This is a genomic window from Streptomyces sp. NPDC058284 (assembly GCF_042881135.1).
Classification (GTDB): Bacteria; Actinomycetota; Actinomycetes; order Streptomycetales; family Streptomycetaceae; genus Streptomyces.
Window position 1 is genome coordinate 55535 of sequence record NZ_JBHVYE010000001.1, and the last position, 57671, is coordinate 113205.

General features: G+C 71.2%; 40 protein-coding genes and 2 pseudogenes (1 of these 42 cut by a window edge). 17 read left to right on the top strand and 25 right to left on the bottom strand.

Annotation, left to right across the window (positions count from 1 at the left end; translation table 11 throughout):
* Window positions 1-144, top strand: partial view of a hypothetical protein gene (locus tag ACFVYR_RS00260; RefSeq protein ID WP_384247967.1) — the 3' end only. Its footprint begins 369 nt before the window's first position; 144 of the gene's 513 nt are visible here — the last part of the coding sequence; its start codon lies off the left edge, out of view; the stop codon is at window positions 142-144.
* A gap of 85 nt (window positions 145-229) precedes the next feature.
* Here ACFVYR_RS00260 and ACFVYR_RS00265 read toward each other — a convergent pair whose 3' ends face one another.
* Together ACFVYR_RS00265 and ACFVYR_RS00270 are read right to left on the bottom strand one after the other, a co-directional pair.
* Complete coding sequence (locus tag ACFVYR_RS00265) at window positions 230-1090, bottom strand: Fpg/Nei family DNA glycosylase (RefSeq protein ID WP_384246923.1); 861 nt, start codon at window positions 1088-1090, stop codon at window positions 230-232.
* Between the two features lie 9 nt (window positions 1091-1099).
* Window positions 1100-3199, bottom strand: a complete 2100-nt coding sequence (locus ACFVYR_RS00270) for a SpoIIE family protein phosphatase (RefSeq protein WP_384246925.1) — start codon at window positions 3197-3199, stop codon at window positions 1100-1102.
* A 165-nt stretch (window positions 3200-3364) separates the two neighbouring features.
* Here ACFVYR_RS00270 and ACFVYR_RS00275 point away from each other — a divergent pair, with 165 nt between their 5' ends.
* A complete protein-coding gene (locus tag ACFVYR_RS00275) occupies window positions 3365-4792 on the top strand; it encodes a lipase maturation factor family protein (RefSeq protein WP_384246927.1) in 1428 nt (475 codons plus the stop codon).
* Here ACFVYR_RS00275 and ACFVYR_RS00280 read toward each other — a convergent pair.
* From ACFVYR_RS00280 to ACFVYR_RS00290, 3 genes and pseudogenes are all read right to left on the bottom strand, one after another.
* Entirely contained in the window at window positions 4780-5637 is an 858-nt protein-coding gene (locus ACFVYR_RS00280; protein WP_384246929.1) for an amidohydrolase family protein, read from the bottom strand. The two genes, ACFVYR_RS00275 and ACFVYR_RS00280, sit on opposite strands and share 13 nt — an antisense overlap.
* Window positions 5634-5774 (bottom strand): L-rhamnose mutarotase, encoded by a 141-nt coding sequence (locus ACFVYR_RS00285; protein WP_384246931.1) that lies wholly within the window; start codon window positions 5772-5774, stop codon window positions 5634-5636. The genes ACFVYR_RS00280 and ACFVYR_RS00285 overlap by 4 nt, the downstream gene beginning before the upstream one ends.
* A pseudogene (locus ACFVYR_RS00290) lies at window positions 5771-6404 on the bottom strand (aldo/keto reductase); the annotation flags it as partial. The pseudogene ACFVYR_RS00290 and the gene ACFVYR_RS00285, both read right to left, overlap by 4 nt.
* Window positions 6405-6630: 226 nt before the next feature.
* Between ACFVYR_RS00290 and ACFVYR_RS00295 the strand changes: the two are divergent.
* Window positions 6631-7383 (top strand): hypothetical protein, encoded by a 753-nt coding sequence (locus tag ACFVYR_RS00295; RefSeq protein WP_384246934.1) that lies wholly within the window; start codon window positions 6631-6633, stop codon window positions 7381-7383.
* 50 nt (window positions 7384-7433) lie between these two features.
* Here ACFVYR_RS00295 and ACFVYR_RS00300 read toward each other — a convergent pair whose 3' ends face one another.
* From ACFVYR_RS00300 to ACFVYR_RS00320, 5 genes are all read right to left on the bottom strand, one after another.
* Window positions 7434-10451 (bottom strand): alpha-mannosidase, encoded by a 3018-nt coding sequence (locus tag ACFVYR_RS00300; protein WP_384246936.1) that lies wholly within the window; start codon window positions 10449-10451, stop codon window positions 7434-7436.
* Window positions 10452-10660: 209 nt separating this feature from the next.
* Entirely contained in the window at window positions 10661-11902 is a 1242-nt protein-coding gene (locus ACFVYR_RS00305; RefSeq protein ID WP_384246938.1) for a glycosyl hydrolase, read from the bottom strand.
* 84 nt (window positions 11903-11986) lie between these two features.
* Window positions 11987-12904, bottom strand: coding sequence for a carbohydrate ABC transporter permease (locus ACFVYR_RS00310; RefSeq protein ID WP_384246941.1), 918 nt, complete (start codon window positions 12902-12904; stop codon window positions 11987-11989).
* Window positions 12901-13878 carry a carbohydrate ABC transporter permease gene (locus ACFVYR_RS00315; RefSeq protein WP_384246943.1) on the bottom strand — a complete coding sequence of 326 codons (978 nt, stop codon included), beginning with the start codon at window positions 13876-13878 and terminating at the stop codon, window positions 12901-12903. The genes ACFVYR_RS00310 and ACFVYR_RS00315 overlap by 4 nt, the downstream gene beginning before the upstream one ends.
* A gap of 41 nt (window positions 13879-13919) precedes the next feature.
* Window positions 13920-15218 carry an ABC transporter substrate-binding protein gene (locus ACFVYR_RS00320; RefSeq protein ID WP_384246945.1) on the bottom strand — a complete coding sequence of 433 codons (1299 nt, stop codon included), beginning with the start codon at window positions 15216-15218 and terminating at the stop codon, window positions 13920-13922.
* A 304-nt stretch (window positions 15219-15522) separates the two neighbouring features.
* On the opposite strand from ACFVYR_RS00320, the gene ACFVYR_RS00325 reads away from it, so the two are divergent.
* A complete protein-coding gene (locus tag ACFVYR_RS00325) occupies window positions 15523-16560 on the top strand; it encodes a LacI family DNA-binding transcriptional regulator (RefSeq protein WP_384247969.1) in 1038 nt (345 codons plus the stop codon).
* Between the two features lie 211 nt (window positions 16561-16771).
* Here the strand turns inward: ACFVYR_RS00325 and ACFVYR_RS00330 are convergent.
* Both ACFVYR_RS00330 and ACFVYR_RS00335 read right to left on the bottom strand, forming a co-directional pair.
* Window positions 16772-17398 (bottom strand): annotated as a pseudogene (locus ACFVYR_RS00330) (nitroreductase family deazaflavin-dependent oxidoreductase); the annotation flags it as partial.
* Between the two features lie 446 nt (window positions 17399-17844).
* A complete protein-coding gene (locus ACFVYR_RS00335; protein ID WP_384246948.1) occupies window positions 17845-18018 on the bottom strand; it encodes a hypothetical protein in 174 nt (57 codons plus the stop codon).
* Between the two features lie 239 nt (window positions 18019-18257).
* On the opposite strand from ACFVYR_RS00335, the gene ACFVYR_RS00340 reads away from it, so the two are divergent.
* From ACFVYR_RS00340 to ACFVYR_RS00350, 3 genes are all read left to right on the top strand, one after another.
* Window positions 18258-19061: an SDR family oxidoreductase gene (locus ACFVYR_RS00340; RefSeq protein WP_384246950.1), complete on the top strand. Its 804-nt coding sequence runs from the start codon at window positions 18258-18260 to the stop codon at window positions 19059-19061.
* A 239-nt stretch (window positions 19062-19300) separates the two neighbouring features.
* Entirely contained in the window at window positions 19301-19879 is a 579-nt protein-coding gene (locus ACFVYR_RS00345; protein ID WP_384246952.1) for a TetR/AcrR family transcriptional regulator, read from the top strand.
* Window positions 19880-19976: 97 nt separating this feature from the next.
* The gene (locus ACFVYR_RS00350) at window positions 19977-20858 is read left to right on the top strand and encodes an alpha/beta fold hydrolase (protein ID WP_384246955.1); all 882 of its coding nucleotides are present in this window, start codon (window positions 19977-19979) and stop codon (window positions 20856-20858) included.
* Between the two features lie 99 nt (window positions 20859-20957).
* Here the strand turns inward: ACFVYR_RS00350 and ACFVYR_RS00355 are convergent, their stop codons facing one another.
* Both ACFVYR_RS00355 and ACFVYR_RS00360 read right to left on the bottom strand, forming a co-directional pair.
* Window positions 20958-22469: an SDR family NAD(P)-dependent oxidoreductase gene (locus ACFVYR_RS00355; RefSeq protein WP_384246957.1), complete on the bottom strand. Its 1512-nt coding sequence runs from the start codon at window positions 22467-22469 to the stop codon at window positions 20958-20960.
* Between the two features lie 70 nt (window positions 22470-22539).
* Window positions 22540-23910: a wax ester/triacylglycerol synthase family O-acyltransferase gene (locus tag ACFVYR_RS00360; protein ID WP_384246959.1), complete on the bottom strand. Its 1371-nt coding sequence runs from the start codon at window positions 23908-23910 to the stop codon at window positions 22540-22542.
* A gap of 534 nt (window positions 23911-24444) precedes the next feature.
* Between ACFVYR_RS00360 and ACFVYR_RS00365 the strand changes: the two genes are divergently transcribed.
* The 4 genes from ACFVYR_RS00365 (at window position 24445) to ACFVYR_RS00380 (ending at window position 30765) form a co-directional block, all read left to right on the top strand.
* Window positions 24445-24672: a type A2 lantipeptide gene (locus ACFVYR_RS00365; RefSeq protein ID WP_384246962.1), complete on the top strand. Its 228-nt coding sequence runs from the start codon at window positions 24445-24447 to the stop codon at window positions 24670-24672.
* Window positions 24673-24819: 147 nt separating this feature from the next.
* Complete coding sequence (locus tag ACFVYR_RS00370; RefSeq protein ID WP_384246964.1) at window positions 24820-25626, top strand: HlyD family efflux transporter periplasmic adaptor subunit; 807 nt, start codon at window positions 24820-24822, stop codon at window positions 25624-25626.
* Window positions 25623-27905 carry an NHLP family bacteriocin export ABC transporter peptidase/permease/ATPase subunit gene (locus ACFVYR_RS00375; protein ID WP_384246966.1) on the top strand — a complete coding sequence of 761 codons (2283 nt, stop codon included), beginning with the start codon at window positions 25623-25625 and terminating at the stop codon, window positions 27903-27905. Before ACFVYR_RS00370 ends, ACFVYR_RS00375 begins: the two co-directional genes overlap by 4 nt.
* Window position 27906: 1 nt before the next feature.
* On the top strand, window positions 27907-30765 hold the full coding sequence (locus ACFVYR_RS00380; protein ID WP_384246968.1) for an NHLP bacteriocin export ABC transporter permease/ATPase subunit: 2859 nt from the start codon (window positions 27907-27909) through the stop codon (window positions 30763-30765).
* A 28-nt stretch (window positions 30766-30793) separates the two neighbouring features.
* Here the strand turns inward: ACFVYR_RS00380 and ACFVYR_RS00385 are convergent, their stop codons facing one another.
* Entirely contained in the window at window positions 30794-33442 is a 2649-nt protein-coding gene (locus ACFVYR_RS00385; protein WP_384246970.1) for a PA14 domain-containing protein, read from the bottom strand.
* A gap of 172 nt (window positions 33443-33614) precedes the next feature.
* Between ACFVYR_RS00385 and ACFVYR_RS00390 the strand changes: the two genes are divergently transcribed.
* From ACFVYR_RS00390 to ACFVYR_RS00410, 5 genes are all read left to right on the top strand, one after another.
* Window positions 33615-34628 (top strand): LacI family DNA-binding transcriptional regulator, encoded by a 1014-nt coding sequence (locus ACFVYR_RS00390; protein WP_384246973.1) that lies wholly within the window; start codon window positions 33615-33617, stop codon window positions 34626-34628.
* A gap of 167 nt (window positions 34629-34795) precedes the next feature.
* Window positions 34796-35899: an ABC transporter substrate-binding protein gene (locus ACFVYR_RS00395; RefSeq protein WP_384246975.1), complete on the top strand. Its 1104-nt coding sequence runs from the start codon at window positions 34796-34798 to the stop codon at window positions 35897-35899.
* Between the two features lies 1 nt (window position 35900).
* Complete coding sequence (locus ACFVYR_RS00400; protein ID WP_384246977.1) at window positions 35901-37424, top strand: sugar ABC transporter ATP-binding protein; 1524 nt, start codon at window positions 35901-35903, stop codon at window positions 37422-37424.
* Window positions 37425-37542: 118 nt separating this feature from the next.
* Entirely contained in the window at window positions 37543-38421 is an 879-nt protein-coding gene (locus ACFVYR_RS00405) for an ABC transporter permease (protein ID WP_384247971.1), read from the top strand.
* Window positions 38418-39449 (top strand): ABC transporter permease, encoded by a 1032-nt coding sequence (locus ACFVYR_RS00410; RefSeq protein WP_384246979.1) that lies wholly within the window; start codon window positions 38418-38420, stop codon window positions 39447-39449. The genes ACFVYR_RS00405 and ACFVYR_RS00410 overlap by 4 nt, the downstream gene beginning before the upstream one ends.
* Before the next feature lie 22 nt (window positions 39450-39471).
* Here the strand turns inward: ACFVYR_RS00410 and ACFVYR_RS00415 are convergent, their stop codons facing one another.
* The 4 genes from ACFVYR_RS00415 to ACFVYR_RS00430 form a co-directional block, all read right to left on the bottom strand.
* Entirely contained in the window at window positions 39472-43212 is a 3741-nt protein-coding gene (locus ACFVYR_RS00415; protein WP_384246981.1) for a helix-turn-helix domain-containing protein, read from the bottom strand.
* Between the two features lie 81 nt (window positions 43213-43293).
* Window positions 43294-44514, bottom strand: a complete 1221-nt coding sequence (gene glgC, locus ACFVYR_RS00420; protein ID WP_384246983.1) for a glucose-1-phosphate adenylyltransferase — start codon at window positions 44512-44514, stop codon at window positions 43294-43296.
* Between the two features lie 20 nt (window positions 44515-44534).
* A complete protein-coding gene (gene glgA / locus ACFVYR_RS00425; protein ID WP_384246986.1) occupies window positions 44535-45701 on the bottom strand; it encodes a glycogen synthase in 1167 nt (388 codons plus the stop codon).
* 47 nt (window positions 45702-45748) lie between these two features.
* Window positions 45749-46486, bottom strand: coding sequence for a (2Fe-2S)-binding protein (locus ACFVYR_RS00430; RefSeq protein ID WP_384246989.1), 738 nt, complete (start codon window positions 46484-46486; stop codon window positions 45749-45751).
* Between the two features lie 247 nt (window positions 46487-46733).
* Here ACFVYR_RS00430 and ACFVYR_RS00435 point away from each other — a divergent pair, with 247 nt between their 5' ends.
* Window positions 46734-47813 carry a DMT family transporter gene (locus ACFVYR_RS00435; RefSeq protein WP_384246992.1) on the top strand — a complete coding sequence of 360 codons (1080 nt, stop codon included), beginning with the start codon at window positions 46734-46736 and terminating at the stop codon, window positions 47811-47813.
* A gap of 91 nt (window positions 47814-47904) precedes the next feature.
* Here the strand turns inward: ACFVYR_RS00435 and ACFVYR_RS00440 are convergent, their stop codons facing one another.
* From ACFVYR_RS00440 to ACFVYR_RS00465, 6 genes are all read right to left on the bottom strand, one after another.
* The gene (locus tag ACFVYR_RS00440; protein ID WP_384246995.1) at window positions 47905-49239 is read right to left on the bottom strand and encodes a transglycosylase family protein; all 1335 of its coding nucleotides are present in this window, start codon (window positions 49237-49239) and stop codon (window positions 47905-47907) included.
* 121 nt (window positions 49240-49360) lie between these two features.
* Entirely contained in the window at window positions 49361-50341 is a 981-nt protein-coding gene (locus tag ACFVYR_RS00445) for an acetylxylan esterase (RefSeq protein WP_384246997.1), read from the bottom strand.
* Between the two features lie 853 nt (window positions 50342-51194).
* Window positions 51195-51836, bottom strand: a complete 642-nt coding sequence (locus ACFVYR_RS00450; RefSeq protein WP_384247000.1) for an aspartate/glutamate racemase family protein — start codon at window positions 51834-51836, stop codon at window positions 51195-51197.
* A 136-nt stretch (window positions 51837-51972) separates the two neighbouring features.
* The gene (gene panD / locus ACFVYR_RS00455) at window positions 51973-52401 is read right to left on the bottom strand and encodes an aspartate 1-decarboxylase (protein ID WP_384247002.1); all 429 of its coding nucleotides are present in this window, start codon (window positions 52399-52401) and stop codon (window positions 51973-51975) included.
* A gap of 300 nt (window positions 52402-52701) precedes the next feature.
* Window positions 52702-53628: a hypothetical protein gene (locus ACFVYR_RS00460; RefSeq protein ID WP_384247004.1), complete on the bottom strand. Its 927-nt coding sequence runs from the start codon at window positions 53626-53628 to the stop codon at window positions 52702-52704.
* A gap of 715 nt (window positions 53629-54343) precedes the next feature.
* Window positions 54344-56611, bottom strand: a complete 2268-nt coding sequence (locus ACFVYR_RS00465; protein WP_384247007.1) for a hypothetical protein — start codon at window positions 56609-56611, stop codon at window positions 54344-54346.
* Between the last annotated feature and the right edge of the window lie 1060 nt (window positions 56612-57671).

Genomic DNA, 57671 nt, shown 5'->3' on the forward strand with positions numbered 1-57671 from the left:
CTGCAGGAGACCGAGCTGCTCGCGCCCGACCTGGACGCGGTGCCCGGCCGTGCGGTGCAGGGCGAGGAGGACGGACCGAAGGTGTGGACCCCGGCGTGGCGGCTCGGGCTGCCGCTGGGGCACCTGGCGATCCATCTGTTCTGAGCCGGTTCGTGGCGGACTCGGCCCCGGTTCGGGGCCGGTTCGGGGCCGACTCAGCGCCGGTTCGGAGCCGGGCCCAAGCCCGTCGCTACTTCAGCAGCCGCGACATCCGCCGGTCCGCGAGCACTTTGCCGCCCGTCTGGCACGTCGGGCAGTACTGCAGCGAGGAGTCCGCGAAGGAGACCTCGCGGACCGTGTCGCCGCACACCGGGCACGGCTCGCCGGTACGGCCGTGCACGCGCAGGCCGCCCTTCTTCTCCGCCTTGAGGCGGCCCGCGGCGACACCGCGCGAGCGCTCCACCGCCTGGTTCAACGTATCCAGCAACGCCACATGCAGCCCATGGACTTCCTCCTTCGTGAGGCTCGACGTGAGCCGGAACGGCGACATGCGGGCCGCGTGCAGAATCTCGTCGCTGTACGCGTTCCCGATGCCCGCGATCAGGCTCTGATCGCGCAGCGCCCCCTTGATCTGGCGCCGTTCACCCGCCAGGAGCCCGGCGAAGCGCTCCTCGTCGAAGTCGGCCGCCAGCGGGTCGGGGCCGAGGCGCGCGATGCCCGGGATCCGCTCCGGCGACTCGGTGACGTACACCGCGAGACGCTTCTGCGTGCCCGCCTCCGTGAGGTCGAAGCCCTCCCCCGTCTCCAGGGCCACGCGGAGCGCCAGCGGGCCCTTGCCGGGGCGCGGGACGCCTTCGGGGAGCCGGTCGTACCAGCGCAGCCAGCCCGCGCGGGCGAGATGGGTGACCAGGTGCGGACCGTCGGCGTCGATGTCGAGGAACTTGCCGTGCCGCTCCACCGCGGTGACGGTCCGGCCTTCGAGGTCGGTGAGCGGCGGGTCGTACGTCTTGAGGACGCTGATCGCCGCGGGCAGTACGCGCACGATCTCGCGGCCGACGAGATGGCCCGTCAGGAACTCCCTGAGGGCCTCGACTTCGGGCAGTTCCGGCATGGCTCTCCCTCAACCCCTTGTCTTTGCGCCGGGCACGACGAACTCGCACCACACGCATTTCCCGCCGCCGCGCGCCTCCACGCCCCACCCGTCCGCGAGCCGGTCCACCAGGAGCAGGCCGCGGCCCGACAGCCCCGACTCGCCGGCGTCACGGCGGCGCGGCAGAGCGCTGGAGGAGTCCTCGACGTCGACGCGCAGCCGCCGGTCGGTACCGCTCAGGACGCGCAGGGTCACGACCGCGGCGCCGTCGGTGTGCATCAGGGCATTGGTGATCACCTCGTCGGCGACCAGTTCGATCTCGTCGGCCCGCTCGCCCGCGCCCCAGGCCCGCACCGCCGCCCTGATCATGTGCCGGGCGTCGGCGAGTGCCTCGGGGTCGCTCGGCGCGACGTGCTGTTGGAGGCGGCCGCCGGTACGCGGCGCGTCGAGCTCGCGGCGGCGCAACAGGAGAAGCGCGGCGTCGTCGTTCCCGCCGCGGCCGTCGATGATGCCGCAGAGCCGGTCGGCGAGCCGCTGCAGGTGGCGGGGGCCGACGGCGGCGAGTTCCGAGAGCGCCCGCATCCCGTCGTCCAGGTCGGCGCCCGGCACCTCCACGAGACCGTCGGTGCAGAGCAGCAGGGTCTGCCCCGGGTCGAGTTCGAGGGTGGTGACGGGGTAGTCGAGACGGCCGAACTCGGCGGACAGGCCGAGCGGCAGGCCGCCGTCGACCGGCACGCGGCGGCAGGAGCCGTCGGTGTCCTGTACGAGCGGGTCGAGATGGCCGGCCCTGACGAACTGGACCACGCCGGTCGACAGGTCCGCCTCCGCATAGAGACAGGTGGCAAAGCGGTCGGTGTCCAGTTCGTGGAGGAAGCCGGAGGCGCGGGCCATGACGGTGGCGGGGGTGTGCCCCTCGGTGGCGTAGGCGCGCAGCACGATGCGGAGCTGCCCCATGACGGCGGCGGCGTGCGTGTCGTGGCCCTGGACGTCGCCGATGACGGCGCCGACCCGGCCGCCGGGCAACGGGATCACGTCGTACCAGTCGCCGCCGATGTCCCGGCCGAGCGCCGCCGAGCGGTACCGTACGGCGATCTCCGCGCCCGGCACGCCGGGGATGCTGCGCGGCAGCATGGCCTGCTGGAGGCCCTGGGCGAGGTCCTTCTCCTGCTCGTAGAACATGGCGCGCTGCAGGCTCTGGGCGATGCTGCTGCTCAGCGCGACCAGGACGTTGCGCTCCTCCGTCGTGAAGCCCGTCTTGTCCTGGTAGAGCAGGCCGAGGACGCCGATGGCGCGGCCCTGCGCGATCAGCGGCAGATACGCGGCCGCGGTGATGCCGAGCTCGTCGATGTGCGGCCAGAGCCGCGGGTAGGACTCCGCGAAGTCGTCGGCGGTGTCGATGTAGCGCGGGGCGAGGGTGCGGGCGACCTCGCTCATCGGGTACTCCTCGTCGACGCCCGTGAGGCGGGTGCCGGGGACGAAGCTGCCGGCGGGCCCCTCGGCCACGAGCCGGATCCGTCCGGCCTCGACGAGGCCCATGACGAGGTTCGAGGCCCCCAGGTGGGCGAGGCCGTGGGTGTCCCGGAGCACGTCGATGACGTCCCGCACCGTGCGGGCGTGGGCGAGGGCCGCCGTGGTGCCCTGCACGATGCTGGTCGTGCGGCGCCGGTCGGCCTCCTCGTCGGCGCGCTCGCGCAGCGCGGCCGGGCTGTCGCCGAGCTCCCGCGTCGCATCCCTGACGATCCCCACGATGCGGCGCGGCCGGCCCGTGGCGTCCCGCTCGATGCAGGCCTGGGTGTGCGTCCAGCGCAGTCGGCCGGTGCGGCGCCGGATGCGGAAGTACGCGCCGTAGCTGTCGCTGCCGTCCTTCAGGGCGTGCGAGACGGTCTGGTCCAGGCGGTGCGCCTCGACGGTCGGGACGCGGAAGGCGAGGGTCTCCGGCCGGTTGTCGTATTCGTCGGGGTGGACGTCGAGGACGTCGTGGGCGGCGGCGTCCATCGTCATCAGGCCGGTGTCCAGGTCCCAGTCGAAGCGGCCCATGCGCAGCGCGGCCCCGTACAGCGCGAGGAAACAGCCGTCCGGCTCCCCGGCCGGCTGTCCGCAGCGGCAGTGCCCCGCCGGGTCGTGCTCCATGGGCCCACGCTAGGCGGAGCCCCGCACGCCCGCACGCGGGGGAAGCGGGGGTACGCAGGGGTACCCGGGGGTACGCAGGGGAAGCATCGGCCGGTGGGCACCGACCCCCCGCCGCCGCCACGCCGTACTCTGCCGAAAAGCGACACCGGCGGCACAATGAGGCCCGTGGAGTGGTTCTCGGCGGACGCGTACTGGCTGAGCCGGCTGATCTTCCAGCGGGCGCTGGCCGCGGTCTACCTCGTGGCCTTCCTGGGGGCCGCCCTGCAGTTCCGCGCGCTGCTCGGGGAGCGCGGGATGCTGCCGGTGCCCGAGTACGTCGCGCGGGTGCCGTTCCGGCGGGCGCCGAGCTTGTTCCAGCTGCACTACTCGGACCGGTTCTTCGCGCTCTGCGCGTGGGCGGGGTGCGCGGTCTCGGCCGCGCTGCTCGCCGGTCTGGACGGGCGCCTGCCGCTGTGGGGCGCGATGCTGCTGTGGCTGGTTCCCTGGGCGCTGTACGTCTCCATCGTGAACGTGGGGCAGACCTGGTACGGCTTCGGCTGGGAGTCGCTGCTCCTGGAGGTGGGTTTCCTCGCGGTCTTCCTCGGCAACGACCGGGTCGCGCCGCCCGTCCTGGTGCTGTTCCTGCTGCGGTGGGTGCTCTTCCGCGTGGAGTTCGGCGCGGGACTGATCAAGATGCGCGGGGACGCGTGCTGGCGGAAGCTCACCTGCCTGGACTTCCACCACGAGACGCAGCCGATGCCCGGCCCGCTGAGCTGGTTCTTCCACCGTCTCCCGCGGCCCGTGCACCGGGTGGAGGTCGCGGCCAACCACGTCACCCAGCTCGCCGTGCCCTTCCTGCTGTTCACACCCCGGCAAGTGGCGACGTGGGCGGCCCTCCTGATGATCGTGACCCAGCTGTGGCTGGTCCTCTCCGGCAACTTCTCCTGGCTCAACTGGCTCACCGTCGTGCTCGCACTGTCCGCCCTGGACCTGTCCGCCTGGCACCCGGCGCCCGACGTCGCGGAACCGCCGCTCTGGTACGAGGTGGTGGTCGTCGCCGTCACCGCGGCGCTCTTCGCTCTGAGCTACCGACCGCTACGCAATCTGCTGTCCCGGCGGCAGGTCATGAACCGCTCGTTCGACCCGTTGCACCTCGTCAACGCGTACGGCGCGTTCGGGAGCGTCAACCGGGTCCGCCAGGAAATCGTCATCGAGGGCACGGCGGACCCGGTGCCGCGCGGGGACTCCGACTGGCGGGCGTACGAGTTCAAGGGCAAGCCCGGCGACGTACGGCGGTGGCCGCGCCAGTTCGCGCCCTACCACCTGCGGCTCGACTGGATGATGTGGTTCGCCGGGCTCTCCCCCGCGTACGCCAGGTCATGGTTCGGCGGGCTGGTGGAACGGCTCCTGGACGGCGACCGCGACACCCTGCGGCTGCTGCGCCACTCACCGTTCCCGCCCGGCGCGCCGCCCGCGTACATCCGCGCCCGGCTCTACCGCTACCGGTTCACGACCTGGCGCGAGCTGCGGACGACGGGAGCCTGCTGGGAGCGGACGTACGTCCGTGAGTTCCTGCCGCCGACGCGGCTCGACACGCCGGCTCAGAGGCCGTAGACGCGGCGCGCCGTGCCGCCGAACACCTCGCCTTTCTCGCCGGTGCCGAGGGGCTGGGTCAACAGCCGCGCCGCGTCGAGGACTTCGACGTAGGACGCGGCGAGGGTGCTGACGGGCCAGTCGGAGCCGAACATCAACCGTCCGGGCCCGAAGGCGGCCAGGACGGTGTCCGCGTAGGGCCGCAGATCATCCACCGTCCACGTCGCGTGGTCGGCCTCGGTGACCATGCCGGAGAGTTTGCACACCGTGTTGGGGCGGGCGGCGAGCGCGCGGACCGCCGAGGCCCAGGGTTCGAGGGCGCCCGAGACGACGGGCGGTTTCCCCAAGTGGTCCAGTACGAAGGTGAGTTCGGGCAGTTGGGCCGCCGCCCTTGCGCAGGCGGGCAGTTGGTGGGGCAGGACGACGAGGTCGTAGGCGAGGCCCGCCGCGGCGACGGCGGCGAGGCCCCTGCGGACGTCCGCGCGCAGCAGCCATTCGGGGTCCGCCTCGCCCTGCACCTGGTGGCGGACGCCCACGAGGTGCTCGCCGCCCGGGAGTTCGCGGAGGGTCGCCAGTGTGTCGGCCACGTCGGGGCGGGTGAGGTCCGTCCAGCCGACGACTCCAGCGACCAGGTCGCTGCCTGCGGCGAGGGCGAGGAGCTCAGGGGTCTCCTCGGGGACGGCGACCGTCTGCACGAGGACCGTGGCGGTGACGCCCGCGGCGCGGGCCTCGGGCAAGAGGTCGCTCAGCGAGAAGTTCCGGCGGAGCGGCGCGAGGGCGTCCCCGGTGAGCCACTCCTGGTCGCGCACGGACAGGTCCCACACATGGTGGTGGGCGTCGACGAGGGACGGCGCTGCCCCGGTCACGGGAGCTCCCACACGACGGGCAGTCCGGCGCCCGCGGCACGGATGGCGGCGGTGAGGCCGGCGGGGACCTCGCGGTGCGCGGCGTCGTACTCCTCGACGCGGTCGGCGCGGACCTTGGTGTGCAGCGCGATTCTCACAGGGGGTCCTTTCCCGGTACGCCACCCGTTATGTCGAGGGAGGCCTCCTCTGGCACCGGGACCTCCGCGGGCAGCAGCCCCTGCGCCCGTGCCTCCCGCCAGAAGCCCGCGGGGACGCCCGCCGCAACTGCTCGACGGCGTCGATGACCTGCTCCGGCGTGTGGATGCCGACCAGCACGCCGGCGACGGCGGGGTGACCGAAGGGGGAGGCGAGCGCAGCGGCCCGCAGCGTGGTCCCGTGCCGCTCGGCGAGGCACCGCAGGGCGCGGGCGCGCGCAAGCAGTGCGGGCGGCGCCTCGGTGTAGTCGAACCGCGCCCCCGGCTTCGGGTCGGCGAGCAGCCGGAGTTGAACACACCGCCGATGACGACCGACGTGCCCCGCTCGCTCGCCGCGGGCAGCAGCTCGGCGAGGGCCCGGTGGTCGAGGAGTGTGTAGCGGCCCGCGCAGAGCACGGCGTCGACGTCCGTGTCGCGGACGAAGCGGGTCAGCATCGCGGCCTGGTTCATGCCCGCGCCCATCGCGCCGACGACGCCTTCGGAGCGTAGCTTCGCGAGGGCCGGGCAGCCCTCGCGGAAGGCTTCCTCGGCGTGGTGGTCGGGGTCGTGCAGGAAGACGACGTCGACCCGGTCGGCAGGACTCGTCCCGACGGGGATCGTGTCGACGGGGATCGTCCCGGCGGGGGTCGGACTCCCCACCCCCTCGATGGATGCGATCAGGTCGTGCTCGGTCCATCCCGCCTCGTGCTCCGCGACGATCCGGCCGTGGAAGAGCACGAGCACGCGGTCGCAGCGGCGCAGGTCGTCCAGTTCGTCGGACCGGGCGACGGGCGGGGTCCTGTGCTGGCATCATCCCCAGGTGATCATCGACCCACGCGCCGCTCCCACCCCGCCCCTGCCCGCGGCCGTACAGAACAACGCCGACTGGTGCGCTGCCGTCTGCCGCTCCCACGGAGTGCCGGGGACGACCCAAGGCGGCTTGTGGGCCGGCTCCCGGCGGACTCCCCCGCTGTACCCGGACGCCGTGACCCTCTCACCCGACGTAAGACCGGAGGCCGTGCTGCCCCGCATCGACACCACGTCGCCCGGCGCCTCGGTCAAGGACAGCTTCGGCACGCTGGACCTGTCGGCGGCAGGCTTCGAGGTCCTGTTCGAGGCGCAGTGGATCCACTGTCCCGCGTGGCGGAGTACCCGGGGTCCGGGTGGCTGGCAGCCGATCGAGGGCCCCGAACGGCTCGCGGCGTGGGAGGCCGCGTGGAGCGGTGAGGGGGAGAGCGGTGGCGCAGACACCGGGGACAGGGAGAACGCCGGACTGTTCCGGCCGTCGCTGCTCGCCGAGGGAGCGGTGTTCCTCGCGGGTACGGCCGCCGACGGCCGGATCGTCGCGGGCGCCATCGCCTACTCCGCCGCCTCGGTGGTCGGCATCTCCAACCTCTTCACCGCCGACGACGACCTGGACACGGCGTGGCGCTCCTGCCTCCAGGCCACGGACCGGCTGTGGCCGGGGGTACCGGTCGTCGGCTACGAGCACGGCGATGACCTCACGGCCGCGCTCCGCCAGGGATTCGAGCCCGTCGGCCCGCTGCGGGTGTGGCTGCGGGCCGACGGCTGAAACCGGGTGGGGCGGGGCTCACGTGCCCCGCCCCGTAAGGCCGTTCGGGCTCAGCCCCGGCTGAACCGCAGCGTCATCAGCTCGAACGGCCGCAGCGTCAGCGACACCGCGTCGTCCGCGAGCTCCGGCGGCGTCGCGTCGGCGAGCGGGCGCTCCAAGAGGTCGGTCACCGCGACCGAGGCGGCCGGGAAGCCCGTCGTCAGGGTGGGCTTCGCGCGGCCTCCGTGGGCCTCGTGGAAGCGGACGACCACGTCGCCGCTGCCGTCGTCGGCCAGCTTGACCGCCGTGATGACGACCGCGTCGTCGTCGACCGTGATCAGCGGGGCCACCTCGGAGCCGCCGCTCACCCGCCGCTCAGGCAGGTTGACGCGGTAGCCCTCGCGCACCGCGTCGCCGATCGCCGCGCCCGGCACCAGGGCGTGCCGGAAGCGGTGCACTCCCTGGTCCGTCTCGGGGTCGGGGAAGCGCGGGGCGCGCAGCAGGGAGACGCGGACCGTGGTGGTCGTGCCGGAGTCCTCGGCGCGGACCGTGCGGGTCACGTCGTGGCCGTACGTCGAGTCGTTGACGAGCGCGACGCCCCAGCCCGGCTCCTCGATGTGCACGAAGCGGTGGTTGCACGCCTCGAACTTGGCCGCCTCCCAGCTCGTGTTGGTGTGCGTGGCCCGGTAGAAGTGGCCGAACTGGGTCTCCGACGCGTACCGCTCGGCGTGGATGTCCAGCGGGAAGGCGAGCTTGAGGAACTTCTCCGTCTCGTGCCAGTCGACCTCGGTGTCGATGTCGAGCCGCTGGGCGCCGGGCTCCAGGGTGAGGATCTGGGTGAGGCGCGAGTCGCCGAAGGTGCGTACGACGCGGACCGACGCGGCCTCGCCCGGCTCGACCTCGTCCGCCTCGACGAGATCGGTGACCGTGTTGCGGTAGAACTCGTCCACGTCCCACGCGTCCCACATGTTCGGGAAGTCCGCGTGGATCTGCGGCAGGTTCGCCGCGCGGCCCGGCGCGACCGTCTCACGATCGGCCACCAGGTCGTACGCGGAGACGACCAGGCCGCGCGCGTCGATCTCGACCCGCAGCAGGCCGTTGTCGAGGACGTAGCCGCCGTCGGCGCGCGAGGCGATCGCCGCCGCGCCGTCGATCGCGGCGGGGCGCGCGCCGCCCGCCGGGACGCCGTCGCGCGAGTGCGGCGCGGAGTTGAAGACCAGCTCTCCGGCGCCCTCGCCCGCGAGCGCGCGCTGCGCCTTGTCGATGATGCCGTTGAGTTCCTGCGCGAGGGCCGCGTACGTCGCGCGGGCCTCGCGGTGCACCCAGGCGATGGACGAGCCGGGCAGGATGTCGTGGAACTGGTGGAGCAGCACCGTCTTCCAGATGCGGTCCAACTGCTCGTACGGGTAGACGAAATCGGCGGATCGGACGGCGGCCGTGGTGGCCCACAACTCCGCCTCGCGGAGCAGGTGCTCGCTGCGGCGGTTGCCCTGCTTGGTGCCCGCCTGGCTGGTGAGCGTGGCGCGGTGCAGTTCGAGGTAGAGCTCGCCGACCCAGACCGGCGGGTTCGGGTACTCGGCCTCGGCCTTCTCGAAGAACTGCTCCGGCGTCTCCCACCGGACGGTCGCCGAGCCTTCGAGGTCCTGCAGGCGCGCGGCCTTGGCGATCATCTCGCGAGTGGTGCCGCCGCCACCGTCGCCCCACCCCGTGGGCGCGAGGGAGTGCCGGGCGACGCCCTTGTCCTTGAAGTTCTTCGCCGCGTGGGCGATCTCGCTGCCCTTCATCGAGCAGTTGTAGGTGTCGACGGGCGGGAAGTGCGTGAAGATGCGGGTGCCGTCGATGCCTTCCCAGTTGAACGTGTGGTGCGGGAAGCGATTGGTCTGCGACCACGAGATCTTCTGCGTGAGCAGCCACTTGGAGCCGGCCGCCTTGATGATCTGCGGCAGGCCCGCGGCGAAGCCGAACGTGTCGGGCAGCCACGCCTCGTCGTTCTCCACGCCGAACTCGTCGATGAAGAACCGCTTGCCGTGCACGAACTGACGGGCCATCGCCTCGGAGCCCGGCATGTTCGTGTCCGACTCGACCCACATGCCGCCGGCCGGCACGAACCGCCCGTCGGCGACCGCCTTCTTGACCTTCGCCCACACCTCGGGCCGGTGCTCCTTGATCCACGCCCACTGCTGCGCCTGCGACATGGCGAAGACGAAGTCCGGCTCGTCCTCGATGAGCGCGGTCATGTTGGACGTCGTACGCGCGACCTTGCGCACCGTCTCGCGCAGCGGCCACAGCCACGCGGAGTCGATGTGGGCGTGGCCGACGGCGCTGATGCGGTGCGCGGAGGGCTCGGCGGGGGTGGCGAGGACCCCTTCGAGTTGCGCCCGCGCCGCGGCGGCCGAGCCGTTCACGTCCTGGAGGTCGACGGCGTCGAGGGCACGGCCGACCGCGCGCACGATGTCGTAGCGTCGCCCGGAGTCCGCGGGCAGCTCCTGCATCAGCTCGCCGAGGACTTCGAAATCGATGACGAGCTGCCACACCGTCTCGTCGAAGACGGCGAGGTCCATGCGCTCCAGCTTGTACTGGGGCTCGCTGCCCGCGGTCTCCTTGTCGCCCAACTGCGTGGGCAGGAAGGGGTGGTAGTCGAGGATGACGGGGTTGGAGGCGGCCTCGATGTGCAGGCGCACCTCTTCGCCGCCCTCGGCGGGCGCGGCGATCCGCACCCACTGGTTGCGCGGGTTGAGGCCCTTCACCGGGGTGCCGTCGGGGCGGTACACGAGGCCCTCGCACTGGAAGCCCGGCATGTTCTCGTCGAAGCCGAGGTCGAGGACGGCCTCGACGGTCCTGCCCGCCCACTCCTTCGGCACGGTCCCGCTCACCCGGAACCAGCTGGTCCCCCAGGGCGCGCCCCACCGCTCCCCCACCGCGGTCGGCGACGGTTCGGCGGCGAGGCCTTCGGCCACCGGCACGGGCTCGCCCGGGGCATTCCAGACGGCCACGTCGAGCGGCACGGAGGCCGGATACACGGCGGGCCTGATGCGCTCGTCAAGGACGCGCTTGAGGCGGGCTTCGACCAGGGTGCGGTCGTCATGCATGAGGGTTCTCCCGGGGAGGTCGATCAGTGGGTTCGGTATTTCAGCCCCTCCGGCCTGCGAGGAGCAGGGGCCAATTTCAGCCCCGCCGACGTGCGAGGAGCAGAGGGCAATTTCAGCCCCCCGGCCCGCGAGGAGCAGGGGGCAATTTCAGCCCCTCCGGCGTTTGAGGAGCGGGGTCCGGGGCGGAGCCCCGTGCGGGACGGGCGGCGCTACCCGACGTCCTCCGGCAGCAGCACGTCGCTGATGCCTCGCGCAGCGAGGTGCCCGGAATCCGCCACCCGTCCGGCAAGGACCACCGTGGGGCGCACCCCATCCGCCACGAGCCGCGCGAACGCCTCGAAGACCGCGCCCCCAGGGGCACACTCCGAGCGCCGGGACATGGCGTCGTCCACGACCACCGCGGTCGTCCGGGGCGCCGGCGCGTACGTACGGCCGCGCCACTCCCGTACGATCCGGGCGATCGCCTCTCCCGCGGGCTTGACCTTCCCCTCATTGGTCAGCAGACCCAGGCTGTACTCCAGCTCAGGGAAATCCGCGAGGTCGCGCGAGACGTCGTGCGAGCACCACCACGTCACGCCCCACACGTCCTGGCAGTCGAGCGCGGCCTCGATGGTCTCCTCGGTGAAGGCGGCCGCGTGCTCGGCGGGGATCAGCGGGGCGGGGGCGCCGACCTCCTGGAGCCAGACGGGGCGGTGCGGGTCGAGCGCCCAGGCCTTGGACAGCTCGATCATGTACGCCGCGTGGTGCCGCGTCGCGGTGCCGGTGCGGCCGTGCCGCTGCGCGGTGCCGTTGAAAACCCAGGAGTGCACGGCGGTCACCGCACCGAGCCGGGCGGCCTGCGCCGGGGTGAAGGGCTGGTCGTCCTGGTACCAGGCGGCGTCGTACTCGGCGTGCAGGTGCAGCCTGCCGGGTGCGCCCTCCTCGCAGGCGGCGAGAACGGTACGCAGCCAGCTCTCCGCCTGCTCCTCGGTGACGCGGTCGGGGTCGGGGTGCGGGCCCGCCGAGAACTGGTTGATCTCGTTGCCGATGGTCATGCCGATGAAGTTCGGCCGGTCGGCGAGGGCGGCGGCGAGCGTGCGCAGGTAGGCGGCCTGCCCGGACACGACGTCGGGGTCGGAGAAGATGTTCCGCCGGTGCCAGGTCTGCGTCCACGCGGGCAGGAAGTCGAAGCTGGACAGATGCCCCTGGAGGCCGTCGACGTTGACGTCGAGACCGCGTTCGGCGGCGGCGTCCGCGAGCTGGACCAGCTGGTCGACGGCGCGCGGACGGATCAGGGTGCGGTTCGGCTGGAAGTACGGCCAGATCGGGAAGACCCGGATGTGGTCGAGGCCCAGCGAGGCGATCGCGTCGAGGTCGGCGCGTACGGCGTCGAGGTCGAAGTCGAGCCAGTGGTGGAACCACCCTTGACCGGGCGTGTAGTTGGCGCCGAAGCGCGGCGCGCCCGAAGGCATCGCGGAGGGCGGTGCGGGGTGCGGTGCGGGAGGGGGTGCGGAAGGCAATGCGGATCCTGGTTCTGGAGGGTTCGGGGCGGCCGTTCAGCCCTTGACCGCGCCCTCGCCCACACCGCGGAAGAAGTACCGCTGGAGGCAGGCGAAGAGGACGATCAGCGGGAGCACGGCGATGACCGTGCCCGCGGCGACGAGGCGCTCGTCGTTGGCGAAGGTGCCGTGCAGGTAGTTGAGGCCGATGGTGAGCGTGAAGCGGTCCGGGTCGCTGAGCACGATCAGCGGCCACAGGAAGTCGTCCCAGGCCCCCATGAAGGCGAAGATCGCGACGACCGCGAGGGTGCCCTTGACCGCGGGGAGCGCGATGCGCAGGAAGCGCTGCCAGACGTTCGCGCCGTCCACGAAGGCAGCTTCCTCGATCTCGTAGGGCACGTTGAGGAAGGCGTTGCGCATCAGCAGGACGTTGAGCGCGGAGACGCAGCCCGGCAGCAGCACACCGATGAGGGTGTTGTTCAGGCCGAGCTCACGCATGGTCGTGAACTGGGCGATGATGATGCCTTCGACGGGCACCAGCATGGCCAGGATGAAGACGACCGTGACCGCCTTGCGGCCGCGGTAGCGCAGCCGGGCCAGGGCGTAGCCCGCGAGCGTGGCGCCCACGCAGTTGGTGACGACGTTGGCCGCGGCCACCTTCAGTGAGTTGAGCGCGTAGTCCCATACGGGGATGGTGTCGGCGACCCGCTCGTAGTTGTGGAAGGTCGGGTCGGAGGGCAGGAACTTCGGCGGGGAGCTGAAGATGTCCTCGTGCGGGCCCTTCAGAGAGGTGGAAAGCTGCCAGAGGAACGGGCCGATCATCAGCGCGAGTACGGCGAGCAGGAGCCCGTAGCGCAGGACGATCTCCCAGACGGGCATGCGGCGGCCGTTCTCGTCGGTGACGCGACGGCGGCGGGGCCTCGGGGCGGTGGCGGGCGCGGTGACCGGCGCGGGTACCTTCTCGGCGGTGCTCACGCGTCCTCCTTCCGGTCCGCCCGCAGGACGAGCAGCATCAGTGCGACGGTGACGACGAAGACGACGACGGAGATGGCCGAGGCGTAGCCGACCCGGCCGGTCAGGCCGGTGCCGACGCGCTGCACCAGCATCACGAGGGTGGTGTCCTCGCCGGCCGGGCCACCGGCGGGTCCGGCCATCAGGTACACCTCGGAGAACACCTTGAAGGCGGCGACCGAGGAGAGCGCGCCGACCAGCACCATGGTGGAGCGGACGGCGGGCACGGTGACCGTGAGGAAGCGGCGGAAGGCCCCCGCGCCGTCGACCGCCGCCGCCTCGTGGAGTTCACGCGGCACGTTGGCGAGGGCCGCGAGGTAAATGATCATGTAGTAGCCGAGGCCCTTCCAGACCGTGACCGCCATGGCGCTGAAGAGCAGCAGCCACTGGTCGCTGAGGAAGCCGACCTTGCCGACGCCCACCGCTTCGAGCACGGCGTTGACCAGGCCGCGCTCGTCCAGCATCCAGACCCAGATGAGCCCCACGACGACGATCGAGGCGACCACCGGGGTGTAGAAGGCGGAGCGGAAGAAGGTGATGCCGGGGATGTGCTTCTGGACGAGCATCGCGAGCAGCAGGGGCAGCAGGACGAGCGCGGGGACGACCACGAGAACGTACAGCGTGCTGTTGCGCAGGCCGATCCAGAACATGTCGTCGTGCAGCAACTCCGAGAAGTTGGCGAACCCGACGTACTCGCCCGGCAGCAGCGTCCGCTTGTCCGTGAAGGAGTTGTTGAGCGTGCTGAGGAACGGATAGAGGATGAACACGGTGACGACCGCGAGCCCGGGAGCGGCGAACAGCCAGGGGCTGGTGGGCAGTTGCCGCCTGATGCGGCTGCCGCCCGCGCCGCGGCGGGCGTCGGCGGGCCGGTCCTTGAACGCCGGACCCGCTGTAGTGATGTCGGACGAGGTCGCCTTGGCGGCGGTGGGACTCTTCATGGCTGGTGTTCCCGGGTCGTGGCTCGGCACGGCGTCGGCGCTCAGCTCTGCTTGAGCAGCCGGTCGCAGTTCTTGACAGCGTTGTCAAGGGCTTCCTTCGGGCTTTCCTTGCCCTGCAGCGCCCTGGCGACGGCGTTGCGCAGCTCGACCTTCATCTGCTCGCTGAACAGCACGGGCGTGTAGTTCACCGCGGTCTTGATGGACTTGGCGGCGGCGACGCGGACCCGCGTCTCCTCCTTGCCGTCCTGCTTGGTGAAGTACGGGTCGTCGAGGGAGCCCGCGGTGCTGGGGAAGATCGCGACCTTCTTGGCGAACTCCATCTGGTGCTGGGCGTCGGTGACGAAGTGCGCGAAGGCGACGGCGGCCGGGGTCTGCTTGGTGCGGGCGTTCACCATCACGCCCATCACGTACATGTTGTCCTTGCCGGTGCTGCTGATCTGCGGGGTGATGCCGATGTTCTTGTAGAGCTTCGGCGCGTCCTTCTTGAACTTCTCCAGGTCCAGAGCGCTGCCGGGGTTCATCGCCACGGCCTCGGTGAGGAACTTCTTGCCCGTCGACTCGGGCGTCGCGGTCAGCGCCTGCCCGTCGAGCGCCTTGGCGTCGTACAACTTCTTGTACTTGGCGAGGAGTTCGACGCCCTTGGCGTCGTTGAAGGTGAAGCCGGTGCCTTCCTTGTTCATCAGCGGTACGCCGTACCGCCCGAAGTCCTCGATGGTGGGGACGTTGGCGAGCGTGGCGACCTTCCCGTCGCTCTTCTCGGCGAGCCGCAGTGCCTGGTCGAAGAGCTGGTCGTACGTCTTCGGGGGCTTGTTCTCGTCGAGGCCGGCATCCTTGAAGAGGCGCTTGTTGTAGAAGAGCGGCCCGGTGTTGAGGTACCAGGGGAAGGCGTACGTGCCGTCCATGCCCGGTATCTGGTGGCTCTTCCAGGCTCCGGGCAGGTACTCCTTCTCGTACTTCCCGGCCGCCTTGCCGAGGTCGAGCGCGATGCCCGCCTTGGCGAGCGGGGCGACCAGGTCGGGCGATACGTTGACGACGTCGGGCAGTGTGCCGGCAGCGGCGTCGGCGCTGATCTTGTCGGGGTAGCCCTCGCCGGGCTGGTCGACCCAGTTCACCTCGGTGCCGGGGTACTTCTTCTCGAACTCGTCGACCAGGCCCTCGAAGTAGGGCTTGAAGTTCGCCTTCAGGTTCCAGGTCTGGAAGCTGATCTTGCCTTCGATCTTCCCGGACGCGTCCTGGGAACCGCCGCCGTCGTCGCCGTCGCCACAGGCGCTCAGCGGCAGCAGGACGGCGAGGACGGCGCCTGCGGCGACCGCTCTGCGAGGGATGCGGGAGATACGCACGGTGAAACGGCTCCTTTGCTCGGCCCAGCGTGAGACGGCGGTGACTGCAACCGTCCGAGCCGGGCAATCCACGCCGAGGCAGACCCTGCACGGGGTGGTGGCGCAAAGTCAATGGATTCGTGGAACGGAAATCGAAGATCGGTCGATCATCCAGACAACACACCAGGTCAGCGGGGTGTGTTGAAGCTCTTGCGGCGGGCGACTAATGCGCTTTAGAGTCAGGCAGCTCAAGCGCATTAGTATCCGGTAGCCAGGAAAGGGGCAACGGGTGCAAGGCAAGCGGTCACCGGCGCGCCGGCCGACCATGAAGGACATCGCGCGCCGCGCCGGGGTCTCCGAGAGCGCCGTCTCCTTCGCGCTCAACGACCGGCCCGGGGTCTCCGACATCACCCGCGACCGGGTGCGCAGGGTCGCGGAGCAGCTGGGCTGGCGGCCCAGCACGGCGGCGCGCGCCCTGTCCGGCGAGGGCTCGGCGACGGTGGGCCTTGTCGTGGCGCGTCCGGCGGCGACGCTGGGCGTCGACTCGTTCTTCCTGCAGCTGATCTCGGGCGTCCAGGAGGTCCTGGCCGAGCGGCACTTGGGGCTTCTCTTCCAGGTCGTGGAGGACGTGGCGGCCGAGTGCGCGGTCTATCGCCGCTGGTGGGCGGAGCACCGGGTGGACGGCGTCCTGGTCGTTGACCCGCGCACGGACGACCCGCGGCCCGCGCTCCTCGACGAACTGGGGCTGCCCGCGGTGGTGACGGGCGGCGTGCCCGAGCCGGGCGACGAACACCCCGGCCTGTCCACGGTGTGGGCGGACGACGCGGGCGCGATGGCGTCGGTCGTCGGCCATCTGCACGGCCTCGGGCACCGCCGCATCGTGCACATCGCGGGTCTTGAGGGGCTCGCGCACACCGAGCGCCGCATCCGCACGCTGCGCGTCGAGGCGGCGGGCCGTGGCCTGTCCGGGGTGCGTTCGGTGACGACGGACTACTCCGACGCGGAGGGCGCGGCCGTGACCCGGCGCGTCCTGGAATCGGCCGAGCCGCCGACCGCGCTCGTGTACGACAACGACGTGATGGCGGTGGCCGGCGTCGCCGCCGCGACCTCCCTCGGCTTCGCGGTCCCGGCCGACGTCTCCGTCGTCGCCTGGGAGGACTCGGCGCTCTGCCGCATGGTGCGCCCCTGGCTGACGGCCCTGTCCCGCGACACGGTCTCCTTCGGCCGCACGGCGGCCCGCGAACTCCTGTCCCTGCTCGACAACGGCCCGGCGGCCACGGTGCAGGTGCCGTTGCCGCGGTTGATCGAGCGGGAGAGTACGGGGCCGGTGCGAGGGGATGCGGTACGAGGGGATGCAGTCTGAGTAGCGTACGTCCGCGTCAGATCGCGCAAGGGAGCCGGAAGCAGCCGCCAAGCAGCCGCACCCGGCCGGTCAGCTCCAGATCATGCAGATCCGGCGGGCGAAGTTGACGTATCCGGTGCGCTGGAAAGCGGCACCGGCGGCCACGGAAGTGCGGCCAAAATCGGCAGCAGCGACTCCTCCTCGTAGTCGAGATGCGAAGTCAACTCGACGGACATGCCGGGCGGATCTGCAGACCGAGGCCCGGCGGCGGAGGGGCGCCCGGCCCCCGATGCGCGGCGAGCGCGGTGAAGTACGCGTCGGTCTCGTCCCGTACGTGCCGCAGCTGACCGCGCAGCCAGCGGTGGACCTGGACCATCTTTGCCGCGAAGTCGGTTGCCTCTTCCGGGGTTTCGGCCTCGTGCACCGGCCGTTCCAGGACGACGACGGGCAGGGCCCTGGCGGTCCGCTCCTGGTAGTCGCCGTATCCCGGGGCGATGGCGACCGCCCGGTCGAAGAGCCGGTCGCGCCGCTCGCCCTCGGCGGGGACGGCGATCGCCTCGAACTCCTCGCTGCCCAGTTCGACGGTGACCGCAGGGTGGGCGAGGAGGTTCTGGTACCAGTCGGGGTGGCTCGGAGCGCCCAGGTTCGAGCCGATGACCAGCAGCAGACCGTCGGCGCGGACAAAGCCGAGCGGAGTGGTGTGCCGCTTGCCGGACTTCGCGCCGGTGGTGGTGAGCAGGAGGAGGTCGCCCCCTTCGAAGGGGCCACCGACCTTGCCGCCACGGGCTCGGAACTCGTCGATGACGGACTGGTTGAAGTGTGTGGGCGTGGAATGCGGTGGCGTGGAGTTCGTGGGCATGACGGTGTCGGGTCTCCGTACGACGTGTTCGGTGCCGCGTCGGGCGCGGTGAAGGTGAGGGAGCGTCACGCGGGAAAGGCGTGGCGGGGCGCGCGAAGGCGCAGGTCAGGCGAGAGGCCCGGGATGTGAACTCACGACGTATCCATCGGCGTCGTCCTTGAGTGAAGGTGCTCGCCCGATCGCCGACCTGCCCACTGCTCTTTGGTCGGCGCCACGCGGCACGAGCACCATTACAGACAACCGCTTCCCCGCCTGTCAACGTGGACCGTTCACCGCGGGCTGCCAATGCGCGTGTGACAGCACACAGTTGCCCCCTGCCTTCGGACTACCGTCGAAGGCAGGGGGCACGTGGCGAAGCGGAACGGGTCGGCACCTCGGGGACCCTGGCCCAGATCGCTCCCGAGTCGGTGCCGGATCGGCTCCGGTCCCGTACTGGACCGGTACCGTCAGTCGATCCCGGGGAGGATGTGCGGCTCGGCGAGGTCGTCCTCGTAACCGGCCAGGCGGATGGGGGCCGCCTTGGCCCACGCCTCCAGGTTGCGGAGCTTCGTGGGCCTGCCGGCCCCGTCGCCGCCGCGTTCCGCCGGTCGCTTTTCGTGCTTCGTCAGATCGGGTGTCACCGCGCACTCCTCTGTGTCGCGTAACGGAAGGTCAGGGGGCAGTTCGGTCGCGGTGGCGCCGTTCTCTGGCGGGACCGCGGCCGTGATTGCCGGCCTGTCCCCGGGCGGCCGAGGGAGGTTTGTGGCTCCCTGATGGATACCCGTTCGCTCCAGGTTAACCAAATGAGCAGGCCCCCGCTCGATGGGGCCCGAAAGATGGGGGTGAATTCCGGACAATGACGGACCAGCAGGGGCATGAAATGGAGCAGTCGGCAGTGGCGTTGGTGACCGGCGGATCCCGCGGGATCGGGTTCGCCGTCGCCGGGGCGCTCGCGGCGGCGGACCACCGCCTCGTTGTCACCGCGCGTGACGCCGACGGGGTGCGGGCCGCGGTGGAAGCGCTTCGCGCTACCGGTGCGAAGGCGGTCGGGCTCCCCGGCGACGTCGCCGACCCCGCGCATCTCGAAGACTGCGTCGACCTCGCGGTGCGTACGTTCGGCCGCCTCGACGTCCTCGTCAACAACGCCGCGACGAACGCGCCCAACGGCCCGCTGATGGAGGCCGATCCCGACGTGTGGCGCACCGCCTTCGCCGTGAATGTCGAGGCGGCCCTGCGGCTGACGCAACTCGCGTGGCGGGCCTGGATGGCGGAGCACGGCGGCGCCGTCGTCAACATCTGCACGGAGGGCGCCGAGCACGTGGGCCCGAACGTCGGCGCGTACGGCACGAGCAAGGCCGCGCTGCTGCACCTCACCCGACAGCTGGCGGGCGAACTCGCCCCGTCGGTGCGGGTCAACTCCGTCTCCCCCGGCCTCGTCCGCACGGACATGGCGCGTTTCGTCTGGGAGCGGGCGCAGGAGCAGGTGGCGGCGGGACTGCCGCTCGGCCGCATCGGGGAGCCGGAGGACGTGGCACGGGCTGTGGCCTGGCTGGTCTCGGACGCCGCCTGCTGGATCACGGGCGCCGATCTGCTGGTCGACGGCGGTACGCGGGTGCGCGCGGCGTCCACGGCGAAGGGGCCGTCGCAGGTGGTGCACGGCCTCGGTAGTGGTGGGCTCGCGTAGTCAACTGTCGCCGGTTCCCCGCGGGCTCCGGCCGGGCGGCGACCGCCAGTGGTCTCCGGCAGCGGATGTCCGGCCGCGGGGGCCAATCCGCCCCGCTCGGCGCCGCGTTCGCCGGGTACGGGCGGACCGCCAAGGCCCGGCACCTGCTCGCCGTCGTCGCCCCGGTCGGTCACGTACAGGCGGCAGATGCACAGTCACGCTTTCTTGAGCGCTCGATCCAGATAGCTTAGGGTGGAACCATGGCAAGGACCCGGGAGTTCGACACCGAGGCGGCGGTGAGCCGCGCCATGGAGCTGTTCTGGACGCGCGGCTACGAGGCGACCTCCGTGCGCGACCTGACTCAGCACCTGAGAATCGGGCAGGGCAGCCTGTACGCGGCATTCGGCGACAAGGACGGCCTGTACCGGGCCGCGCTTGAGCACTACCGCACCACCCTCGCGGCGGCCGCCCTGCGCGACCTGGAGGAGGGGGCGGATGTCCGCTCGGCGATCCGTACGATGCTGACGGAGCGGGTCCGCATCGCCGCCGAGCATGACGGCCGGGGCTGCCTGGTGGTCAATGCCGCCTGCGAGCGGCTGCCCGGGGACCCGTCGATCCGGCGCATCGTGCGGGACGTGCAGGATGCCGGCCGGGACGCGCTCGCCGAGGTGCTGCGAGTCGCGGTGGAGCGGGGTGAGGTTGCGGCGCGCCATGACCCGCATGTTCTCGCCGCCTTCCTCATCACCTTCCTCAACGGGCTGCTGGTCTCCTCGAAGATCACGCCGGATCCCCGCACCCTCGAACCGCTCGTGGAGCTTGCCCTGACCGCTCTCGACTGATTTTTTCATGGCCGCAATCCGTAACACCCGATCCAGAAACGGCACCAGAGAGCGCGGGCACGCCGCCCGCACACCGGAAAGCAGAGGTTGGCAACACATGATGCATGACCATGACGGAACGCCCGTCCGCACCGGCCGTGTCGCCGTCAACGGAACGAGCCTGCACTACCGCACGGCCGGGTCCGGCCCCGCGGTGGTACTGCTGCACGGCGTGCCCAAGACCGGCTACCACTGGCGCCACCTCGTCCCGAAACTGACGCCCCACTACACCGTCGTCGTACCGGACCTCCGCGGCCTCGGCGACTCCGCCCGCCCCGCGGACGGCTACGACTCCGCGACGATGAGCGACGACGTCGCCGAACTGATGACCCGCCTCGGACACGAGACGTACGCGGTGATCGGCGAGGACTGGGGAGCGGTGATCGGCTACCAGCTCGCCGCCCGCCACCGCGACCACGTCAGCGGCCTCGTCTTCGCCGAGGCCCTGTTCCCCGGATTCGGCTTCGAGGACCACACCGCACTCACCCCCGAGAACGTCTCCGGCGGCCTGCACCTGTGGCACCTGGGCTTCTACTTCCAGCCTGACGTACCCGAGATGCTGATCTCCGGGCACGAGCGCGAGCTGATCACCTACATGATCAAGAACGAGCGCAGCCGCCCCGACAGCGCCACCCCCGACGCGATCGAGGAGTACGTGCGCTGCTACTCCATGCCCGGCGGCATCCGGGCGATGCTCTCGATCTACCGGGCGATGCTCATCGACGCCGAACAGAACCGGCAGGCCGCGCGGAAGAAGCTGGACATCCCGGTTCTGGCGCTCGGCGGTTCCGCGTTCATCGGCGATCGCAACGAGTCCCAGATGCGGCTCATGGCCCACGACGTCACCGGGCACGTCTTCGACGCAGGCCACGACCTGGCGGAGGAAGTACCCGACGAGATGGCTGACGTCGTCCTTACGTTCCTGGCCGCGCATCTGTAACCGCCGCCAGGTCGGCGGCACACGCCCCACCGTCGCCACCAGGGAAGCCCGTCCTGCAGTCGGACGGCGATCAGGCGGTGAGGGTGAGCCCCGGCCCCGCTACCACTTTCCGGGCTCGTAGTCCTTCAGGAAGACGCCGTACACGTCTTCGCCCGCCTCGCCGCGCACCACCGGGTCGTAGACGCGGGCTGCGCCGTCGATCAGGTCGAGCGGGGCGTGGAACCCCTCCTCGGCCAGGCGCAGCTTGTCGTAGTGCGGACGCTCGTCGGTGATCCAGCCGGTGTCGACCGAGGTCATGAGGATGCCGTCGGTCTGGAACATCTCCTGGGCGCTGGTCCGCGTCACCATGTTCATGGCCGCCTTCGCGGCGTTCGTGTTCGGGTGGCCCGCGCCCTTGTAGCCACGGCCGAAGACACCTTCCATCGCCGAGACGTTGACGATGTGGGCGCGGCCGCTCGCCGCCTTCTTCGCCGCGTCGGCCATCGCCCCGCGCAGCGCGCTGATGAGGATGAACGGCGAGGTGTAGTTGCAGAGTTGGGTCTCCAGGAGCTCGACAGGAGAGATCTGCTCGATGGTCTGCACCCAGGTGTTGCTGTCGACGACGTCCGGCACGAGGCCGCCCGCGTCGATGGCGGTGCCGTCGAGGTGCCGGGCGACACTGGCGTTGCCCCCGACGAGCGCGAGGTCGGCGACCTGCTGCGCGTCGAGGCCGCTGATGCCGACGGGCAGTGCGGCCAGGCCGTCGACCGCGCCGGAGTTGAAGGCGCCGATGACGGAGTGGGCGGGCAGTTCGCCGACGGGCAGCGGCGCGCTCTCGCCTTCGACCAGCGCGGCGTACGCGGAGGGCAGGCGGCGTACGGTCTGCGTCGCGTTGTTGATGAGGATGTCCAGCGGTCCCGCCGCGGTCATCCGCTCGGCGAGCGCGACGGCCTGGGCCGGGTCGCGCAGGTCGATGCCGACGACCTCCAGGCGGTGCAGCCACTCGGCCGAGTCGTCCATCGCCTTGAACCGGCGGATGGCGTCCTTGGGGAACCGGGTCGTGATGGTCGTGTGGGCGCCGTCACGCAGGAGGCGCAGCGCGATGTACATGCCGATCTTGGCGCGGCCGCCGGTGAGCAGGGCGCGCTTGCCGGTGAGGTCGGCGCGGGCGTCGCGCTTGGTGCGGTTCAGGCGGGCGCAGTCGGGACAGAGCTGGTGGTAGAAGTAGTCGACCTCCACGTACCGCGTCTTGCAGGTGTAGCAGGAGCGCGGGCGCTCGAGTATCCCCGCGATCCGGCCCTCCTCGGTCCGCGAGGAGGGCAGCAGGCCCTCGGTCTCGTCGTCGATGCGCTGGGCGGAGCCGGTGGCGGTGGCCTCGGTGACGGCCTTGTCGTGGGCGGTCTTGGCGGCGCGGCGCTCCTGACGGCGGCGCTGCTTCACCGTCCGGTAGATCCCGGCCGTGGCCCGGCGCACCGCGATCGCGTCCGGGTGGTCGACGTCCAGCTTGTCCAGCTCGTCGAGGACGCTGAGGCAGACGGCGAGGCGGTCCGGGTCGATGCCGGGCCCGTACGCGTCGCCCGCGTCGCACTCGGCCTCGACAGGCCTCTCGTGGCTTTCGTCCGTCACCGTCATCGCCGCTGTCCTCGTGTCATTCCGTGCCACGGCGCATCTGGTCGTCCGCGGAAGCTCCAAAATCCGAAGTTTACGTAGGGGCGTGCCCAGGAACCAAACCCGCTTCCCGCGCGCACACCGCCACGAGGCCGTCGATCTCGTCCCGCACGCTCTGCGCCAGGAGTTCCAGGTCCGGTACGGCGGCGGCGTCCGCGATCAGCCCGTAGTGCACCCGGCCCCGGTAGGTGGAGACGGCGACGGCGAGCGACTGGCCCTGGGCGAGCGGCGCGAAGGGGTAGACCTCGGTGAGCCGGCAGCCGCCGAGCCGCAGTCCGAGGCCGGGCAGCGGGACGCTGGTGACGAGGATGTCGAAGAGCAGCCGGGCGGCCTGCGCGACGACGGGGCCGCCGACCCGGTGCCCGAGCGGGGGCACGTGTTCGGCGAGCAGCGCCACGGCGCCCGCGCCCCGCTCGGGGCCCGCCTCCTTGCTGCGGTCCATGGCGGCGCGCACCCCGCGCAGCCTGGCCAGCGGGTCGTCGTCGCCGACGGGGAGGCGGACCAGATATCCGGAGAGCCGGTTCCCAGGGGGCTGCGCGGTGCGCGGGCGGCGCCGGCAGACGGGGATGAGGGCGCGCGGTTCGACTCCTTCGCTGCAGTCGCCGCGCTCGTCGAGCCAGCGGCGCAGGGCTCCGGCGACCACGGCGATCAGTACGTCGTTGACGGTGCCTCCCACGGCCTTGCGTATGTGGTGGACATCGTCCAGGTCGAGGACGACGCCCGCGGTGCGGCGGGTGCCGCTGGCGGTGGCGGTGAGCGCGGCGCAGGAGCGTACGCCCAGGGTGGCGCGGGCGACGGAGGCGCCGATGCCGAGGACCTGGCCCGCGGCGGCGACCGTGGAGCGCACGCGGTCCGGCAGGGTGCGCGGGTCCAGGGCGGACCACGGTGGGGCGGCGGGCGCCGGGGGCCGTTGCCGGGCGGCGGGCAGGTCGACGGGGTCGAGGAGGGCCGCGGCGAGCGTCAGGGCGCGCAGCCCGTCGGCGAGTGCGTGGTGGAACTTGAAGAGCACGGCGAAGGTGGTGCCGTCCGCGCCCGGCAGCACGTGTGCCTCCCAGGGCGGCCTGCCGCGCTCCACGGGCCGCTGCATCAGCTCGCCCGCGGCAGCGTGGAAGTCCGCCACGGGCGCCGCGACCCTGATGTGCTCCAGCGGATCGAAGACGGGCACCGGTACGCGCATCGCGCCGCCCACGGGCAGCAGGACGGAACGTATGCGCATGCGTAGCGCGGGCACGAGCGCCGCGCGGTCCGCGAGGAGCTCGGCGGCACGGTCCGCCGCGTCGGGTCCTTCGGCCTCGAAGACGCCGAGTGCGGCCAGATGCATGGGGTGTGCGGGCGTCTCGATGTTCCAGAAGGCCAGATCGAGAGGCACGAGCAGGTCGGAGCTCTGAGCAGACGACGAAGTCACGGGCTCGCTCTCGCGTCGAGGACGATGCGGGGGATGACGAACGTGAAGTCAATCGTTCCGGCCGACTACGGTCAAGTACGGTCCCACTACGCTTAGTCAACAACGGATTAAGTCGCCGACCCTTCGGCCGGACCTGCCCCGGATGTCCCCTTCGGTCACGAATCGGCGCGCCTTCAATGAACCTGCACATCGAATACGCAGTCCGGTCACGCTATTCGGCCCGCACTCCCGGTGAATTTCCTTGCAGGGGCCATAGAACGCGCTTTTCGACGGGAGAGTGTCCGATTTGTTGAACGGAATGCCGTCGTGCCCCTGATTTCCTTCTGTGAATCTTGTGAAGGAGCTGCCATCACGCGGTGAACCTGCCTGCACGCAGCAGCGATGCGGTGCCGGAACCGCGCCCGATCCGCGCTGCACCGATTGGATGTGCGAGCTGCGAACGTGCTTTGATCCTGGCCGACGCGGAATTCGAATCCCCAGGTTCCGCGTCATGGGAAAACCTTTGCACCATTCATGAGAAGGGCAGCTCACACCATGAACAACGTCCCCCAGGTCGAGACCCTCGAGATTTCCGACGCCGACCTCGACAACGTCTCCGGTGGCCTCGTCGCCGGTGTCGCGTCCAACGTCACCAACACCGTTGACTCCATCGCCCCCGTCTCGGGCGTCGTCGGCGGCGTCGTCGGCACGGTCGAGGGTGTCACCGGCGTCAACACCGGCGCCGTCACCGGCCTGGCCTCCGGCCTGACCGCCGGTCTCTGAGCCTCCCGCTCATCGAGACGCCTTGATCCGTGAGCCCCGGAACCTCTGGTTCCGGGGCTCACGGACGCCAAGGCAAAGACCCGGCCACCGGCAAAGAGGCAAGCACCGGCGAAGGCGCAGCCACCGGCACAGTAAGGGAAGCGTTCCGTGCAGTTCCGCCAACAGGCCCTGTCCAAGCTGCAGTCGCCCGAGGAACTCGACCTTCCGGTGCGCTACGCCCGTCCCCAGGGCCTGCTCGTCCTCGCCGTGACCCTCGTCGTCATGGCCGCGGGGGCCGGCTGGGCCGTGACCGGCTCGGTCGCCTCCACCCTCCGCGCGCCCGGCATCCTCACCCACGGCCAGGGCAGCTACGTCCTGCAGAGCCCCGTCACCGGACAGGTGACCCGCGTCCTGGCCGAGGAGGGCGAGCGGCTCACCGTCGGCGCGCCCGTCCTGAAAGTGCGTACGGAGCGGGGCGACAAGACCGTGCGCGCGATCGCCGCGGGGCGCGTGACCGCGCTGGTCGCCAGGATCGGCACCGTGGTCACCACCGGCTCCGACGTCGCGACCGTCGAGCGGGTGGCGGACACCGGCGACCCGCTCGTCGCGATGCTCTACGTACCCGCCGACAGCGCGGCCACCGTCCCCGTCGGCACCCCGGTCGACCTCACCGTCCAGTCCGTGTCCACCGAGGAGTACGGGACGCTGCGCGGCCGGGTGAAGGCCGTCGGGCGGGCCGCCCAGACCCGGCAGAGGATCACCGGTTTCCTCGGCGACAAGGAGCTGGCCGGACAGTTCACGAAGGACGGCCCGCCCGTCGCCGTACTCGTCCGCCTCGAGAAGTCGTCCGCCACCAAGTCCGGCTACGCCTGGTCGACCGCCGACGGCCCGCCCTTCGCACCCGACTCCATGACCCTGGCCACCGGCGCCTTCCACCTCGCCGAGCAGCACCCGATCGATTGGCTGCTTCCGTGACCACACCGCACCCCTCCCCCACACAGCAGCAGCTGCCGCCGCCCGGTGGCCGCCGCAGGCACCGCACCGAACCCCCGCGCTCCGGCCGCCGCAGGGCCGCGCCCCGCCCCGCGTCGAAGGGCAGGCGCCCGAAGACGGTCCGCACGCCCACCGTCCTGCAGATGGAGGCCGTGGAGTGCGGCGCCGCCGCCCTCGCCATGGTCCTCGCCCACCACGGACGGCACGTCCCCCTGGAGGAGTTGCGCATCGCGTGCGGCGTCTCCCGCGACGGCTCACGGGCCAGCAACCTGCTGAAGGCGGCACGGAGTTACGGCCTCACGGCCAAGGGCATGCAGATGGAGCCCGCCGCGCTCGCCGAGGTCGAGGCGCCCGCGATCCTGTTCTGGGAGTTCAACCACTACGTCGTGTACGACGGCATGGGGCGCCGCCTCGGCCGCCGTGGCGTCTACATCAACGACCCGGACAACGGCCGCCGCTTCGTGCCGTCGGAGGACTTCGACACCAGCTTCACCGGGGTCGTCCTGGTCCTCGAACCGGGTGCGGACTTCCGTACGGGAGGCCGCAGGCCCGGCGTCATGAAGGCCCTCCCGGCCCGGCTGCGCGGCACCACGGGCACGATGCTCGCCGCGCTCCTCGCCAGCCTGCTGCTCGTCGCGGTCGGCGCCGCGCTGCCCGCGCTCAGCCGGACGTACATCGACCTCTTCCTGGTCGGCCGCCAGACCTCGCTGCTCGGCGCGCTCTTCGCGTCGATGGGCGCGATGGTGGCGCTCACCGTCGTGCTGACCTGGCTGCAACAGGCGAACCTGCTGCGCGGCCGCATCATCTCCTCCACCCTCGGCAGCGCCCGCTTCCTGCGCCATCTCCTCCGGCTGCCCGTCACGTTCTACGCCCAGCGCTCCCCCGCCGACCTCGTGCAGCGCCTCGCGTCGAACGACGCGGTCGCCGAGACCCTGGCCCGCGACCTCACGGCCGCCGGGGTCGACGGCGTCGTCGTCCTCCTCTACGCGGCCCTGCTGTGGACGTACGATCCGCAGCTCACCCTCGTCGGCGTCGGCATCGCCCTGCTCAACGTCGTGGCGATGCGCGTCGTCATCCGGCTGCGCGCCACCGGCACCCAGAAGCTGCGCGCCGACAGCGCCAAGCTCACCAACACCTCCTACACCGGCCTGCAGTTGATCGAGACCATGAAGGCCACCGGCGGTGAGAACGGCTACTTCCGGCGCTGGGCCGGGCAGCACGCCACCACGCTGGAGGAGCAGCAGCGCCTCGGCGTCCCGAGCGCCTGGCTCGGGATCGTCGCGCCGACCCTCGCCACCCTCAACAGCGCACTCATCCTGTGGATCGGCGGTCTGCGCGCGGTCGAGGGACATCTGTCGGTCGGGCTGCTCGTCGCGTTCCAGGCCCTCGTCACCCGCTTCACCGCGCCGATCACCCGGCTCAACGGCGTCGCGGGCCGCATCCAGGACTTCGCCGCCGACGTCGCCCGCCTCAAGGACGTCGAGAACTTCCCCGTCGACACGCTCTACTCCCGCCCCGAGCCCGCCGCGAGCACCCGCCGTCTCAAGGGCCACGTCACCCTCGACGACATCACCTTCGGCTACAACCCCCTCGACAAGCCGCTCCTGACCGGCTTCTCGCTGTCGGTCGGGCCGGGGCAGCAGGTGGCGCTCGTCGGCGGCTCGGGCAGCGGCAAGTCGACCGTCTCCCGGCTGATATCAGGGCTCTACAGCCCGTGGGAGGGCACGATCCGCATCGACGGGCAGCGCCTTGAGGACATTCCGCGCGGCGCGCTCGCCGCCTCCGTCTCCTTCGTCGACCAGGACGTCTTCCTCTTCGAGGGCACGGTCCGCGACAACGTCGCCCTGTGGGACCCCTCCATCCCCGACGACGCCGTGATCGCCGCCCTCAAGGACGCCTGCCTGTACGAGGTCGTGGCCCGCAGGCCGGCCTCCATCCACGGCCGGGTGGAGCAGGACGGGCGTAACTTCTCCGGCGGGCAGCGCCAGCGCCTGGAGATCGCGCGGGCCCTGGTCCGGCGCCCGAGTGTCCTCGTCCTCGACGAGGTCACCAGCGCCCTGGACGCCGAGACCGAGCAGGTCATCATCGACAATCTGCGCCGCCGCGGCTGCGCCTGCGTCGTCATCGCCCACCGCCTGAGCACGGTGCGCGACAGCGACGAGATCGTCGTCCTCGACCACGGCCAGGTGGTGGAGCGCGGACGCCACGAACACCTCGTCGCGGCCGGTGGCCCCTACGCCGACCTGGTCAAGGAGCACTGAGGTGACGTCGGTACCGGAGCAGCAGACCCCGTACGCGCACGACGCGGTCGGCGCCGCCTTCGGCGCGCTCGGCACACCCGTCGACGGCACGGGCCTGCGCAGCGTGCACCTGGAGGGCCCGCAGGTGCTCTGGTTCGTCGTGGCCGGCGCCCTCGACCTGTTCGCCGTCGACGCCGCGCAGCAGGGTCACTGGCACTACCTCGGCCGCCTGGAGCCGGGCACCCTCCTTCTCGGCCCCGTCGAAGGCCCCCGGCACACCCTGGTCGGCCGACCGCTGCGGGGCTGCGAGCTGCGCCGCGTTCCGCTGCGTGAGCTGTACCGGCCCGACTACGGCGACACCTGGTCGTACGAGCAGCGGTACCCCACCCAGTACGACACCCAGGACACGACGCTGAGCCTGCTGGAGCACGCCTTCGCGCTCGGCATCGGGCGCGGCCACCGGGTCCTTTTGGAGGCGCCGCTCGACGGCCGGGCCGTGGGCGACGAGATGGTGACGGACGACGACATCCTCTGGATGCCTGTCGCGCCGGGCAGCGTGCAGTACGGCGCCGCCTACAGCGCCGAGGCCACCGGCGATCTGCTCGTCGACGCCGCGATGTGGCAGCGGATGGTCAACCAGCAGTACCGGCTCCTGTCGACCCTCGACCGCTGGATCGAACGCCTGGAGCGGGCCCACGAGGACCGTACGGCGGCCGGGATCAAGGCGGGCGAGAACGTCCGCGAGCAGGCCGACCGGACCCTGCTCGCCTCCATCGGGCGTTCGGGCAGGGGCGGTGGGCGCCGTACCGCGTCCCGCGCCGGCCATGACGCGACGTACGCGGCCTGCCGGCTGGTAGCAGAGGCGGCGGGCATCACGCTGGCCGGCAGCGCGGAGGGCGGCGCGGCCGGCGACCGGACCGACCCGGTGGAGCAGATCGCGGTGGCCTCCCGCGTCCGTTCCCGCGCCGTCCGGCTCGACGGCCGCTGGTGGCGCGAGAACACGGGCCCGCTGGTCGGCCACAGGGCCGCGAGCGGCGCGCCGGTCGCGCTGCTGTGGCGGCGCGGCGGCTACGAGTCGGTGCACCCCACGTCCGGGCGGCGCACCCGCGTCGACGCGTCCAACGCCGACGAGTTCGAACCGCGGGCCGTCATGTTCTACCGGCCGCTGCCGGAGCGGCCCCTGACGCCGTGGCGGCTGTTCCGCTTCAGCCTGCGGGGCACCGGCGGCGACGTGCGCAACCTCGTGCTCGCCACTCTGTCGACGGTCGCCGTCGGGGCGCTGGTGCCGGTCGCGACGGGGCAGGTGCTCGGCGTCTTCGTGCCGAACGCGCAGCGGAGCCTGATCGTCCAGGTGTCCCTGGCCGTCATGGTCACCAGCATCGTCTCGGCGGCGTTCATGCTGCTGCAGAACCTGACCGTGCTGCGGATGGAGGGGCGCATGGAGAGCGCGCTGCAACCGGCGGTCTGGGACCGGCTGCTCCGGCTGCCCACGCGCTTCTTCGCCGCGCGTTCCACCGGCGAGCTGGCGAGCGCGGCGATGGGCGTCAGCGCGATCCGCCGGGTACTTTCGGGCATCGGCCCCGTCGCCCTCCAGGCCGGTTCGGTCGGCGCGATGAACGTGGTCCTGCTGCTGCTCTACAGCGTCCCTCTCGCCCTCGCCGCCCTGGCGATGCTGGCCGTCATCGCCGCCGTCTTCCTCACCCTCGGGCTGTGGGAACTGCGGTGGCAGCGGCGCCTGGTGGAGCTCGGCAACAAGCTGAACAACCAGGCGTTCCAGACCTTGCGCGGGCTGCCCAAGCTCCGGGTGGCCGGGGCGGAGAGCTTCGCGTACGCGGCCTGGGCGGGCGAGTTCGCGCGCAGCCGCGAGCTGCAGCGGCGGGCCGGCCGCGTCAAGAACATCACGACCGTCCTGAACTCGGTCTACCTGCCGCTCTGCACGCTCGTCATGTTCGTCCTCCTCGCGGGTCCGGCGCGCGGCAGCCTGAGCGCGGGCGAGTTCCTCACCTTCAGCACCGCCGTGACGATGCTCCTGACGTCCGTCACCCAGCTCACCGGCGCGCTGATCTCGGCGGCGGCGGTGCTCCCGATGTTCGAGCAGATCAAGCCGGTGCTCGACGAGGCACCGGAGGTGCGGGCCGGGAGCGCGCAGCCGGGCGAGCTCCAGGGCGGGATCGAGGCGCGCGGCCTGTCGTTCCGCTACACCGACGATGGCCCGCTGGTCCTGGACGACGTGTCCCTGGCGATCCGGCCGGGCGAGTTCGTGGCCGTCGTCGGGCCGAGCGGCTGCGGCAAGTCGACGCTGCTCCGCCTGCTGATCGGCTTCGACGAACCGGTCTCCGGCAGCGTGCTCTACGACGGCCAGGACCTGTCGGCCCTCGACCGGTCGGCGGTGCGCCGCCAGTGCGGTGTGGTCCTGCAGAACGCCCAGCCGCTGACCGGCTCGATCCTGGAGTGCATCTGCGGCGCCGAGTCGTACACGCAGGAGGAGGCGTGGGAGGCCGCCGCGATGGCCGGGCTCGCCGAGGACATCAAGCGCATGCCGATGGGCCTGCACACGATGATCTCCGGCGGCGGCGCGGTCTCCGGCGGTCAGCGCCAGCGCCTGATGATCGCCCAGGCCCTGATCCGCCGCCCCCGCGTCCTCTTCTTCGACGAGGCGACGAGCGCCCTGGACAACGAGACGCAGCGCACGGTCATCGACAGCACCCGGGCCCTGAACGCGACCCGTGTCGTGATCGCCCACCGCCTCTCCACCGTCATGGACGCCGACCGCGTCGTCGTCATGGCACAGGGCCGCATCGTGCAACAGGGCCCGCCCGCGCAGCTGTTGGCCGACACGGGCGGGCGTCTGCATGAACTGGTACGGCGTCAGATGCGGTGAGAGCGCGGCGAGAACCTGTCCTTTCGCCTCAGGAGCCGGGGCAGCCCGGGACCGTGGCCTGTGAGGCGTCACGGATCAGCGCTTCGTGCGCCGCCTTCACCCGCCCCACGTCCGGCTTGACGACCTTGCGGTCATAGGTGATCAGGCCGTTCAACTCGCCCTCCACATCGGTGATCTGGGTGTAGACGGCGCCGTTGTTCCCCTTGCAGGCGAGCGCGCGCACGTCGTCGAGCTTGGCGATGTAGTCGTCGGTGTACGTCGCCGGGTCCACGTCGACGTAGCTCTGCTGCACGGCCCAGGCGTGGCCGGGCACCGCGAGGCCGAGTCCGCCGTACTCGCCGCTCACCAGGGCCCGTCGGCCGTCGGGGCGCGGCGGGAGTGCCGGGCTGGGGTAGCCGTGCTCGTCCATGATGTCGCCGGCGCCTCCGTCGGCCCCGAGGTTCAGGCCCGACATGTTGTTGACCAGGCGCGTGGGGTCCCAGGCCTTGGCTCGTTCGGCGATGCGGCCCACGTCGTACTGGCCCCATCCTTCGTTGAAGGTGACCCACATGACGACCGAGGGGCTGCTGGAGTGCTCGTCGATCATCTGCTTCATCTCGCGCTCGTACTGGGCGCGGGCGGCGGCGTCCGGGGTGCGTCCGGCCTCCATCGCGGGCATGTCCTGCCAGACGAGCAGCCCGAGCCTGTCGGCCCAGTAGAACCACCGGTCGGGCTCGACCTTGATGTGCTTGCGGACCGAGTTGAAGCCCATGGCCTTGTGCATCTTCAGGTCGTACGCGAGCGCCTCGTCGCTCGGCGCGGTGTGCAGGCCGTCCGGCCAGAAGCCCTGGTCGAGCGTGGCCATGAGGAAGGCGGGCTTGCCGTTCAGCAGGGTGCGCGGGATGCCGTTCACCTTCTCGACGGCGATGGAGCGCATCCCGAAGTAGCTGGTGAGACGATCGTCGCCGACCCGCACCTCCAGGTCGTAGAGGAAGGGGTCGTCCGGCGACCACAGGCGCGGGTCGTTGATCCTGAGCGTCAGCGGCTTTCCGGTGCGCCCGCTGACCTCCGCGACCTTCTTGCGCCCCGCGTACGCGGCGGCCGTGACCGGCACGCCGTCGCGCACGCCCTTCGCCTCGACGGTGACACGCTTGCCCGGCACATCAGGCGTGATCTTCAGGGAGTCGGCGTGGTCGGCGGCGACCGGCTCCATCCACACGGTCTGCCAGATGCCGGAGGACGGGGTGTACCAGATGCCGCTGGGGTCCAGGCGCTGCTTTCCGACGGGCGGGTTCGCGCCGTCCTCCGCGTCGGTCGGGTCGTACACGCCGACGATGAGTTCCTGGGTGCGGCCCGGCTTCAGCGCGTCGGTGATGTCGGCGCTGAACTTGTCGTAGCCGCCCTGGTGTTCGGTGACCTTCGTGCCGTTGACGTAGATCTCGGACTGCCAGTCGACGGCGCCGAAGTTGAGGCGGAGCCGCTTGCCGTGGCCGACCCGCCAGTCCTTGGGGACGGTGAAGGTGCGGCGGTACCACATGCGGTCTTCGTGCCGTTCGACTCCGGAGAGCTGGGACTCCACGGGGTAGGGGACGAGGATCTTCTCCTTGAGCTTCTTGCCGACCGGGGGCTTCTGGCCCGCCTCGGCGGCGGCGAACTGCCAGGAGCCGTTGAGGTTCTGCCAGTCGGTCCGCTTCAACTGCGGCCGGGGGTACTCGCGGTGCGCGTTGCCGGGCGTGACGTCGTCGGCCCATGTGGTGCGCAGCTCGTACTCGGAGTGGTTGGGGCCGCTGGTCCAGAACTGGCCGACGGCGGCACCGTCCGTGCCGTTCAGGCCGCCCTTGCCGTCGTAGCGGATGTCGGCGAGGCCGGGAGCGTCGCCGCCCTTCTTGCCGACGACGGGTTCCTTCAGGCCGACGAGCAGGCTGCGGTGGTCGGCCGGGTCGGGCTTGACGCTTTCCAGGGGCCACGTGGCGCCGCCGATGACGGCGTCGAGGTGGCCGGTGAGGCCGGCGGGCGGGGCGGCGAGCGGCTGGGCGAAGTCGAGCTTGAGGCTGCGGCCGTCCTTCAGCACGGTGGCGTCGATGGCGCCGTCGTAGTCGAAGTCGGCGGGGATGCGCAGGGCGGAGCGCGGGACGGCCTTCTTCTCAGCGCCGGGCTGCGTCCACTTCAGGCGCAGGTTGGAGCCGCCGTAGTGCTCGAAGTACTCGACCTTGATGTCGTACGCCTTACCGGCCGTCAACTCAACGCCCGGGGACGTCTGTTCCTTGTCCCAGTCGTCCTGCCAGTGGTCGATGGCGAGCTTGCCGTCGACCCAGAGGCGGAAGCCGTTGTCGCCGATCATCGAGAAGGTGGTGGCGCCGGTCTTCTCGGGCACGATCCGGCCGGTCCAGCGGACGCTGACGTCGTCGGCCTGACCGGTGGTGGCCTTGAGGCGGGGCTCCAGGTTGCCGAAGTCGATGTTCGGGTCGAGGCCTGTGGCCTTCAGCTCGTCGAAGTCGAAGGCGCCGGGGGCGGACTGGGTGAAGTACTCGCCCTTGAGCCCGTGGATCTCGGCTGGATCGTCGTCGGCGGTCGCGGCGGGGACCGAGGTCAGTCCGGCGATGCCGAGGGCCCCTGCGAGCAGCAGGGCGAGGTGTCGGCCGAGTCGTCCGGGGCGTCCGGGGCGTCCGGGGCGTCCGGGATGTCTTCTGATGCGCACGGATCCTCCTTGGTGAGGAAGGGTGGCGGCTCGTCGCTGCAGTCTGTACAACGAATCTGTACAACGTTGGAAGGAACGGCAGTTGGCATGACAGCACGCCCCCCGGCGCGCTGTCCAGGGTCCCGGCAGACGCCCCGGACGGCCGGGGCGGCCACCGACGCAGGGAGAAGCAGTGCGGGTAAGCCTTAGGGACGTCGCGGAGCGGGCGGGCGTCTCGATCAAGACCGTCTCGAACGTGGTGAACAAGTATCAGCACGTCACCCCGGCGATGCGGGCCCGCGTGCAGGAGGCCATCGACGAACTCGGCTACCGCCCCAACCTGACGGCCCGCCACCTCAGGAAGGGGCGCACCGGGATCATCGCGCTCGCCGTCCCCGAGCTGGGCAACCCCTACTTCGCCGAACTCGCGGGCGCCGTCATCGACGCCGCGGCCGAGCACGAGTTCACCGTGCTCCTGGACCACACGCGCGGCGAGCGCGAACAGGAGGTGCTTGTCAGCCAGGGGTTCCGGGCCCGGGTGATCGACGGCCTGATCCTCAGCCCGATCGAGCTGGAGGCGGAGGACCTGCGCGGGCGCGAGGACGACGTGCCGCTCGTGCTGCTCGGCGAGCGCGAGTACGACCTGCCCTACGACCACATCGCGATCGACAACGTCGCGGCGAGCCGGGCCGCGGTGCGCCACCTCATCGGCCGCGGGCGCACCACCATCGCGTTCCTCGGCGCCCGTACGGACTCCGCGAACCGCCCCGCCCACCTGCGCCTCGCCGGCTGGCGCGAGGAACTGACGGCGGCCGGGATCGCGGCGCCCGAGAGCCTGGTGGGCCCGGTCGGCGGCTGGGACCGGTGGGACGGCGCCAGGGCGATGGCACGGATGCTGGACGCCGGGGTGCGGCCCGACGCGGTGTTCGCGTACAACGACCTGGTGGCGATCGGCGCGATGCGCGTCCTGCACGAGCGCGGTCTGCGCGTGCCGTGGGACGTCGCGGTGGTCGGCTTCGACGACATCGCCGAGGGGCAGTTCGGAGCCGTCACGCTCACCACGGTGGCACCGGACAAGCAGGCCATCGCGCGGCTCGCGGTCGAGTCGCTGCTGCACAGCCTGGCCCATCCGGAAGAGTCCTGCGGGCGTGAACTCACCGCGGATTTCCGGCTGCTTGAGCGGGAGAGCACGCTCGGCCGCCGGTGATCCGAAGCCGCGCCCGGGCGGCCTGCACCGGTCGGCGAAAAGTGCGCGGAGGGTTTACAGCCCTCTTTCAACGATGTAAAACCTCCCCCGTACCGCCGAGTTGACCGCCAGTGCCGTCTCTCCCGTGAGCGCTCTCAGTGCCGGGGCCGTGCCGTTTGGGGACCTCAATGAAGCCGACCACACTCCTCAGCCGTACCTCAGCCAGGACCCTTGCCGCCGTCGGCCTCGCCGCGGGCCTGGTCTTCACCGCGGGCTGCGCGAAGTCCGAGGACGACTCGTCCGACGGGGGCGGTTCCGCGTCGCAGGACCGGGGCGACGCCGGGCAGAAGGTCGCGTCCTCGGGCGAGGGCGGCGGCAAGACCTGCGGGATCGACGCGTACGGCGGCGAGAAGCTGGACCTGAAGAAGGCGACCGTCGGCTTCTCCCAGTCCGAGAAGGAGGCCAACCCCTTCCGCATCGCGGAGACGGCCTCCATGCGGGCCGAGGCGAAGAGGCGCGGTGTCGAGCTCCTCACCGCCAACGCCCAGTCGCAGTTCTCCAAGCAGATCAGCGACGTGCAGGACCTCATCGCCAAGGGCGCCGACCTCCTCGTCGTCGCGCCGCTCAACTCCGACGGCTGGGAGCCGGTGCTGCGCGCCGCGGGCGCCAAGCACATCCCGATCGTCACCATCGACCGCAAGATCAACGCGACCGCCTGCAAGGACTACGTGAGCTACATCGGCTCCGACTTCGTCGCACAGGGCAGGCGGGCCGCGGACCGGATGATCGAGACGACGGGCGGCAAGGGCAAGATCGCCATCCTGCTCGGCGCCGCGGGCAACAACGTCACGACCGAGCGCACCAAGGGCTTCGAGGACCGCATCAAGGAGAAGGCCCCGGAGCTGAAGGTCGTCTTCAAGCAGACCGGCGAGTTCGCCCGCGAGAAGGGCCAGCAGGTCACCGAGCAGCTCATCCAGTCCAAGCCCGACATCACCGGGATCTACGCCGAGAACGACGAGATGGGCCTCGGCGCCGTCAACGCCCTCAAGGGCGCCGGCAAGAAGGCCGGTGACGTGAAGATCGTGACGATCGACGGCACGAAGGGCGCCGTGCGGGGCATCGTCGACGGCTGGATCGACGGTGTGGTCGAGTCCAACCCGCGCTTCGGCCCCCTCGCCCTCAAGACCCTGGACGCCTTCACCAAGGGCGAGAAGGTGGCGCGGTCGATCGTCATCAAGGACGACGCGTACACCGAGAAGAACGCCGAGTCCGATCTCGGCAAGGCGTACTGACGTGCTGTCGGTCACCGGCCTGACCAAGACGTTCCCCGGCGTGCGCGCCCTGGACGCGGTCGACTTCACCGCCCACGCGGGCGAGGCGCACGCACTGATCGGTGAGAACGGCGCGGGCAAGTCCACCCTCATCAAGGTCCTGACGGGGGTGTACCGGCCGGACGCGGGTGAGCTGGTGTACGACGGCCGTCCGGTCCGCTTCGCCACCCCGCTCGAAGCGCAGCACGCGGGCATCTCCACCATCTACCAGGAGGTCAACCTCGTCCCCCTGATGAGCGTGGCCCGCAACCTCTTCCTAGGCCGCGAACCGCGCGGCCGCCTCGGTCTGATCGACTTCCGGCGGATGCACCGCGAGGCCGACGAGGCGCTGCGGGGCCTCGGTGTCCGCGTCGACGTACGCCGCCCCCTGCGCGAACTCGGCGTCGGAACGCAGCAGATGGTGGCCCTGGCCCGCGCGGTCTCGGTCGACGCGCGCGTCGTCGTGATGGACGAGCCGACGTCGTCCCTCGAACCCCGTGAAGTGCGCACCCTGTTCGGCGTGATCCGCATGCTGCGCGAGCGCGGCATCGCGGTGATCTACGTCAGCCACCGCCTGGACGAGCTGTACGAGGTGTGCGACACCGTCACCGTGCTGCGCGACGGCAAGGTGGTGCACACGGGACCGCTGGCCGAACTCGACCGGCTGCGTCTGGTGGCACTGATGCTGGGCCGGGAGATCGAGACCGTGCGGAACGAGGGACTCACCCGCTTCACGGGCGACCACGGGGCGGCCGAGGAACCGGTCCTGCGGGCAACCGAGTTGACTGTGCGTCACCGTCTGCACGGTGTCTCCGTCGCCATCCGGCCCGGCGAGGTCGTGGGTCTCGGCGGGCTGCTCGGCTCGGGCCGCAGCGAGACGGCGAAGGCCATCGCCGGCGCACTGCCTCCCGGCTCCGGGCGCGTCGTCGTCGCGGGCTCACGGATCCGCACCGGCTCGACCCCGGCCGCCATCCGCGCCGGCATCGGCCTGCTCCCCGAGGACCGCAAGGCGGAGGGCATCGTCCCCGGCCTCTCGGTCCGCGAGAACATCGCCCTGGCCGCGCTTCCCCGCCTCTCCCGCTTCGGCCTGGTGCACGAGGACCGCATCGACGCGATCGTGGACACCTTCATGAAGCGGCTGCGCATCAAGGCGTCGGGACCGCACCAGAAGGTCGGCGAGCTCTCCGGCGGCAACCAGCAGAAGGTACTGCTCGCCCGCTGGCTCGCGATGCACCCGAAAGTCCTCCTGCTCGACGAGCCCACCCGCGGCATCGACGTCGGCGCCAAGGCCGAAGTGCAGGGCCTGATAGACGAGTTGGCGGCGGACGGCCTCGGCGTCCTGCTGATCTCCTCGGACATGGAGGAGCTCATCGAGGGCTCGGACCGGGTCGTCGTCCTCAAGGACGGCGCCGTGGTGGAGGAACTCACCGGCGCCGACGTCACCGAGGACCGCCTGCTTCGCGCCATAGCCACCCCGCGGGCCACCACCGGAGGCCGCGGTGAGTGACCCCTCCCCCGCCGCGCTCGCCGTCCCGGCGGGCCCCGGCCCGGACGGCAGCACGGTCGTCCCCCGCGACCGGGAACGCGCGCTCCGCCTCCTCCAGGAGTACGGCGTCTACCTCGGCGTGGCCGTCCTCCTCCTCGTCAACATCCTCTTCACCCCGCACTTCCTCTCCGGCGAGAACTTCCGCACCCAGGCCGTCCAGGTCGCCCCCGTCCTCGTCGTGGCGCTCGGCATGGCCCTCGCGATCGGCACCGAGGGCGTCGACCTCTCCGTCGGCTCGGTGATGGCCCTCTCCACCTCCCTGATCTCGCTCTACCTCGGCTACGGGATGTGGATCGCCCTGGTCGTGGCGGTACTCGGCGGCATGGCGGTCGGCGCGGCGAACGGTTCGCTCGTCGCCTTCGTCGGCGTCCAGCCCATCGTGGCGACGCTCGCCCTGATGGTCGCGAGCCGGGGCCTCGCCCTGGTCCTTCTCCCCCAGCTCAAGGACGTACGCGACCCGACCATGGCCTCGCTCGGCTCGGGCGACGTGATCGGCATCCCCTACCTGGTGCTGATCGCGGCGGCCCTCGCGCTGGTCGTCGCCTTCGTCGTACGGCGCACCACGTTCGGCCGGCAGCTCCTGGCCATCGGCGACAGCCGCCCGGCCGCACTGCTCGCGGGCCTGCCCGTGCGCCGCGTACTCATCGTCGTCTACGTCATATCGGGCGCTCTCGCGGCGCTCGCCGGTGTCCTCGCGACGGCGCGCCTGAGCGCCAGCGACCCGACCTCGCTCGGCAATCTGATGGAGCTCTCCGCGATCACCGCCGTGGTGGTCGGCGGCACACCGCTCAGTGGCGGGCGCGTCCGGATCGGCGGCACCGTGGCGGGCGCCGTACTGATCCAGCTGCTCACGGCCACCCTCATCAAGCACGACCTGCCGCCGTCGTGGACGCAGATCGCCCAGGCCGTGGTGATCATCCTCGCGGTCTACGCGGCACGCGAGAGGGGCAAGCGATGACCACCGGCACGAAGAGTCCGGCGGACGCCATGAGCCAGGCCGCCCAGGAAGAAGAGCAGGCCGTCGGCCCCTCCCGCTCCGAGCGGCTGAGTGCGCTGGCCCAGCAGCACGGCGCGCTCGTCACCCTGATCGTCGCCGCGGTGGCCGCGTCGGCCGGTTTCGACACGTTTCTGACCGGCGACAACCTCCAGAACATGGCGCTGTCCTCCGCGTTCCTCGCGGTGGTCGCGCTCGGCATGACGTTCGTCATCGTCACCGGCGGCATCGACCTGTCGGTCGGTTCGCTGTTCGCCCTCGGCGGGGTCCTCGCCGCCTGGGGCTCGCGGTACGGCACGGCGGTGGCGCTGCTCCTGCCGCTCGCCGTGTGCGGGCTGATCGGCCTGGTCAACGGCGTGCTGATCGCCCGCTCCCGGCTCGCGCCGTTCATCGTGACGCTCGCGGCGATGCTGGGCGCGCGCGGCATCCTCCTGTCGGTCACGGACGAGGGCTCAAGGACGTACCTCGTCGACAAGGACACGTTCTTCGCGACGCTCGGCCAGGGCAAGGTGCTCGGCGTCGGCGCGCCCGTGTGGATCACGGTCGCCCTGTTCGCCGCGGGCGCCGTCGTGCTGCGCCGCACCCGCTTCGGCCAGTACGTGTACGCGGTCGGCGGCAACGAGGACGCGGCGGCGCTGATGGGCGCGCCGGTCGCCCGTACGAAGATCGCCGTCTATACGGTCTCGGGCCTCTGCGCGGGGCTGGCCGGAGCCCTCAACGCGGCCTGGCTGGTCTCCGGGGTGACGATCCTCGGCTCCGGCATGGAGCTGGAGGCGATCTCCGCGGTCGTCATCGGCGGCACGCTGCTCTCCGGCGGGTTCGGCTTCATCAGCGGATCGCTGGTCGGCGTGCTGCTCCTGAAGGTGATCCAGAACGTCATCAACCAGATCGGCTCGCTCGACTCGGCCTACCAGCAGGTGGTGAGCGGCACCTTCCTGGCGGTGGTGGTGATCGCGCAGACGTGGCTGGGGCGCGGGCGCCGGGTGCTGTGAGCGCGCGGCTCGATCGACCGCTTCAGCAGATGTCCCGGTATGGCATGTCCGGGATGTACGCCTTCCAATCGGTGCGGGACAGGCCGCCGCGGGCGCGCTCGCAAACGGTGTCGGTGGCGCGCTCCGGATCGATGGCGTACGAGCGAAGGGGCACTTGTTCACCGGCCACGAGTACGGTCCGGTCGTCCTCGCTGAACGCAACCGCCTCGACGGCATTGCCGGCGGTGGGCAGCGGGCCCCCGAGGGGACGGCCGGAGGCCGCGTCCCAGAGGCGGACGGTGCCCTCGTCACCGCCGACGGCGAGAGTCTTGCCGTCGTGGGAGTAGGCGAGGGCATCCGCCGACTCCAACTCGCTGTCGAGTCCCGAAACCGTTCCGGCGAGAGAGGCCAGGCGCCGTGTGACATTGCCGTCGTAAAGGGACACCCGGCCTGTGGGTTCACCCACGGCCAGCCGCTCGCCATCGGGCCGGTAGGCGAGGGCGGTGGCATTGGCGAGCGGCGCGGTGTTCTCCGCGGTGTCCTCGGTCCGGCGGCCCGACGGCAGGGCGAAGGTGCCGAAGGCGGTAGCGAGGCGTCGTCCGTCCGGCCGCATGACCATGCCGCCGCTCCCGGGGGCCACGGAGGTGCCCCGGACATGGACGTCGGCCTCCCACACCGGCCGTGCCGCCTTGGTGCCGTCCCGTACGTCCCACGTCTCCAGCGCGGGTTCCGGTTCCTGGCGGAGGACGAGCACAGAGGTACCGCCGGAGTTCAGCGCGATCGACCGAGCGCTCTGCCCCTTCGCGCCCGTCACGAAGTCCGCCGGCCGGCAGTTCTCCCGCACGTCCCACACCTTGATCCGCTGCGGGCCCAGAAGGAGCCCCTCCCTGTCCAGTGCAACGGCACCATAAGCGAGACTCCGGCCGTCGCCGCTGAATGCCAACGAGGGCCAGCACCAGAAGTCCCAGGAATCCTCGCTCGCTTCGCAGTCCGCCGACGGCAGTGTCACCGCCCGACCACCACCGGCCGTGGGCCGCACCTCGAATCGCGCCCTCCCGCGCTCGTTCCGAGCCGTGACGAGCTGCCTGCCATCCGGACTGAAGGCCGCCCCCACAGAAGGTGCGCGCCTCCAGGAGGCGACCGCATCGCCCAGGAACAACGTCCGCACGGCGGTGTTCGCGCCGTCGTCACCCTCCAGATACCGGATGGTCCGCTGTTCCAGGTCCAGCCGCAGATCCCCGACGGAGTCGCCGGAGTGGCGATACCGGTGCACGAGCTCGTATCCGTCGGACTGGGCCCGCCACAGCAAGATCGCCTCGGTGTCGGCGGAGACGACGAACCGCCCGTCAGAACTGATCTCGACATCCGTCAGCGATTCCTCGTGATCGACTTCGAGCACCTTCCTCCCCGTGCGGACGTCGTAACCTCGTATGCCTTCGTCCACCAGGAGCAGCCTGCCCTGCGGATCGAAGTCCAGTTGCGCGGTACCACGGCAGGCGGCGCGGGCCAGCTCCGCGGTGTGGAGCGTTCGCAATCGGCGCCGCGGGCCGACGTCCCACACCTCCAGAGAGCGCCCCTTGCACAGGGCCAGATAACGGTCGTCCCCGCTGACGGCCACATTCTGGATTTGCTCGCCCCCGCGCCGGAACACCATGCGCTCCCGGCGCAGGTCCCACAGCGCCATCGATGTACTGCCCTGCACCAGTACCATGCGCCCACTGGGGGTGGAGGAGAGAGCTTCTTCGTCGGTGTGGGGATCTACGACGGGCGCACCCATCGGCTTCCCTGAGGAGAGGTCACGGACCCGCCGTCCGTGCTCGCTCTGCGTCAACAGCCGCCCGTCCGGCAAGAGATCCACCAGCGACTCCCCCTCGGGCAGTCGGAACCCGACCGTGCGCCGGTGAGCGGCCACGTCCCAGCCCCTCACTCGGCCCCCGGCCTCCGAGGCCACGACCATCGTCCGCCCGTCCCTGCTGAGCCGGACCACGTCATCGGCCCGCCCGCCCGGGACGGCAAACGCGTCCTGCTCCGGCTGCGCCGCGGCTCCCAGCAACGCTGCCCTTGCCTCATCCGTAGGTCTGATCCGCCACGCCGCCGCGCTCAACCGCATCGCGGTCCTCGGTTCCGTGGCGCTCATGTTCTCGGCGAGCGATGCGAGGCGGCGGGAAGCGGCCTCCGCGCGGCGCTGGTCGCCCTCACGGTTCTGCTGCCAGGCCACCACGCCCGCCACCATGGAGAGCACTACGAGTACGGTCACGACGGCCGTCGAACTCCGGCGGCGCCGGTGTTCGCGCACACGCGCGGCCCGCCCGGCCGCCAGGAACTCGGCCTCCGTGGGCGTGAGTTCGTCCGCCCCCGTTCCGGAGCCGAACGCTTCCTCTGCCTCTGCCAGACGTGCCCCTCTGTACAGGGAACCGGAGTCGTTGCCCAATTCCACCCATGTCCGGGCGTCCTGCCTGAGGCGGCCGTGCAGGAGCAGCCGCCCCCGGCCCTCGTCGAGCCACCCGCGCAACCTGGGCCAAGCGGTGATCAGCGCCTCGTGGGCGAGATCGACGGTGTCCTGGTCGAGCGTGATCAGACGGGCACGCGCCAGCCGGTCCAGGACGATGCCCGTCTCGCTCCCGTTGACGGCCGGCCTCTCCAGCGCGGACCGGTTCACCGGGCAGCGGGTGTCCGGTACGCCCTGGCCGGGGGTGATCAGCCGCAGCAGAATCCTGCGGGCGACGAGGCGCTGGTCCGGCGAGAGCGCCGCGTACAGGTGCTCCGCGGTCTGGGCGATGGCGCCGTGCAGCCCTCCCGCGGCCTCGTAGGCACCCATCGTCAGGGTGCGGCCCTGACGCCGGCGCCAGGTCTCCAGCAGGACGTGGGAGAGCAGCGGCAGACCGCCGGGCTCGTCGGCCACCTCCTCGACGAGCCGGGCCGTCAACGCCCGTTCTACGATCAGGCCTCGCGCGGCAGCGGGCTTGACCACGGCTTCCCGTAGCTCCTGCGGGCTCATCGGACCGATCGGCACGCTCGCCCGGCGCATCACCGGGACGAGTCCGGGGTGCTGCAGACAGCGGCCGTAGAAGTCGGCCCGGATGCCCAGGACCACGCGCAGTCGGCTGTCCGGGGCGTCCGCGCTCAGCAGCAGGTCCAGGAAGGCCGCGCGCTCGCCGGGGTCCCGGCAGAGGGTGAACACCTCCTCGAACTGGTCGACGACCAAAAACGTGTCGCCGCTCCCCGGGGCGGGCGCGAGCACATCGCCGTGCGTGCCGATGGGGTGGTCCCCGGGCGTGAGCACACGCAGCGCGGCCGGGCGCAGCACAGGGTCCGGCGTCCGCTGGAGAAGGGGGATCAATCCGGCACGCAACAGGGAGGACTTGCCGCTTCCGGAGGGGCCGACGAGGGCGACGCACCGGTGCCTGCGCAGCACGTCACTCAGATCGTCCACGAGCCGCCCGCGGCCGAAGAAGCGCTCGTGGTCGGCCGGCTCGAAGCGCGTCAGGCCCTGGTACGGCGCCTGCCCCTCCTCTTGCCGGTCCGGCGGGAGCCGCTCGGTATCCGCGCGAGCCGCCTCCTCCCAGCGCCGCTCCCACGCAGCCGGGTCGGCGCCGCAGGCGGTCACGTACGCGAGGAGAACCGGGAGTGAGGGCAGCTTCTCCCCGGCCGCCGCCTGGGAAAGCACGGTGACCGAGTACCCGGCGCGCTGGGCCATCGCCCTGTACGACAACCCGCCGGCCTCCTGGCGCAGTTTGCGCAACTCGAACGCGAAACGCTGGACCGGCCCCGCCGCCGGATCCACCGGCTTCTCCTTGCGCCCCACCCGCACAGCCCCCCAGCTGATCTACGGCATCAACCTACGGAGAAGTGTCCCCCGCCACACTCACACCGGCACTGTCCGGCCCTTGCCCAGTGCGATCACGCCGCCCCTCGACACCGTGTACAGCTCCTCGTCCCGCTCCGGGTTGACGCCGATCGTGGCGCCCGGCGGTACGTCGACGTTCTTGTCGAGGATGGCGCCGCGCACCACGGCGCCACGGCCTATCCGTACGTTGTCGTGCAGTACGGAGCCCTGGACGACCGCGCCCTCCTCGACGGTCACGCCGGGCGAGAGGACGGAGCGGGTGACCTGGCCGCGGATGACGCAGCCGGGGCTGACGATCGACTCGCCCGCGATGCCGCCCGCGCAGAACTTGGCGGGCGGCAGGCCGTCCGAGTGCGTGTAGATGGGCCAGCGCCGGTTGTCGAGGTTGAAGACCGGGTGGTCGGAGATCAAGTCCATGTGGGCTTCGTAGTACGAGTCGAGGGTGCCGACGTCGCGCCAGTAGCCGTGGTCACGCGGGGTCTCGCCGGGTACGTGGTTGTCGTTGAAGTCGTACACCTGGGCCAAGCCGCGCTCGGTGAGCAGGGGCAGGATGGAGCCGCCCATGTCGTGCGCCGACGCCTCGTCCTCGGCGTCCTGCTGGAGGGCGTCGACGAGTGTCTTGGTGGTGAAGAGGTAGTTGCCCATCGAGGCGTAGACCTGGTGGGGGGCGCCCGGCAGGCCGGGCGGGTCGGCCGGCTTCTCCAGGAAGCGGTCGACCTTCACCCCGTCGCGGGCGGGCGTGATGACGCCGAACGACGACGCCTCGGAGCGCGGCACCCTGATCCCGGCCACGGTCACCGCGGCGCCGTTCTCGACGTGCTGCTGGAGCATGTGTCTGGCGTCCATGCGGTAGACGTGGTCGGCGCCGAACACCGCGATGTAGTCGGGCTGTTCGTCGTGGACGAGGTTGAGTGACTGCAGGATGGCGTCGGCGCTGCCCAAGTACCAGCGCGGGCCCAGGCGTTGCTGGGCGGGCACCGGGGTGACGTAGTTGCCGAGGAGGGACGACATGCGCCAGGTCGTCGACACGTGCCGGTCCAGGGAGTGCGACTTGTACTGGGTGAGGACGCAGATGCGCAGGATGTCGGCGTTCACGAGGTTGGAGAGCACGAAGTCGACGAGGCGGTAGGTGCCGCCGAAGGTGACGGCCGGTTTGGCGCGGTCGGCGGTGAGCGGCATCATCCGCTTCCCTTCCCCGCCGGCGAGCACGATTCCGAGCACCGAAGGTCCACCGCGCATCCCAGCCCCCTACTTGTCGGCTATCTGTCGGCGTGCAGGATCTCCTCGTACACATCAACGGTGCGCCGGGCGACCGCGTCCCAGCCGAACTCCCTGAGCACGCGGTGACGCCCGGCCGTGCCCATCGCACCGGCCCGCTCCGGGTCGGTGGCGAGCCTGCTCAGGAGCAGCCCGAGATCGTGCTCGAAGCCTTCCGGGTCGCTCTCCTTGTACGGGACGAGCAACCCCGTCGTCCCGTCGCTCACCACCTCCGGGATGCCGCCGACCCGTGAGGCGACGACGGCCGTGCCGCATGCCATCGCCTCCAGATTGACGATGCCGAGCGGCTCGTACACGGAAGGGCAGACGAACACCGCGGCGTGGGTGAGGAGTTGGACGATCTCCGGGCGCGGGAGCATCTCGGGGATCCACTGGACGCCCGCGCGGGCGCGGCTCAGCTCCTCGAAGAGGGTGCGGAATTCGAGGTCGATCCCGGGAGTGTCCGGCGCTCCCGCGCAGAGGACGAGCTGGACGCCCCGGTCCAGCCGCCGTGCGGCGCGCAGCAGATGGGGCACACCCTTCTGCCGGGTGATGCGTCCGACGAAGAGGACGTACGGGCGCCCGGGGTCGATGCCGAGCCGTTCCAGGACGTCGGTGCGGGGGTCGGGGCGGTACAGCTCGGTGTCGATGCCGTTGTGCACCACGTGGACCCTGGCCGGGTCGACGGCCGGGTAGCAGGTGAGGATGTCCTCGCGCATCGCGCCGGACACCGCGATGATCCCGTCGGCGGACTCGGCCGCGGTGCGCTCGGCCCAGCTGGAAAGGGCGTATCCGCCGCCAAGTTGCTCGGCCTTCCAGGGGCGCAGCGGCTCCAGGGAGTGTGAGGTCATCACGTGCGGGATGCCGTGCAGCAGCTTGCCGACGTGGCCCGCGAGACTGGCGTACCAGGTGTGGGAGTGGATCAGATCGCGGCCCGCGAGGGCCGCCGCCATGGAGAGGTCGACGGAGAAGGTGCGCAGCGCGTCGTTGGCGCCGTCGAGCGCGGGCCACGCGCCGTGCCGCACCAGGCCGTCGGACGCGCCGTCCCCCCAGCAGTGCACGTCGAGGTCGACGAGGGGGCGCAACTCCCGCGCGAGGAACTCGACATGAACGCCCGCTCCGCCGTAGACGTCCGGCGGATACTCCCGGGTGAGCAGGCCCACCTTCACGTAGCACCCTCCGTCGTCCGTCCGATGCCGGCCGCGCCACCTCATGGTCACCCAGACGGGGCCTCGGGGGAAGACCGCTGCGGCGGGCGTTCGAAGCAGCAGTCGCCGCACAGCCCGCCGCCGGGGCACCGGTAGTAGAGGCAGCAGCTGCGACGCCGGAAGGCGGTGCCGCGCAGGGTGCCGGTGCCGCGCAGCTCCGGGTGGTCGAGGAGTTCGGCGGCCAGCCCCATGGCCCGCTCCCCGACGTCCGCGCGTCCCGAACGCGCCGCCCAGCCGTGCAGTTCGCGCGCGGCGCCCGCGAGCGCGGAGCCCGCGTTGCCCCACAGCAGCCCGGCGGAGATCCGGTACCGGGCCCGCAACGCGTCGGCGAGCGGCGCCAGATGGCCGTACTGCACGACGTCCCTGAGGGTCCCGGCATCGCCGGGCAGCGGTCGTACGTCGCTCAGCCACAGGTCGTCGGGCGAGGCGCCGTCGGCGTCCCAGCGCAGCAGCGCCGGGTCGAGGTCGGGCACCCGGCCGTACAGCGCGGCGGAGCCGAGGGCGATCGACCAGAGCCGGGCGGCGAGCCCGAGCTGGGCCACGGACACCGCGATACGGTCCTCGGGGGCGCCGAGCCGCCGCGCGACCTTGTCGACGCGGAAGCCGAGCGGATCGTGGGCGCCGGCCCGGGGCGCCGCGTACGCCTGCGCGAGGGGCCGGGCGCTTCCGTCGTGCGCCGGGGCTCGGCGCAGAGCGAAGAATCCGCCGACGGAGCCGAGTTCTGCCAGGTCGATGAGGGTGGTCACGACAGCAGTACAGCAAATCCCGGGATGCCGGCCGAGCCCGGGGTGAGCATCGGGGTCACTCTCCGCGCCCAGGAGGTAACCCCTCTTCAGGAGGACACGGGAAAGGTCGTACTCCATCGGTAGTAGGACCAATTGCCTGCTCAGGTACGACGACTCGGAGGGATTTCGGAGTCATCGTTGTCACTATGGAAGCAGACCGTTCGCCAGACCGGGATCACCGGGCGCACCGCGCCGCGCGGAGCACCTCATGAGTGCTCTGGCGCTGTCCGTGCTGCTCTCCCTCGTCTCAGCCGTGGCGTACGCCGGCGGCGCGATCCTCCAGGAGCGCGTGGCGGCGACGTCGGCGGGCCAGGGGTACGCGCCGCTGCGCCGGGGCGCCTGGTGGACGGGGATCGCCCTGAACGGCCTGGGCGCCCTGCTGCACGTGGTGGCGCTCGCCTACGGTCCGCTCAGCCTGGTGCAGCCGCTCGGCGCGCTGACCATCGTGTTCGCCCTGCCGATGGCCGCCGTGTTCGTACGGCGCCGGGCCGGGGCCACCGCCTGGCGGGGCGCGCTCCTGGCGACGGTGGGCCTCGCCGGGCTGCTCTCGCTCACCTCGTCGTCCGACGCGCAGTCCCTGGCCGAGGCCGAGCGCCTCATGCTCGCCATGGCGACGGGCTGCGGGGTCCTCGCGCTGATGGTCGCGGCGCACGCGGCGCACCGGCACCCGGTGATGCGCAGCGTGCTCCTGGCCTGTGCGGCCGGTGGGGCCTTCGGCATCGCGTCGGTGTTCACGAAGACGGTGGCGGTGGACTGGGACCGCGACGTCGCACTCCTTGAGCAGCTTCCGACCCTCGGGGCGATCGCGGTGCTCGCGGCGGCCGGTGTCCTGCTCTCGCAGGCCTCGTACCGGGGCGCGGGCCTCGCGGCCCCGCTGGCCACGGTGACCGTCGTGAACCCGGTGGCGGCGGCCGCGGTCGGCCTGACCCTGTTCGGAGAATCCTTCCGCCACGGCGCTGCGGGTACCGTCCTGGCGCTGGTCTGCGGTGTCGTCGCGGCGAGTGGCCTGGTCCTGCTGACGACCGAGCGGATCGCGCGGGAGACGTCGACCGTGGCGGTGGGCGAGGGCCGTCAGGTGGCACGGGGCGGACCGTCACCGTCCGCCCGGCAGCCTGGTCCCCGGCCGGGGTCGGGAGCGGAGTCGGAGGCCGCCTCCGACGCGGCGGACGGGCCCGTGGCCCGTGCCGCCGCGGACGTGTTGCCTGGGGTGCCGGCCCAGCAGGCGCCGGTCGCGCACCGCAGGAGCCGGCCGCGACCGCCGAGCCGCCGCGAGCGGATGGTGTCCTGACCGGAGGGCCGCTGAGGCGGAGGGCGTCCGGGCCGGAGGATGTCCGGGTCAGGGAGCGTGCGGGTTGGGGAGCGTCCGGAGCGGGGGCCGCTCAGATCCGTACGCCGCGTGCCCGCAGGTAGGCGAGCGGATCGACATCGGAACCGAAACCGGGCCCCGTCCGCACCTCGAAGTGCAGATGCGGGCCCGTGCTGTTGCCCGTGGACCCGGACCTCGCGATGCGCTGCCCGGCGCCGACCTGCTGTCCGGCCCGCACTGAGAGCGCCGACAGGTGGCCGTACTGGCTGTACTTCCCGTCGGCGTGGCGGATGACCACCTGGTAGCCGTAGCTGCCGCCCCAGCCCGCGGAGACGACCCGGCCGGCGGCGACGGACTTCACGGACGTCCCGGTGGACACGGGGAAGTCGACGCCCGTGTGGTACCCCTTCGACCAGGAACCGCCCGCCGCACGATAGGGGGTGCTGGGCGAGGCGCCGACGGGGGCGACGGCGCCGGGAGTGGCGTGGTCGGGCCGGGGCGCGGAGGGCTTCGAGGAGTGCGGTTTCTGGCGCTTCTTCTCGGCGACTGCTTTCTCTGCCGCCTTCCGCTCGGCGGCCTTCTTCTCGGCCGCTTTCCGCTCAGCCGCTCTCCGTTCGGCTGCCTTCTCCCGCGCGGCCTTCTCCTGCGCGGCCTTCTTCTCCGCCGCCTGCTGGCGGGCGCGCGTCGCGGACCGGTGATCCGCTCGGTCGGAGGCGCGCTCGTGCCCCCGGCTCCCGGCGCGCTCCCCCGCAGACCGCTGCCCGTGGACCGAGAGCCGCTGCCCGGGCGTGATCAGGTCGGGGTCGTCCCCGATGACGCGCCGGTTGGCGTCGTACAACTGCTGCCAGCCGCCCCGGACCCGGCGTTCCCCGGCAATCCCGGAGAGGGTGTCGCCATGGACGACCGTGTACATCTCGGCGGTGCCCGCGGTGGACTGCGGGGTCACCTCGGGCCTGACGTCCTTGACGTCGCGCCGGGCCCGCTCCGGCTTGGCGGGCGCACGGGCCGGAGTCACATCGGGCGTGCCGTCGCCCCGAGTGAGGCCCGCCTTCGACGAGCACACCGGCCAGGCGCCGGGGCCCTGCGCGTCGAGGACCCTCTCGGCGACGGAGATCTGCTGGCCCTTGGTGGCCCGGTCGGCGCGCGGGGCGTAGGCCGTGCCGCCGTACGCCTCCCAGGTGGACTGCCTGAACTGGAGGCCGCCGTAGAAGCCGTTGCCGGTGTTGACGCTCCAGTTGCTGCCGGACTCGCAGGCCGCGACCTTGTTCCAGGTGTCGACGTCGGCCGCGCCCGCGGTGCCCGCGACGGTCAGCGGGAGCGCCATGCCGGCGCCGCCCGCCGTGACGGTCAGCGACGCGCGGTTGATGCGGTTCGGCTGATACCGGCGGTGCCGGCCCCGTACGGCCATTGGGAGCTCCCTCGGACACACGTCATCGCGGATCGCGCACGGCTGACACCGACAAGCCCGCAAGCTAGCCGGTCGGACCAATCCGTGACAAGAGCCGGGTGCCGGGGCGAGGTTCTGCGAGTCAGCTCCTCAAGTGCCCCTTCAGCCAACGCAGTTGGACGCCTTGCTGGTAGGGGCCGCCTCCCTCGTGATCGTTGAAGCCGTACACCTCCATGGAACGCTCGCTTCCCGCGTACGCGTTGAAGGCGGCGAACACCGTCGACGGCGGGCAGGTCAGGTCCTGCAGGGCAGCGGAGAAGAGCGCGGGCGCCCGCCCCCGGGCGGCGAAGTGCACGCAGTCGAAGTACGAAAGGGTTCCGAAGACCCGCTCCTGGCCGCCCCGACGGGCCTTCAGATACAGCCCGATCTCGCTGTACGGCGGCCGGTCCGTGAGGGTCGTCGCCCGCGGGAAGTCGCAGAGGAACGGCACGTCGGCCGCGACGGCGGCCAGATCCGGCACGAGCCCGCCGACCGCGAGGGCGAGGCCACCGCCCTGGCTGACCCCGAGCGCGGCGACCCGCGAGGCGTCCACGAGCGGATGGCTTCGGACAGCCTCGACCGCGCGCACCGCGTCCACGTACAGGCGCCGGTAGTAGTAGTCGTGCGGGTCCTCGATCCCGCGGGTCATGAACCCCGGGTACGACGGGCCGCTCCCGACCGGGTCCGGCGTGTCGCCCTGCGCCCACCCGCCGCTGCCCTGCCCCCGGGTGTCCATCACGAAGTGCGCGTAGCCGGCCGCGGCCCACAGCAGATGCATGTGGGGCAGCCCGCGCCCGCCGCCGTACCCGATGTACTCGACGACGGCGGGCAGCGGCTCGCCGTCCTCGGCACCGGGCGGCAGCACCAGCCAGCCCTTGACGGGGTGGCCCCCGAATCCGGCGTACGTGACGTCGAAGACGCGTACACCCGTCAGCGGCAGCTCCACCTCCTCGAACCGCGCGTCCAGCCCGTGTTCCCGTGCCGCCTGCAACGTCTTCTCCCAGAAGGCGTCGAAGTCGTCCGGCTCGGGCAAGTCGGGGCGGTAGCGGCGCAGTTCGTCGAGGGGAAGGTCGAATTGGGGCACAGGCGGCTCCTCCTTCGTAAAGGCGCGGAAAGGTCACGTTATGCCAGCGGGGCGGGGCCGGGCAGGGGGCCGCGGCAGACCGGGAAGCGGACCCGGAACGGACGGCGGCGGAGGCGTGGACCGGTGCCGGTGGGTCCACGCCTCCGCCGCTGTTCGGAACCATGGGGCGGTGGGCGGTCAGGGGTTGAGTCGGCGGCCTTCCGGATTGGGCCGGTGGGCCGTCAGGGGTTGGGACGGGGCACGTCAGGGGGGGGCTGGTGGACCGTCAGGGGTTGAGCCGGCCATCGTCAGGGATTCGGCCGGTCGCCTTCAGGGCTTGGGCCGACCGCTCTCAGGACTTGGGCGGGCCGCTTTCAGGACTGTGATCGGCCGCCCGTCACATCGGCCCCGGCTGGGGCTCGGGCTCCGGGTCGGGGCCCGGCGGCTGAGGGATCGGGGAGGGCGGCGGAGCCGGGCTCGGCCGGGGCTCCGGGTTGGGCACCGGGTCCGGGGCGGGGAAGGGCCTGCCCGGCTCCGGCGGCACGGGATCGGGGTCCGGGAACGGCCTGACGGGCCCCGGGGCCGGTGCGGGATCAGGGTACGGGTGGGTCATTGCACTCCTCCAGCCAGTGGTACGCCAGCGGCTCCTCCCCGCGTACCCGACGCCCCCGCGCCCAAGCCTTCCACGGTTCGGTGTTCCTTGCGCGCGGCGTGCGCCGGGGCTGTGCAGGTGCCGTTGCGCGCGGCGGGCGCCGGGGCCGAGCCGCGCCGTTGCCGTGCTCCCGACGACGTCCGCGCCACTCGCGGCCACACACCCGGCAGCCCGCTACCTCGCAGGACTGCCACCTTGCGGCCCCGCCACCTCGCGATCCCGCTACCCGGCGACCAGCGCGGCTGCCGCGGCGAGGCCGGCCCGAGGGCTGGAGAGCACCGGCACGCGCCCCTTGGCAACGAGCGCTTCCGCCCCGGCCATGGAGGCCTGCGCCAGCACGATGGCGTCCGCGTCCCGCACGGCACGCACCGCCCGGGCCACCCCCTGCGCGTACCCCTCGGAATCCCCCGCCTCGAACCTCTCCCACACCCCGTCGACCAGCTCGGCCCGCACCGAGACATCCCGCCCGGCCCGCCGGGCCTCCTCCTCGACCAGCGCCGAGGTCGGCCCCAGCGTGGACGCGACCGCCGCGAGTACGACGACACGGGGCCCACACGCGACGGCCGCCGCGGCCATGGGCCGGTCGACCCGGACCACGGGAATCCGCAGGTCCGCACCGGCCGCCTCGGCGACACCGCCGATGGTGGAACAGGTGCACAGCACGGCTCCCGCGCCCTCCTCCGCCGCCCGCACCAAGGCGTCCCGCACGTCGGCGGCGACCGCGTCCGGGCCCTCCCGGCGGGCCCGCGCGAGGAGTTCCTCCGCGACGTGGTGCCGGAGTCCGAGCCCCGGGTGTGCCGCGTCGCGCAGGCCGTCGAAGACGGGCACGTGGACCGGGGACGTGTGCAAGAGGCCCAAGGTCACTGCACCCGGAGCCACCGCATCCGCGGCCACTGCGCCTGGAACCAGGTCGCCACGCACCTCGATACCGCTCATCGTCCTCCGCTCACTCTTCTTCGCGTACGCGAGGGCGGCGGAGGCAGGAGAGCCAGGAGACAGGTCAGGCGGAGACGCGACGGCTCGACGGGCTCCGCGCCATGTCCGGATCACCCGGCACCGGCTCCCCCGGGTCGTCCCCGAGGGCCACCGCCCGATTGGCTTCGTCGACATGGACGACCCTCGGCCGCAGCGCCCGCGCCTCGGCGTCCTCGACCTGGGCATAGCTGATGATGATCACCTTATCGCCGGGGTGTACGAGGTGTGCGGCGGCTCCGTTGATGCCGATGACACCGCTGCCGCGCTCCCCCTCGATGGTGTACGTCTCCAGGCGGGCGCCATTGGTGACGTCGACGATGTGGACGAGCTCGCCGGGCAGCAGATCGGCGGCGTCGAGAAGATCCGCGTCGATGGTGACGGACCCTACGTAGTGCAGGTCGGCTTGGGTCACCGTGGCGCGATGAATCTTGGACTTGAACATGGTGCGCAGCATTGAGGCACTCCTGGACATAGGCTCCCTGCCTGCGTTTTTGCAGGTCAAGGGCTGTTTACCTACCTTACAACGAGTCGCAAGTCCGGGCAGCCTTCCCCAGGCTTTTCAGGAGTCAAGCTGACCACTTGCTGGCACCCCCCGGGTCGGAAGTATGGTGACGGGCGCCAGTCCTGGGTGCACGCCGCCACTGAGAGTCAGCCCATCGACTCTCAGTGGCGGGGTCAGGGTTCAACCGTCACGTCCCGAGACCGCGCCATGCGGCCTGGTGGCATGATGAGGCGGGCACCTGGTGGGGCAAGGTCACGGTGTTCCGTTGGCGCCGCTCGCGCAGGGGCTGCCCGCGCCGAACGTTCCGCCGGCTCCACCGGTCCCGCCGTGGAAGAGCGTGCCCCCCGTGGCGTTGCCGCCGGCGCCACCGATCCCGCAGGTGCCATCAACGCTGGCACCCGACTTCACACCGCCGTTGCCGCCGGTGCCGCCGTTGCCACCCGAGTTGACCATCCCTCCAGAACTCACGCCACCGGCCCCGCCGATGCCCGCGGCACCACCGGGGTAGGCCCCGCCGGAGCTGCCGTTGCCGCCCATTCCGGCATTACCGCCCTTTCCTCCGTTGCCGAAGGTGTTGGTGCCGCCCGCGCCGCCGTTACCGCCCGTGCCGCCGCCGTGGCCGATGCCGCCATTGCCGGCGTTGCCGCCCGCGCCACCGGTCGATCCACCGACGCCACCCAGGCCGCCTTTGCCGCCGGCTCCGGCACTGGCACCGGAGTTCCCGCCGGCACCTCCGATGCCGCCCGCACTGACGTTGGTGCCCGCACCGCCCGCACCACCCGCGCCACCCGCGCCGTTGAGGCCGCCGGTGGCACCGGTGCCACCGTTACCGCCCGCCGCACCGCTGGAGCCGCCAGTGCCACCAGTGGCACCTGCACCGCCGGATCCGCTGCCCACGCCGATCCCGCCATTGCCGCCCGCACCGCCGACCCCGGTGGCGAAGCCGTTTCCGCCGGGGCCGCCGGCACCGCCCGCGCAGTTACCCGTTCCGGTCGCAGCACCGCCCGTGGTACCAGGGAAACCCGCGGGGTGGGCGGCGCTGCCGTTGGCACCCGCAACACCCGCAGTGCCTGCGGTACAGGCCAGGGCAGAGGCCTCGGCAGGGGTGCCAAGGAAGAGTGCCGCGCCGGCGAAGAGACTCGGGAGGGCGAGGAGAGCGGTGGTCTGTTTCCTGTTCACGGTGTGTTCCTCTGGCTCGGGTGAAGCAAGGGTCGATCCGAGGCGCGAAATCAGGCTGGCACGACACCCAAAAAGGAGTAATTTCCCTCGAACACTTTTCCGTGCCGCACGCCGTGCGGCCGTCCGAGAATTACGCGCTACTTCCATACGACACGCATGTCCAGATATTTGTAATGGAACAGGGCGCCCGATTTCCTTCGACAATCACCCGATGGAGCGGTACGCCAACTGCAGGAGAAAAAGTCCCCTTGAAATTTCGTTTACAGATATTCACTGTTGCGCTACCCGGCGTGCACAGAGATGGCCGAATCCACGCGGGTCCCGGCATATGCGGCCCCCGTCTTTGACGGGAAAGCATAGTCCTCGTACATCCCAGACGCAATTACGCCCAAAAATGCCAGGGATTAGGGCCGGGCCATCGACATCAGCAGCGAAATCCAGCCGTCCGTTTCGGGCGCCCGCCAACTTGGAAGCGGGTTGCCGAAGCAAGACCCTTCCGGCGAACGCCGGATGCCTTCACCGCGCTTGTCACAGTGACGTCCGAGCGAAAGGAGGCGTCGATGCTGTCGATGACACTTAGCCGGAGCCGGAGCCGGTGGTCTTGACGCCGGGTGCGGTCGGGATGCGGCTGGTCCCGGACCGCGTCGACGGAATGGGTCCGGCTGGTCCACCGACTGTGAGCGCGGCGCGCCCGGGCGCACGAGGGCCTGATGGCTCACACAGACGGTGGGGGTGGTCTCGGACCGGAGAAGGCGGACAACACGCCGACGGCGCCCACCACGGAGATCAGGACGAGCAGGAGGGCCAACGCGTTCTGCACCGCCGTGTGGCCGCTGAGTCTGTCCATGAAGTTCGCGGCGGACAACTCCTCCGTATCCTCCCCTTCCTCGGCCGCAACGACATGCGCATAGCGGCCGATGCGGTCGGGCAGCGCACTGATCCGATGCGACGAGGACTCTTCGAAGAAGGGTCCGTAGCCGGGCGTCTCACCGCTGGCGCGAACCTCCCGCTGGCGGCAGACATGGGTGTCGTTGTTTTCGAGCGTCCAAAGGAACGGTGGACAGAACGTGAGCATGAACCCGGCCAGGAGGGTTCCGATGGCGGCCCACCGTTCGTCGACCGACGCAGGCACATGCGCCAGCACGGTCTGCGGCAGCCAACCGAGGGCCAGCCAGAGGATGATGAGGAGGAAGGCGTCCTGCGCCACCCCTTTGACGGGTGGGTAGTCCGTCCGGTATCGGCGACCTCCTGCTCGGTAGAAGGCCGCGGCCGCGGCGACCATGAGCAGGAGCACTGCCAGCGCACAGCAGGCCCAGGCGAGCAGTGACCAACCGACATTGGCCGGCCGCCCGGCAGGCCGGACCAGACCGGACATGGACCAGTAGGTGATGAGCCCCGTCGCGGCGGTGACCGAGACAAGGGCCGCCGTCGACGCCTTCGTCAGCCGCGTGGCGTGCAGCCATGCCCCGTTGCCCGCGATGCCCTCCGCGGCGAACAACATCATCACGAGAGCCTGGAGGAGAGCCAGGATGTTCACCGCACCCTCGCGCACCAGCGCCACGAGCACGACGATGCAGATGACTGTCGCGCCACCGGCGCAGATCCACGCCGACCCTGCGGAGCGGTCGGGAGTAGCGGAGGCTGACGCGTCTGCCGTCGCCCAGGCGATGACGACGCTTCTGCCCGTGGCCAGCACCCCAGCGGCAGCGACTCCTCCCACGCTCAGCAGGATCTCCCAGGGGACCTGGGCCGAACCCGGGCTCCACTTCAGGGACGGGGCCAGGGCGATCGTGAGCACCAGGATGGCCGAGAACGCCGCGACACTGTAGCTCGCCATCCGCGTCCACACTCTGGTGGCCGCCCGTCGCTGCTCCCTGCTGGGCCGACCGTCGGGCGAACGGCGCGTCGAGTCTCCCTCCACGGCCATGAGGTCGACATAGTCGGCTTTGAAGTACTGGAAGAGGACTCCGCCCAGAACGGCACCGGCGATGGTGAGGATGAAGCCGCCGGTGATGTACTCGTCCGTCCTCCCGACAAGGGTCGTCGCGAACAGGGAGGCGACCAGGAGACAGGTCGAGATGCCGACCGACACCCCGTACTCAGCGGTCAGGGGAGACTGCCCGGGCATGCTGAGCACGTTGCCTCGCAGCCAGCGTAAGGACGCTGCGCAGGCGACCGCCAGGACCGGTGATGTCAGGGTGATCCAGAGATGGTCCGGGCGTGCGGCGGAGACGTACACGGTGACGGCGCCGAACAGGCCGCACACCCCCAGTGCTTCCACCACCGACAGAGAGCCGCCCCGTCTCGTCGTCGCCGCCAGCCCGAGGCCGGATGCCGTCACACTGGTCAGGGCGGCGTAGACAAGGCTGTTCATGTGGGGGTGTGCGTCGACGAAGACCACGGTGAACAGCACCAGCACCGAAGAGACGGCGAGGGTGCTGAGGTAGGCGAGATGGCGCCATACCCGCAGTCGTACCAATGTCGCTGCCACAAGAACTGCGCCGATGGTCACAGCGACGAGGGAGGCCCGCCCACCGACGGTGTCGCCCGCACGTTCCGCGTCCGCAACGGCCAGCCATGCGTAACTCGCCATGCAGGCACATGCCACGCACGCCCACGACGAGGTCAACGTCTTCTGGACGTCTGTCGCGTCGGCGGCGCGCAGATGCTTCACCGCGTCAGTGCCCAGCCCTGCGAAGCAGCAACACGCGGAAACCAGGAACGCCGCGTGCCAGATTCCGACGGCGTTCAGATCTCCGGCTCTTGGGATCGTCCAGTTCAACACCGGATGCTCGTCCCGCACCCAAGCCACGATCACCGCGGCGCCCACGGCCGCCCCCGACAGGGCACCGATGACGACAGCGCGCCACCGATGGGGCGGCGTGTACTGCGTGGCCAGCCGCCGCGTCGAGACGCGCAGACACAGCGCCAACAACGGCAGAAGGAGACCGTCACCCCACGTCGCACTTCGGAAATCGAACAACCCTGGAAGAGCAGACGTGTACGTTCCACTTGCCCAGAAGACCAATAGTGTTCCGTATCCAAGGACCAGAACAGCAAGAGGCCATGCCAAGATGCGTAATCTGGCCATCGGACCCCCGTACGAATTCATGCGAGCCCCACCAGATGGTGCGGTCGCCGATTTCAGTTGAAGGGTACCGCTGCCAGGTTCGACTGATAAGTCGTCGCGGCGCACACTTGGTCTCCCTTCCTGCGAGAAGCGGGCGGTCGCGGAATCACCCCAGCGACCGGCGCGCTACTCGGCGTCAACTGGCGGGGGGGGGCCGCGGTGATCCTGTAGGAGGTCTAAGCCAACAGACCGCCTGAGTAGCCACAACTGACCTTGCATTTCGTCAGTAAGAGTGTCACCGGCCGCGTTTCAGCATCAGAATATCGCCCGCACCGCCCGCCTCGCACATAGTGGGCACACATAAAACTACAGGCCAGTAGCCCTTTGCGGCCGGCTCACGGATCGGGATGCGCTCCAACATGACGGGTCATCCGAAACAGCTCCAGCAACGGCACCCCGAGGGGCGAGTCGACGGATGGGTACCGCTACGGCATAGCGGATGGCCTCAACTCCGGTGAGCACGCATCGGACGCGAGGGCGTCGGGCCCGACCTCATGATCGCTGCCGACAGACCCGCGACTGCAGACAGCTCCCCCTGATGAGGAGAGTTGGTCCGCCTTCCTCCCCCACCGCGACGACTGCGCAAGCCTACGCAGCGCCCACAGTGACGGTGCCCATGATCACCGTCCCTGTGGGCACCACGGTTCACCTGCGATATGTGACCGGGCTGTCGTGCACGTCCTGCAGCTGGCCACTTGGCGGCTATCCAGGCCAGGTGTGAAGGACTAGCGTGTGTCGTGCGGCCCCGGCCCCCGGCAGCGCAACGGCTCTCAGCTGTCTCGCTCCTTGGAGCGCGCCCCTTCCCAAGGCCGGATTCCTGCATACACGGCCGTGCCCCCACCAAGGGTGCACGCGAGAGTGAACTGCTTCGACCTTCCGACGCCGTCTACGCATGGCGCGGGGCAGCGCGCAG

Coding starts and splice junctions, on each gene's coding strand:
- ACFVYR_RS00265 (WP_384246923.1), bottom strand. CDS start 1,090: ATGCCGGAACTGCCCGAAGTCGAGGCCCTCAGGGAGTTCCTGACGGGC.
- ACFVYR_RS00270 (WP_384246925.1), bottom strand. CDS start 3,199: ATGGAGCACGACCCGGCGGGGCACTGCCGCTGCGGACAGCCGGCCGGG.
- ACFVYR_RS00300 (WP_384246936.1), bottom strand. CDS start 10,451: ATGCATGACGACCGCACCCTGGTCGAAGCCCGCCTCAAGCGCGTCCTT.
- ACFVYR_RS00305 (WP_384246938.1), bottom strand. CDS start 11,902: ATGCCTTCGGGCGCGCCGCGCTTCGGCGCCAACTACACGCCCGGTCAA.
- ACFVYR_RS00315 (WP_384246943.1), bottom strand. CDS start 13,878: ATGAAGAGTCCCACCGCCGCCAAGGCGACCTCGTCCGACATCACTACA.
- ACFVYR_RS00325 (WP_384247969.1), top strand. CDS start 15,523: ATGAAGGACATCGCGCGCCGCGCCGGGGTCTCCGAGAGCGCCGTCTCC.
- ACFVYR_RS00340 (WP_384246950.1), top strand. CDS start 18,258: ATGGAGCAGTCGGCAGTGGCGTTGGTGACCGGCGGATCCCGCGGGATC.
- ACFVYR_RS00345 (WP_384246952.1), top strand. CDS start 19,301: ATGGCAAGGACCCGGGAGTTCGACACCGAGGCGGCGGTGAGCCGCGCC.
- ACFVYR_RS00350 (WP_384246955.1), top strand. CDS start 19,977: ATGATGCATGACCATGACGGAACGCCCGTCCGCACCGGCCGTGTCGCC.
- ACFVYR_RS00355 (WP_384246957.1), bottom strand. CDS start 22,469: ATGACGGTGACGGACGAAAGCCACGAGAGGCCTGTCGAGGCCGAGTGC.
- ACFVYR_RS00365 (WP_384246962.1), top strand. CDS start 24,445: ATGAACAACGTCCCCCAGGTCGAGACCCTCGAGATTTCCGACGCCGAC.
- ACFVYR_RS00395 (WP_384246975.1), top strand. CDS start 34,796: ATGAAGCCGACCACACTCCTCAGCCGTACCTCAGCCAGGACCCTTGCC.
- ACFVYR_RS00410 (WP_384246979.1), top strand. CDS start 38,418: ATGACCACCGGCACGAAGAGTCCGGCGGACGCCATGAGCCAGGCCGCC.
- glgC (WP_384246983.1), bottom strand. CDS start 44,514: ATGCGCGGTGGACCTTCGGTGCTCGGAATCGTGCTCGCCGGCGGGGAA.
- ACFVYR_RS00435 (WP_384246992.1), top strand. CDS start 46,734: ATGAGTGCTCTGGCGCTGTCCGTGCTGCTCTCCCTCGTCTCAGCCGTG.
- ACFVYR_RS00440 (WP_384246995.1), bottom strand. CDS start 49,239: ATGGCCGTACGGGGCCGGCACCGCCGGTATCAGCCGAACCGCATCAAC.
- panD (WP_384247002.1), bottom strand. CDS start 52,401: ATGCTGCGCACCATGTTCAAGTCCAAGATTCATCGCGCCACGGTGACC.